The sequence below is a fragment of the Streptomyces sp. NPDC093221 genome, from assembly GCF_044753885.1.
Classification (GTDB): Bacteria; Actinomycetota; Actinomycetes; order Streptomycetales; family Streptomycetaceae; genus Actinacidiphila.
On the sequence record NZ_JBIVOA010000009.1, the window covers coordinates 279956 to 337626 of the forward strand.

47 protein-coding genes (1 of these 47 cut by a window edge) are annotated in these 57671 nt (G+C 71.5%); 33 read left to right on the forward strand and 14 right to left on the reverse strand.

The window, feature by feature from the left end; all coding sequences use genetic code 11:
- Positions 1-60 precede the first annotated feature (60 nt).
- On the reverse strand, positions 61-2334 hold the full coding sequence (locus ACIQCJ_RS29440) for a helix-hairpin-helix domain-containing protein (RefSeq protein ID WP_402713091.1): 2274 nt from the start codon (positions 2332-2334) through the stop codon (positions 61-63).
- Positions 2335-2743: 409 nt separating this feature from the next.
- Positions 2744-3724, reverse strand: a complete 981-nt coding sequence (locus tag ACIQCJ_RS29445) for an aldo/keto reductase (protein WP_355333079.1) — start codon at positions 3722-3724, stop codon at positions 2744-2746.
- A 263-nt stretch (positions 3725-3987) separates the two neighbouring features.
- On the opposite strand from ACIQCJ_RS29445, the gene ACIQCJ_RS29450 reads away from it, so the two are divergent.
- Positions 3988-5043 (forward strand): LLM class F420-dependent oxidoreductase, encoded by a 1056-nt coding sequence (locus ACIQCJ_RS29450; RefSeq protein ID WP_402713046.1) that lies wholly within the window; start codon positions 3988-3990, stop codon positions 5041-5043.
- A 175-nt stretch (positions 5044-5218) separates the two neighbouring features.
- On the opposite strand, the gene ACIQCJ_RS29455 is transcribed toward ACIQCJ_RS29450, so the two are convergent.
- Positions 5219-5848, reverse strand: coding sequence for a hypothetical protein (locus ACIQCJ_RS29455; RefSeq protein ID WP_355333075.1), 630 nt, complete (start codon positions 5846-5848; stop codon positions 5219-5221).
- Between the two features lie 194 nt (positions 5849-6042).
- Here ACIQCJ_RS29455 and ACIQCJ_RS29460 point away from each other — a divergent pair, with 194 nt between their 5' ends.
- The 5 genes from ACIQCJ_RS29460 (at position 6043) to ACIQCJ_RS29480 (ending at position 12854) form a co-directional block, all read left to right on the forward strand.
- A complete protein-coding gene (locus ACIQCJ_RS29460; protein WP_402713047.1) occupies positions 6043-6750 on the forward strand; it encodes a histidine phosphatase family protein in 708 nt (235 codons plus the stop codon).
- Between the two features lie 102 nt (positions 6751-6852).
- Positions 6853-7443 (forward strand): DUF3090 domain-containing protein, encoded by a 591-nt coding sequence (locus ACIQCJ_RS29465; RefSeq protein ID WP_355333071.1) that lies wholly within the window; start codon positions 6853-6855, stop codon positions 7441-7443.
- Positions 7407-8330 (forward strand): SCO1664 family protein, encoded by a 924-nt coding sequence (locus tag ACIQCJ_RS29470; RefSeq protein WP_402713048.1) that lies wholly within the window; start codon positions 7407-7409, stop codon positions 8328-8330. Before ACIQCJ_RS29465 ends, ACIQCJ_RS29470 begins: the two co-directional genes overlap by 37 nt.
- 117 nt (positions 8331-8447) lie before the next feature.
- Positions 8448-9677: a cysteine--1-D-myo-inosityl 2-amino-2-deoxy-alpha-D-glucopyranoside ligase gene (gene mshC / locus ACIQCJ_RS29475; RefSeq protein ID WP_391161082.1), complete on the forward strand. Its 1230-nt coding sequence runs from the start codon at positions 8448-8450 to the stop codon at positions 9675-9677.
- Positions 9678-9800: 123 nt separating this feature from the next.
- The gene (locus ACIQCJ_RS29480) at positions 9801-12854 is read left to right on the forward strand and encodes an NPCBM/NEW2 domain-containing protein (RefSeq protein WP_402713049.1); all 3054 of its coding nucleotides are present in this window, start codon (positions 9801-9803) and stop codon (positions 12852-12854) included.
- A 59-nt stretch (positions 12855-12913) separates the two neighbouring features.
- On the opposite strand, the gene ACIQCJ_RS29485 is transcribed toward ACIQCJ_RS29480, so the two are convergent.
- Complete coding sequence (locus tag ACIQCJ_RS29485; protein ID WP_402713050.1) at positions 12914-14035, reverse strand: PAC2 family protein; 1122 nt, start codon at positions 14033-14035, stop codon at positions 12914-12916.
- A 281-nt stretch (positions 14036-14316) separates the two neighbouring features.
- On the opposite strand from ACIQCJ_RS29485, the gene ACIQCJ_RS29490 reads away from it, so the two are divergent.
- The 7 genes from ACIQCJ_RS29490 (at position 14317) to ACIQCJ_RS29520 (ending at position 22146) form a co-directional block, all read left to right on the forward strand.
- Positions 14317-15642 (forward strand): L-fuconate dehydratase, encoded by a 1326-nt coding sequence (locus ACIQCJ_RS29490; protein WP_355333059.1) that lies wholly within the window; start codon positions 14317-14319, stop codon positions 15640-15642.
- A complete protein-coding gene (locus tag ACIQCJ_RS29495) occupies positions 15639-16448 on the forward strand; it encodes an SDR family NAD(P)-dependent oxidoreductase (RefSeq protein ID WP_402713051.1) in 810 nt (269 codons plus the stop codon). Before ACIQCJ_RS29490 ends, ACIQCJ_RS29495 begins: the two co-directional genes overlap by 4 nt.
- 159 nt (positions 16449-16607) lie before the next feature.
- Complete coding sequence (locus ACIQCJ_RS29500) at positions 16608-17645, forward strand: sugar ABC transporter substrate-binding protein (protein WP_355333054.1); 1038 nt, start codon at positions 16608-16610, stop codon at positions 17643-17645.
- A 3-nt stretch (positions 17646-17648) separates the two neighbouring features.
- Complete coding sequence (locus ACIQCJ_RS29505; RefSeq protein ID WP_402713052.1) at positions 17649-19235, forward strand: sugar ABC transporter ATP-binding protein; 1587 nt, start codon at positions 17649-17651, stop codon at positions 19233-19235.
- Positions 19232-20269, forward strand: coding sequence for an ABC transporter permease (locus ACIQCJ_RS29510; RefSeq protein WP_188282963.1), 1038 nt, complete (start codon positions 19232-19234; stop codon positions 20267-20269). Before ACIQCJ_RS29505 ends, ACIQCJ_RS29510 begins: the two co-directional genes overlap by 4 nt.
- A 28-nt stretch (positions 20270-20297) precedes the next feature.
- On the forward strand, positions 20298-21287 hold the full coding sequence (locus ACIQCJ_RS29515; protein ID WP_402713053.1) for an aldo/keto reductase: 990 nt from the start codon (positions 20298-20300) through the stop codon (positions 21285-21287).
- Between the two features lie 4 nt (positions 21288-21291).
- Entirely contained in the window at positions 21292-22146 is an 855-nt protein-coding gene (locus ACIQCJ_RS29520) for an amidohydrolase family protein (RefSeq protein ID WP_402713054.1), read from the forward strand.
- A 140-nt stretch (positions 22147-22286) separates the two neighbouring features.
- Here ACIQCJ_RS29520 and ACIQCJ_RS29525 read toward each other — a convergent pair whose 3' ends face one another.
- Both ACIQCJ_RS29525 and ACIQCJ_RS29530 read right to left on the reverse strand, forming a co-directional pair.
- On the reverse strand, positions 22287-22958 hold the full coding sequence (locus tag ACIQCJ_RS29525) for a FadR/GntR family transcriptional regulator (protein ID WP_355333046.1): 672 nt from the start codon (positions 22956-22958) through the stop codon (positions 22287-22289).
- A 146-nt stretch (positions 22959-23104) separates the two neighbouring features.
- The gene (locus ACIQCJ_RS29530; protein ID WP_402713055.1) at positions 23105-23950 is read right to left on the reverse strand and encodes a DUF6597 domain-containing transcriptional factor; all 846 of its coding nucleotides are present in this window, start codon (positions 23948-23950) and stop codon (positions 23105-23107) included.
- A 156-nt stretch (positions 23951-24106) separates the two neighbouring features.
- Between ACIQCJ_RS29530 and ACIQCJ_RS29535 the strand changes: the two genes are divergently transcribed.
- Together ACIQCJ_RS29535 and ACIQCJ_RS29540 are read left to right on the forward strand one after the other, a co-directional pair.
- Complete coding sequence (locus ACIQCJ_RS29535; protein WP_402713056.1) at positions 24107-24682, forward strand: TIGR03086 family metal-binding protein; 576 nt, start codon at positions 24107-24109, stop codon at positions 24680-24682.
- Entirely contained in the window at positions 24679-25530 is an 852-nt protein-coding gene (locus ACIQCJ_RS29540; RefSeq protein WP_402713057.1) for a hypothetical protein, read from the forward strand. The genes ACIQCJ_RS29535 and ACIQCJ_RS29540 overlap by 4 nt, the downstream gene beginning before the upstream one ends.
- Here the strand turns inward: ACIQCJ_RS29540 and ACIQCJ_RS29545 are convergent.
- The 4 genes from ACIQCJ_RS29545 to ACIQCJ_RS29560 form a co-directional block, all read right to left on the reverse strand.
- Positions 25527-27134 carry a glycerol-3-phosphate dehydrogenase/oxidase gene (locus tag ACIQCJ_RS29545; protein WP_355333038.1) on the reverse strand — a complete coding sequence of 536 codons (1608 nt, stop codon included), beginning with the start codon at positions 27132-27134 and terminating at the stop codon, positions 25527-25529. The two genes, ACIQCJ_RS29540 and ACIQCJ_RS29545, sit on opposite strands and share 4 nt — an antisense overlap.
- An 8-nt stretch (positions 27135-27142) precedes the next feature.
- Positions 27143-28720, reverse strand: coding sequence for a glycerol kinase GlpK (glpK, locus tag ACIQCJ_RS29550; RefSeq protein ID WP_402713058.1), 1578 nt, complete (start codon positions 28718-28720; stop codon positions 27143-27145).
- Positions 28721-28790: 70 nt separating this feature from the next.
- Positions 28791-29579 carry an aquaporin gene (locus ACIQCJ_RS29555; RefSeq protein WP_391048249.1) on the reverse strand — a complete coding sequence of 263 codons (789 nt, stop codon included), beginning with the start codon at positions 29577-29579 and terminating at the stop codon, positions 28791-28793.
- Between the two features lie 189 nt (positions 29580-29768).
- Positions 29769-30533 (reverse strand): IclR family transcriptional regulator, encoded by a 765-nt coding sequence (locus ACIQCJ_RS29560; protein WP_402713059.1) that lies wholly within the window; start codon positions 30531-30533, stop codon positions 29769-29771.
- 329 nt (positions 30534-30862) lie between these two features.
- Between ACIQCJ_RS29560 and metH the strand changes: the two genes are divergently transcribed.
- The 8 genes from metH to ACIQCJ_RS29600 all read left to right on the forward strand — a co-directional run bounded on the left by metH (position 30863) and on the right by ACIQCJ_RS29600 (position 43348).
- Entirely contained in the window at positions 30863-34351 is a 3489-nt protein-coding gene (metH, locus tag ACIQCJ_RS29565; RefSeq protein WP_355333029.1) for a methionine synthase, read from the forward strand.
- Between the two features lie 155 nt (positions 34352-34506).
- Positions 34507-35208: an HAD-IA family hydrolase gene (locus tag ACIQCJ_RS29570; RefSeq protein WP_391129323.1), complete on the forward strand. Its 702-nt coding sequence runs from the start codon at positions 34507-34509 to the stop codon at positions 35206-35208.
- A 332-nt stretch (positions 35209-35540) separates the two neighbouring features.
- Positions 35541-37100: an ABC transporter substrate-binding protein gene (locus ACIQCJ_RS29575; RefSeq protein WP_355333024.1), complete on the forward strand. Its 1560-nt coding sequence runs from the start codon at positions 35541-35543 to the stop codon at positions 37098-37100.
- A 127-nt stretch (positions 37101-37227) separates the two neighbouring features.
- On the forward strand, positions 37228-38247 hold the full coding sequence (locus ACIQCJ_RS29580) for an ABC transporter permease (RefSeq protein ID WP_402713060.1): 1020 nt from the start codon (positions 37228-37230) through the stop codon (positions 38245-38247).
- Positions 38247-39290, forward strand: a complete 1044-nt coding sequence (locus tag ACIQCJ_RS29585; RefSeq protein WP_355333020.1) for an ABC transporter permease — start codon at positions 38247-38249, stop codon at positions 39288-39290. The genes ACIQCJ_RS29580 and ACIQCJ_RS29585 overlap by 1 nt, the downstream gene beginning before the upstream one ends.
- Positions 39287-40387 (forward strand): ABC transporter ATP-binding protein, encoded by a 1101-nt coding sequence (locus tag ACIQCJ_RS29590; RefSeq protein ID WP_355333017.1) that lies wholly within the window; start codon positions 39287-39289, stop codon positions 40385-40387. Before ACIQCJ_RS29585 ends, ACIQCJ_RS29590 begins: the two co-directional genes overlap by 4 nt.
- Positions 40371-41723 carry an oligopeptide/dipeptide ABC transporter ATP-binding protein gene (locus tag ACIQCJ_RS29595; RefSeq protein WP_401721140.1) on the forward strand — a complete coding sequence of 451 codons (1353 nt, stop codon included), beginning with the start codon at positions 40371-40373 and terminating at the stop codon, positions 41721-41723. Before ACIQCJ_RS29590 ends, ACIQCJ_RS29595 begins: the two co-directional genes overlap by 17 nt.
- Positions 41724-41749: 26 nt before the next feature.
- On the forward strand, positions 41750-43348 hold the full coding sequence (locus ACIQCJ_RS29600; protein ID WP_355333012.1) for an ABC transporter substrate-binding protein: 1599 nt from the start codon (positions 41750-41752) through the stop codon (positions 43346-43348).
- A gap of 113 nt (positions 43349-43461) precedes the next feature.
- Here ACIQCJ_RS29600 and ACIQCJ_RS29605 read toward each other — a convergent pair whose 3' ends face one another.
- Both ACIQCJ_RS29605 and ACIQCJ_RS29610 read right to left on the reverse strand, forming a co-directional pair.
- Complete coding sequence (locus ACIQCJ_RS29605; protein WP_188282977.1) at positions 43462-44133, reverse strand: response regulator; 672 nt, start codon at positions 44131-44133, stop codon at positions 43462-43464.
- A gap of 19 nt (positions 44134-44152) precedes the next feature.
- On the reverse strand, positions 44153-45037 hold the full coding sequence (locus ACIQCJ_RS29610) for a PD-(D/E)XK nuclease family protein (protein ID WP_355333010.1): 885 nt from the start codon (positions 45035-45037) through the stop codon (positions 44153-44155).
- A 91-nt stretch (positions 45038-45128) separates the two neighbouring features.
- On the opposite strand from ACIQCJ_RS29610, the gene ACIQCJ_RS29615 reads away from it, so the two are divergent.
- From ACIQCJ_RS29615 to ACIQCJ_RS29625, 3 genes are all read left to right on the forward strand, one after another.
- The gene (locus ACIQCJ_RS29615) at positions 45129-46397 is read left to right on the forward strand and encodes a site-2 protease family protein (RefSeq protein ID WP_391161052.1); all 1269 of its coding nucleotides are present in this window, start codon (positions 45129-45131) and stop codon (positions 46395-46397) included.
- A gap of 100 nt (positions 46398-46497) precedes the next feature.
- Positions 46498-47418 (forward strand): tRNA (adenine-N1)-methyltransferase, encoded by a 921-nt coding sequence (locus tag ACIQCJ_RS29620; RefSeq protein ID WP_355333006.1) that lies wholly within the window; start codon positions 46498-46500, stop codon positions 47416-47418.
- Positions 47419-47649: 231 nt separating this feature from the next.
- Positions 47650-48216, forward strand: coding sequence for a hypothetical protein (locus ACIQCJ_RS29625; RefSeq protein WP_401721147.1), 567 nt, complete (start codon positions 47650-47652; stop codon positions 48214-48216).
- 58 nt (positions 48217-48274) lie between these two features.
- Here ACIQCJ_RS29625 and ACIQCJ_RS29630 read toward each other — a convergent pair whose 3' ends face one another.
- The gene (locus ACIQCJ_RS29630) at positions 48275-48628 is read right to left on the reverse strand and encodes a ferredoxin (RefSeq protein ID WP_355333001.1); all 354 of its coding nucleotides are present in this window, start codon (positions 48626-48628) and stop codon (positions 48275-48277) included.
- 236 nt (positions 48629-48864) lie between these two features.
- Between ACIQCJ_RS29630 and arc the strand changes: the two genes are divergently transcribed.
- From arc to prcA, 5 genes are all read left to right on the forward strand, one after another.
- On the forward strand, positions 48865-50631 hold the full coding sequence (gene arc / locus ACIQCJ_RS29635) for a proteasome ATPase (protein ID WP_355332999.1): 1767 nt from the start codon (positions 48865-48867) through the stop codon (positions 50629-50631).
- A gap of 93 nt (positions 50632-50724) precedes the next feature.
- On the forward strand, positions 50725-52236 hold the full coding sequence (dop, locus tag ACIQCJ_RS29640; RefSeq protein WP_355332996.1) for a depupylase/deamidase Dop: 1512 nt from the start codon (positions 50725-50727) through the stop codon (positions 52234-52236).
- A 144-nt stretch (positions 52237-52380) separates the two neighbouring features.
- A complete protein-coding gene (locus ACIQCJ_RS29645; protein ID WP_188282985.1) occupies positions 52381-52599 on the forward strand; it encodes a ubiquitin-like protein Pup in 219 nt (72 codons plus the stop codon).
- On the forward strand, positions 52600-53445 hold the full coding sequence (gene prcB / locus ACIQCJ_RS29650; protein WP_355332993.1) for a proteasome subunit beta: 846 nt from the start codon (positions 52600-52602) through the stop codon (positions 53443-53445).
- Between the two features lie 71 nt (positions 53446-53516).
- Positions 53517-54263: a proteasome subunit alpha gene (gene prcA / locus ACIQCJ_RS29655; protein WP_188282987.1), complete on the forward strand. Its 747-nt coding sequence runs from the start codon at positions 53517-53519 to the stop codon at positions 54261-54263.
- A 61-nt stretch (positions 54264-54324) separates the two neighbouring features.
- Here the strand turns inward: prcA and ACIQCJ_RS29660 are convergent, their stop codons facing one another.
- Positions 54325-55389, reverse strand: a complete 1065-nt coding sequence (locus tag ACIQCJ_RS29660) for a LacI family DNA-binding transcriptional regulator (protein WP_402713061.1) — start codon at positions 55387-55389, stop codon at positions 54325-54327.
- A 133-nt stretch (positions 55390-55522) separates the two neighbouring features.
- On the opposite strand from ACIQCJ_RS29660, the gene ACIQCJ_RS29665 reads away from it, so the two are divergent.
- Complete coding sequence (locus ACIQCJ_RS29665) at positions 55523-56779, forward strand: MFS transporter (protein ID WP_355332988.1); 1257 nt, start codon at positions 55523-55525, stop codon at positions 56777-56779.
- Positions 56780-56788: 9 nt separating this feature from the next.
- Positions 56789-57671, forward strand: partial view of a Pup--protein ligase gene (pafA, locus tag ACIQCJ_RS29670; RefSeq protein WP_355332986.1) — the 5' portion only. Its footprint extends 479 nt past the window's final position; the window shows 883 of its 1362 coding nt (coding positions 1-883); its start codon is at positions 56789-56791; the stop codon falls past the right edge of the window.

Consider the following 57671-nt stretch of genomic DNA (forward strand, 5'->3'; position numbering starts at 1 on the left):
TACGGAGCCGCCGGGCCGGTGGTGGGCGGCGGCTGAGCCGTACGGGGCCCGCGCCGCCCGTCAGTCGGCGGCCAGCTCCCGCAGCACGGTCACCAGCCGGGTCGTGCGCGGCGCGGCCTGGGGACCGGCCACGGCCTGGGCCAGGCCCTGATCGGCGCCCTGGACGACCGACAGGTGCCGCTCGCCGCGCGCGAACGCCGTGTAGACCCAGGACCGGGTGAGCAGCGGCCCCGCGTCGCCCGGTACGACCACCACGACCGCGGGCCAGCGCATCCCGGCCGCCTGGTGCCCGGTGATCGCCCAGGCGTGCCGTACGGTCGTCGCCACGTCCGCGCGCGGCACCAGCACCGGCCCGTCCTCGCACTCCAGCCGCAGTCCGTCCGGCTCCGCGCCGACGACCGTGCCGGGCAGCGTACGGCCGGGGACCGGCACGTGGACGACGCGGTCGCCGGGGTCGAAACCGGCGAAGCGGCCGGGGCCGGGATTCAGCCGTTCTTTGAGCGCCGCGTTGAGCACGCGGGTGCCGACCGCGCCGCCGTGCCCCGGCGTGATCACCTGGGTCCGCTCCGCCGGTACGCCGATGGCGCGCGGTACGGAGTCGGCGACGAGCTGCACCGTACGGTGCACGGCCTCGCGCGGGTCGCGTACGGGGACGACGACGACCTCCTTGTCCGGGGCCTCGACCGGGGCGAGTTCGCCGATGCCGATGAGCGAGACCAGCTCGCCGATCGGGCCGGGGTCCGGGGTGCGGGAGGCGACCCGCGGGCAGGACTTGGCGGCCAGCATGTCGGCGAAGGCCAGACCGGGGCCCGCCGACCACATCGCGTGCTCGTCGCCGCTGAACACCAGCCGGGCGCCGTCGGGCACCGCCTCCACCAGTGAGGCGGCCTCCTCGATGCCCAACTGCTGGGCGTCGAGCACCGCGAGCAGGTCCAGGGCGAGGGCGCCGTCGCCGGACCTGCCGGGGCCCTGCGTACCGGCCAGCAGCGCCTCGACCGTCACGGCCGCGTCCTCGCCGAGCGCCTCGGCCAGCCGCCGCCTGCCGTTCGCCGTGTACGCGGCGGCGTACGCCCGCAGGCCCGCCGCGCGCGCCGCGGCCACCAGGGCGGTCGGCTCCTCGCGGGCCGCCTCGCCGCCGGAGTGCACGACCAGGCCGCTGCCCGCGGCGGCCCTGATCAGCTCCGCCGCCGACTTCGACGGCGCGCCCGCGGCGGCCTTCTCCCAGTCCGTGCCGTGGTCGCCCTCGAAGGAGCGCAGCAGCCGCACACAGCCGTCCGCCAGGCTCTCCTCCGCCAGCGCGTACCGGTCGAGGCCGATCAGCAGCGGTACGTCCGCCGCGCCGTCCTCGCCCTCGTCCTCCTCCTCGCTCGCGGCCTCCGAGGCCGTCGCGGGGTGCGCGGGGTGCTCGGGGAAGACGAGCACCTGGCCGTCGGCCACGGCGGAGGCCACGGCCGCCGCCGGGTCCGGTACGGCGCGGGCCGCCAGCTCCGCCTGTAGCTCTGCCGACCGCAGGGCCGTGTGCCCCTTCTCGGCGGCGCGCTCCAGCAGCCAGCCGACCAGCGCGTTCGCCCGCCGCTCGTCGTCCGGGCGGCACTGCGCGCCGAGCAGCGCGCGGGCGAAGGTGTCCGCCGGTTCCACCCGTACGCCGGGCAGGCCGAGCACCAGCCACGGGTCCTCCCGCAGCGCCTCCCCCGCCCGCTCCCCGAGCGCTCTGACCGCCGCCTCCGCCAACTCCCCTGGCGCGCCGCCCTCTTCCAGCACGGCCTTCGCCGCCGCGACGGCCGCCGGATCAACGGCCGCCTTCCGCAAGCCGCCCTCGCGTACCCGCGCCCCGGCCGAAGCCGCCCCGCCGCCGGACGCCGCGCCCGCGCCGGCCCGAGGCCGCGCCTCGACACCGGCCGCCGCGCCCGCCCCGGAGGCCGCCGGAGCCTCGCCGTGGCCCTCGCGCCCGTCCTGAGGGCCATCGGCCCCGGCCGACGCCTGCGGCGCGGCGCCAGGACCTGTGACTCCGCTCTGGGGCGCGTCGGCCCCGGCGGACGGCCGCGGCCCCGGGGCAGGACCCGTGGCTCCCGACGCGGGTCCGTCCGCCCCGGCGTCCGGGGCCGTAACTCCCGTCTCGGACGCCTCCGTTCCGGCCCCTGACGGCTCCTCGGCGCCGTCCTCGGCGCCGTCCTCGTCCCCGCTCCCGTCCGTCGCCTCCACGGACGACTGGGCGTCGTCTGTCGCCTCCGCTTCGGCCTCCGGCGCGCCGTCCGCGCCGTCCGTCCCCGCCGGGACACCGGCGCCGACCTCCGCCGCCTCCGCGGCCTGCATGGTGGCGGCCTCCGCCGCCATCGCCTCGCGCCGCTTGCGGCGGGCTTCGGCCGCGTCACCGCGCGGCGCGGGCGCCGCCGGATTGTCGCCGCGCTCGATCGAGCGGACGGCGGCGGCCAGCGCGGCCACGTCGGCGACCGGCTTGGCGGCGGCACGGCTCCCCGGCACCGCGGCGGACGCCGTGCCCGTGGGCCGCTCCTGCGGGGCCGTCCGCGAGCCGCCCCCAGAGGACGACCCGTCCGCGGCGGCCGAGGCGGAGCCGCTGGCCTCGCCCGCCGCGAGAGCGCCGCCTCCGGCCGTGGACGGGCCGTCCGCGGCGGCCGGTGGGTTCGCCGGGCCTCCGGCGGGGCCGCTCGGCGGCGGGGGAGTGGGGGATTCGGTCACTGCGGCCTCCGTGGGGTGGTGGACCGGCGGGAGGCTTGCGTGCCGTTCAGAGCGTGCTCCAGTCGTGGTCCGGATAGCGGTGCAGGGGTGCTGACACGTCGTCGAGCGCCAGGCAGATCTCTTCCGGAAGCGTAAGCGCCTCCACTGACAACGAGGCGATGAGCTGCTGCGCGTTGCGCGCGCCGAGGATGGGGGCGGCGACACCGGGCCGGTCGCGTACCCAGGCGAGGGCGACGTGCAGCGGGGAGACCGCCAGGCCGTCGGCCGCTATCGCGAGGGCGTCCACGATGAGCCGGGCGGTCTCGTCGAGGTAGGGGGCGACGAAGGCGGCCATGTCGTCGGAGCCGCCGCGCGACTCGGGCGGCGTGCCGTTGCGGTACTTGCCGGTGAGCACACCGCGGCCGAGCGGCGAGGAGGGCAGCAGGCCGACCCCGAGGTCGATCGCGGCGGGCAGCACCTCGCGCTCCACGCCCCGCTGGAGGAGCGAGTACTCCATCTGCGTACTGGCCAGCGGCGTCCGCCCGGGCGCGGCGAGCTGCCACGCGGCAGCCTTGGCGAGCTGCCAGCCGCAGAAGTTGGAGACGCCGACGTAGCGCGCGCGGCCGGAGCTGACGGCGATGTCCAGCGCCTGGAGCGTCTCCTCCGTGGGCGTACCGGGGTCGAAGGCGTGCACCTGCCAGAGGTCGACGTAGTCCGTGCCCAGCCGCTGCAAGGACGCGTCGAGCGCGGACAGCAGGTGTCCGCGCGAGGCGTCGAACCGCCGGTCGGGGTCCGGCACGCTGCCCGCCTTGGTGGAGATCACCAGATCGGCCCGCGGCACGAGATCCTCGATCAGCCGCCCGAGCAGATACTCGGCGCCGCCGTCGGCGTACACGTCCGCCGTGTCGACCAGGCTGCCCCCGGCGTCCCAGAACGCCTTGAGCTGGTCGGCGGCGTCGCGTTCGCCGGTGTTGCGTCCCCAGGTGAGCGTGCCGAGACCGAGTCGGGACACGCGCAACCCGGTGCGGCCCAGGTGCCTATGCTCCATGGGCGCTGAGATTACTGCCCGCACCGGCCGAATGGGCGGCAGTGACGTACCTGACAGGGCCCCGTGCCGCGGCGGGGCGCTACAGTCCGGAGGTACAACGACGTTACTCGCCAGTATGTCGGCGGACGACGGCGGTGACATGACAGCGCAGACCTGACAGCGAAGACCTGACAGCGACGGACGCGAGAGCGACGGACGCGAGAGCGACGGACGCGAGAGCGACGACGCGACAGCGACGACACGGCGGCGGAAAGAGGAGCGGTATGCGGCTCGGGATCAACCTCGGCTACTGGGGCGCCGGGATGGACGCGGACAACCTCGCCGTCGCCCAGGAGGCGGACCGGCTCGGCTACGACGTGTGCTGGGCCGCCGAGGCGTACGGATCCGACGGCCCCACCGTGCTCTCCTGGGTCGCCGCGCAGACCGAGCGGATCGACGTCGGCTCGGCGATCTTCCAGATCCCGGCGCGTGCCCCCGCGATGACGGCGATGACCGCCGCGACCCTGGACTCGCTGTCCGGCGGCCGGTTCCGCCTCGGCCTCGGCGTGTCGGGCCCGCAGGTCTCCGAGGGCTGGTACGGCGTCAAGTTCGACAAGCCGCTCTCCCGCACCCGCGAGTACGTGGAGATCGTCCGCAAGGCGATGTCCCGCGAGCGGCTGAGCTACGAGGGCGAGCACTGGACGCTGCCGCTGCCCGGGGGCCCCGGCAAGCCGATCAAGCTCACCGTGCACCCCGAGCGCGAGCACATCCCGCTCTACATCGCCGCGATCGGCCCGAAGAACCTGGAGCAGACCGGCGAGATCGCCGACGGCGCCCTGCTGATCTTCCCGTCCGCCGCGCACCTGGAGGACACCGCGCTGCGGCACATCAGGGCCGGGCGCGAGAAGGCCGGTCTGACGCTGGACGGCTTCGACGTCAGCCCGACCCTGCCGCTCGCCCTCGGCGAGGACGTCCCGGCGCTGGCCGACATCTTCCGCCCGTACACCGCGCTGTACGTCGGCGGCATGGGCAGCCGCAAGCAGAACTTCTACAACCAGCTCGCGCAGCGCATGGGGTACGAGAAGGAGGCCGCCAAGATCCAGGACAAGTACCTGGCGGGCGACAAGAACGGCGCGGGGGCGGCCGTGCCGCAGGACCTCATCGACTCCACCTGCCTGCTCGGCACGGTCGACCGGATCGCGGACCGGCTGCGCGAGTACGCCGACGCCGGGGTCACCACGCTCAACATCACGCCCGCCGGATTCACGCGGGACGAGCGGATCGCGGGCGTACGGGCGGGCGTCGAGGCGCTGGAGCGGGCCGGGCTCGCGGGGGCGTAAGCCGAGGACGTGACGACGGGTCGGCCCGAAGGGGGCCGGCCACGGCCCCGTGCCGCTGTCGGTCCGATGGGCCGGTCATGGCCCCGTGCCGCTCGACGCGCGCGGGGCCGTGCGCGGCGCCCGCCTCGACGCGGCCCAGCGCCCGTCCTCATGACGGCCCGGCCCAGCGCCGCGCTCAGCTCGGTACCAGCCGCCCCAACAGCCGCCCGAAGGCGATGAGTCGCGCTATCTGCCCGGCGCCGCCGTCGTCCAGGGACTTGCTGAAACGGAACGCCTCGGGGCGGAATTTGGCGGAGGCGACCGGCAGCGGCGAGTCCGGGTCGGCCTGCACCGCGCTCATCTCGTGCGGCATCGCGGTGGCCAGCACCAGATAGACCCCGCGGTCGATCCGCTGCCCGCCCTCGTCGCGGCCGACCAGGGTGCGCATCCCGACGTGCCCGATCGAGTCCAGCGGCAGCACCTGCACCGATGAGTCCAGTACGGTGCCGCCCGGCGCCTTGTCGTCCGCCAACTCCTCGCTGTGCCACAGGATCAGCCGCCGCCCGTCGCACACCGCGGCCTCCTGCCACACCGAGGTGCCCGCCTCGGTCAGGTCGACCACCCGCTCCAGGGTGAAGCCGCGCACGCGGCGGCGGCCCAGCACACCCTCGATGGCGTCGAGCGCGACGTCCGCGTGCAGGAAATACGCGTCGGCGGCGTCCTCCAGGCGGCCGTACGGAGACCAGTCAGAGCCGGCCGGACCACTCCGGCGCGCGCTCGGACGGCTCCTCGTCGCCTTGCTGAACATCTCCACCTGCTTCGCCATCCCGACTGCTGCCCGAAAACTGAAGGGCCCCCCGACCCCTAGACCTTACCTATGAGGCAAGTCGGCGAGGGCTAGGCCGGGGGCAGTGGATCGCAGGGAATTCAGCGGCCGTGGTGGGGGCTCGGGGGGATCTTCCCCGCCACGGCCGTCCCCCAGCACAACGGGTCGGCGGCGGAAGGGTTACGGTGGCGGGCATGCCCACCGTGATCCTTGTCCGGCACGGCCGGTCGACCGCCAACGCCGACGGAGTGCTGGCCGGATGGAGTCCGGGCGTCGCCCTGGACGACACCGGCCGGGCCCAGGCGACCGTGCTCGCCGCCCGACTCGCCGCACTGCCGCTCGCCGCCGTCGTGTGCAGTCCGCTGCAACGCTGCCAGGAGACCGTAGGACCGCTGCTCGACACGCGCCCCGAGCTGCCGCTGCACACCGACGAGCGGGTCGGCGAGTGCCACTACGGCGACTGGACGGGCCGCAAGCTGGCAGAACTGGCGGAGGAGCCGATGTGGGCGACCGTCCAGCGGCACCCCTCTGCGGCCGTCTTCCCCGGTGAGAACGGCGAGTCGCTGCGCGCGATGCAGGCCCGCGCGGTGGACGCCGTACGGGACTGGAACGCCAGGATCGAGGCCGAGCACGGGCCCGACGCGCTGTACCTGGTGTGCTCGCACGGCGACATCATCAAGTCGCTGGCCGCCGACGCGCTCGGCATGCACCTGGACCTCTTCCAGCGGATCAGCACCGACCCCTGCTCGGTGACCGTCATCCGCTACACCCCGTACCGCCCCTTCCTGCTCCGCCTCGGCGACACCGGCGACCTGACCCCGCTGATCCCGCCCCCGCCGCGGGACAAGCCGCAGGGCAACGAGGACGACGCGGTCGTCGGAGGCTCCACCGGCGCCCTGTGATCAGCTTCCGCAGTAGGGTGGGGGACCGGCAGTGGAACCAGTGAATGCCACCAGAACGCATCGCGCCAAAGCAGCGATTCAGTCGAGATAACGGAGCGGGACGTGCCCCGTCAGGTCTTCTTCTACGAGCAGCCGGACCGTTTCGTGGCCGGGACAGTCGGCCAGCCGGGTCAGCGGACCTTCTTCCTCCAGGCCACCGCGGCGGGCAGGACCACCAGCGTGGCGCTGGAGAAGACGCAGGTCGCGGCGCTCGCCGAGCGGGTGGACGAGCTGCTGGACGAGGTGGTGCGCAGGTCGGGCGGCAACGCCTCGGTGCCCGCCGTCGCCCCTGCGGAACTGGCCGACTCCGCCCCGCTGGACGCCCCCGTCGAGGAGGAGTTCCGGGTCGGCACCATGGCCCTGGCCTGGGACGGCGCCCACGAGCGGATGGTCATCGAGGCGCAGGCGCTGGTCGAGCTGTCCGGTGAGGACGAGGACGACCTGGAGGCGGCCGAGGAAGAGCTGCTCCAGGACGACGAGAACGGCCCGCCGCTGCTGCGCGTCCTGCTGACCGGCGCCCAGGCCCGCTCCTTCGCCAAGCGCGCGCTCGACGTGGTCTCCGCGGGGCGCCCGCCGTGCCCGCTGTGCAGCCTCCCCCTGGACCCGGAAGGACACGTATGCCCGCGTCAGAACGGGTACCGGAGGTCGGCCTGAGCCCCGGCACCGAGGCCCTCGTCCACGGCGAGCTGACCGTGCGCGGCCAGGTGCGCGACGCCTCCAACGCCGTGCTGTTCTGCGAGACCGAGTACGAGGGCCGCGCGCTCGCCTGCGTGTACAAGCCGGTGGCCGGGGAACGCCCGCTGTGGGACTTCCCCGACGGCACCCTGGCCCAGCGCGAGGTGGCCGCGTACCTGGTCTCCGAGGCGACCGGCTGGGGCCTGGTGCCGCCCACCGTGCTGCGCGACGGACCGTACGGCGAGGGCATGGTCCAGCTCTGGATCGACCCGCCGGACCTGACCGCGGACACGGATTCGGGTACGGATACGGAAGTCGGCCCCGACGAGGCCCCCGACGCCGCCGCCGACACCAATTCCGACACCGACGCCGACACCGACCCCGCGCAGCCGGAGCTCTTCGGACTGACCGAGGACACCGAGCCCGCCCCCGGCTGGAAGCCCGTCGTCGAGGCCCGGCTGGAGAACGGCCGCACCGCCCTGCTGGTGCACGCCGACGACATACGCCTGCGCCGCCTGGCCGTGCTGGACGCCGTCATCAACAACGCCGACCGCAAGGGCGGCCACCTGCTCCAGACCGCCGACGGGCGGCTCTACGGCATCGACCACGGAGTGACGTTCCACACCGAGGACAAGCTGCGCACCCTGCTGTGGGGCTGGGCGGGCGAGCCGCTGCCGGACGAGGCCGTGGCCGTACTGCGCAAGCTCCAGGCGGAGCTGTCGGGGGCGCTCGGCGACCGGCTCGCCGAGCTGATCACCCCCGCGGAGACGGCCGCCGTACGGGCCAGGACCGAGCGGCTGCTGCGGTCGGGAGTGCACCCCGAGCCCGGCGGCGAGTGGCCGTCGATCCCCTGGCCGCCGGTCTGAAGCGGGGCGCTCCGGGCCGTCCGGGAGAGCGTTCCGGCAGCGCGCCCGAGCCGCCTCGTCCGGCATTGCCCCAGCTCCGGTTCGTTTGCCAGTCGTCTGCACGGTTAATCTCATGACATGCATGCCTGGCCCGCTTCCGACGTCCCCGCCCTTCCCGGCACTGGACGCGCACTCCGTCTCCACGACACCGCGACCGGTGGGCCGCTGACGATCGATCCGGGCCCGGTGGCCCGGATCTACGTCTGCGGGATCACCCCCTACGACGCCACTCACCTGGGGCACGCGGCCACGTACAACGCGTTCGACCTCGTGCAGCGCGTGTGGCTCGACACGAAGCGCCAGGTGGAGTACGTCCAGAACGTCACGGACATCGACGATCCGCTGCTGGAGCGGGCCAACGCGACCGACGTCGACTGGGTCGAGCTGGCCGAGCGGGAGACCGCGCTGTTCCGCGAGGACATGACCGCGCTGCGGATGCTGCCGCCCGCCCACTACATCGGCGCGGTCGAGGCCATTCCGGGCATCGTCCCGCTGATCGAGCGGCTGCGGGACGCGGGCGCGGCGTACGAACTCGGCGTCGACACGTACTTCTCGATCGCCGCCGACCCCGACTTCGGCAAGGTCTCCGGGCTCGACGCCGCCACGATGCGCGCGCTCTCCGCCGAGCGCGGCGGCGACCCGGACCGGCCGGGCAAGAAGAACCCGCTGGACCCGATGCTGTGGATGGGCGCCCGCGAGGGCGAGCCGAGCTGGGACGGCGGCTCGCTCGGCCCCGGCCGCCCCGGCTGGCACATCGAGTGCGTGGCCATCGCGCTCGACCACCTCGGCATGGGATTCGACGTCCAGGGCGGCGGCTCCGACCTGGCCTTCCCGCACCACGAGATGGGCGCCTCGCACGCCCAGGCGCTCACCGGCGAGTACCCGTACGCGAAGGCGTACGTGCACGCGGGGATGGTCGCGCTGCACGGCGAGAAGATGTCGAAGTCCAAGGGGAATCTGGTCTTCGTCTCCACGCTGCGCCGCGACGGCGTCGACCCGGCGGCGATCCGGCTCGCGCTGCTCGCCCACCACTACCGCGCCGACTGGGAGTGGACCGACGCCGTGCTCGCCGAGGCGGTCGAGCGGCTCGCGCGCTGGCGGGCCGCCGTCTCCCGGCCGGACGGGCCGTCCGCCGACGCGCTGCTCGAAGAGATCCGCGAGGCGCTGGCCGACGACCTCGACGCGCCGCGCGCCCTGGCCGCCGTGGACCGCTGGGCCGCCGCGCAGGAGTCCGAGGGCGGCACCGAGACCGGCGCGCCCGGCCTGGTGTCGCGCACGGTGGACGCGCTGCTCGGAGTCGCGCTGTAGCCCGCACACCCCAACCGCCCCACCCGTGACCGCCCTTGGACTCACCCCGAGTCCGAGGGCGGTTTCCGTTCCGCTTCCGTTCCGCCCATGGTCTCATGCTCGATTTTGCGCTAAACACGCTTCATGCAAACAAGAGTGCGCACTAGAGTGGCGCTGGTCGGTGCAGCCGTGCTCGGTCTGCTCATGGCCTTCACGGGACCCGGCGGCGCGCAGGCCGCCGCGCCCACCGCGACCGCCGAGACCTCCGTGGGGGACGTGACCGGCTTCGACCACGCCGGCGCCGTCTACCGGCTGCACGCGGGTCAGGCCCTGGCCCGGGTCAGCTTCGTGTCGGCCGACACCTTCCGTATCGAACTGGCCCCGGACGGCGCCTTCACCGATCCGACCGGCGACGACATCGTCCTGCCGCAGGGCGCGCCGCCCGCCACGCGCTGGAAGGACGCGGGCGACGCCTACGAGTTGAGCACCTCGGCCGTCACGCTGCGGGCCTACAAGGCGCCGCTGCGCTTCGCCCTCTACCGGGCCGACGGCACCCGGGTCTGGTCCGAGACGAAGCCGCTGAGCTGGACCAAGGACAGCACCACCCAGACCCTCGACCGCGGCGCGGCCGAGCAGTTCTACGGCGGCGGCATGCAGAACGGCCGCGGCAACACCTCGCACCGCGGCCAGACCCTCCAGGTCGGCGTGGACGGCAACTGGAACGACGGCGGGCACCCCAACTCCGTGCCGTTCTACCTCTCCACGGCCGGATACGGCGTCTTCCGCAACACCTACGCGCCCAACACCTACAGCTTCGGCGAGCCGGTGACCGCGAGCGCCGAGGAACAGCGCTTCGACGCCTACTACTTCGCGGGCGACGCCAAGCGGGTGATCGGCGACTACACCAAGCTGACCGGCAAGCCCTTCCTGCCCCCGGTCTACGGCCTGGAGCCGGGCGACTCCGACTGCTACCTGCACAACGCCAACCGCGGCGAACGCCACACCCTCGACGCGCTCGACGTGGCCGCCGACTACACCGCCAACGACATGCCCAACGGCTGGATGCTCGTCAACGACGGCTACGGCTGCGGGTACGAGAACCTGCCGGAGACGTCGGCGGGCCTGGCGAAGCAGGACATGAAGCTCGGCCTGTGGACCGAGGACGGCCTGGACAAGCTCGCCGACCAGGTCAAGGCGGGCCAGCGGGTCGCCAAGCTCGACGTCGCCTGGGTCGGCGACGGCTACAAGCACGCGCTGGACGGCTGCAAGGACGCCTACCAGGGCATCGAGGACAACAGCGACGCCCGCGGCTTCACCTGGGCGCCGGAGAGCTGGGCGGGCGCGCAGCGCTGCGGCGTGCAGTGGTCCGGCGACCAGTACGGCACCTGGGACTACATCCGCTGGCAGATCCCGACCTACGCGGGCGCCACGATGTCGGGCCTGGCCTACACCTCGGGCGACATCGACGGCATCTTCGGCGGCAGCGCCGACACGTACACCCGCGACCTGGAGTGGAAGTCCTTCCTGCCCGCCGTCATGACGATGGACGGCTGGGCCGCCAGCGACAAGCAGCCCTATCAGTACGGGGAGCCGTACACCTCGATCAACCGCCAGTACCTCAAGCTCAAGGAGTCGCTGCTGCCGTACATGTACAGCTACGCGGCCGAGGCGAACAGGACCGGTGTCGGCGCGGTGCGCCCGCTGGCGCTGGAGTACCCGGACGACCCGGTGGCGGCGACCGACGCGGCGAAGTACGAGTTCCTGTCCGGGCAGGACTTCCTGGTCGCGCCGGTCTACGAGGACTCCGCGGTGCGTGACGGCATCTACCTGCCCAAGGGCACCTGGACCGACTACTGGACCGGCCGGATCTACCAGGGGCCGACCACGGTCGACGGCTACAGCGCGCCGCTGGGCACCCTGCCGCTGTTCGTCAAGGCCGGTGCCGCCGTGCCGATGTGGCCCGGCATCAGGTCGTACCGGGACCGTACGGCCGACTCCCCGGTGGCCTGGGACGTCTACCCGCAGGGCACCTCGTCCTTCACCCTCTACGAGGACGACGGCGTGACCCGGCAGAGCCGCGCGGGGAAGTACGCGCGGCAGAAGGTCACGGTCACCGCGCCGAAGTCCGGCGCGGGCGAGGTGACGGTGGACGTCGGCGCGAGCGTCGGCGACTTCCGGGGCAAGCAGACCGCCCGGCCGTACGCGTTCACCCTGCACACCGGTGACGCGCCCGGCGCGGTGCTGCTCGACAGCAAGGTGCTGCCCCGGCTCGGCACCGAGGCCGCCTTCGACAAGGCGACGCAGGGCTGGTGGTACGACCCCGCCGACCGCGGGGGAGTGGTCCGGGTGAAGACCGCGACCCGGTCCACCGCCCAGGCGTTCCGGCTGCGGCTGGCGGGCTCCAGCGCGCTCGGCGGACGCGTGCCGGGCTCGGCCGCGGTGGTCTCCGCGCCCGCGGGCCAGGAGACCGGCGCCGGGGTCGCCTCCGACGTCGCCGTGGACCTGACCGCGGGCAAGCTGCCGGTGGTCGGCGCCAAGGTCTCGCTCCGGGCGCCGGACGGCTGGAAGGTGTCGGCGCCGCAGACCGTGCCCGTGCTGACCGCGGGGAACACCAAGCGGCTGCGCTTCTCGGTGACACCGCCCGCCGGGGTCACGGCCGGACAGACCGTGCTCACCGCGCGGGCCGACTACCTGTCGTCGGCGCCCGGCCGGGTCGCCGTCCAGCCGTTCGCGGTCGCGGCGATGCCCGCGCCGCCGACGGCCGACACGTATGCCGGGGATCTGACCTGGCTGACCTCGACCAACGGCTGGGGGCCGCCGGAACGCGACCGCAGCAACGGCGAGTCGGGCGCGGCCGACGGGCACACGCTGACCCTGGACGGGACGACGTACGCCAAGGGCATCGGGGCGCACGCGGCCTCCGACGTCGAGGTGTACCTCGGCGGCCGGTGCTCGGTGTTCACCTCGGACGTGGGCATCGACGACGAGATCGACGGCTACGGCTCGGTGACCTTCTCCGTCGTCGCGGACGGCGTCACGCTGTGGACCTCGCCCGTGCTCACCGGGGCGTCCGCCACCGTGCCGGTGTCGGTACCGGTGACCGGGGCCCGGCACGTCCATCTGAAGATCACCCCGGCGGCGACGTCACTCAGCGGTGACCACGGGGACTGGGCGGGGGCGCGGTTCCACTGCGCGTGACCGGTTGGGGGTGAGGGGGTGCGCGCGGCGCGCCCCCTCACTCCCGTCCGTCGCGCGGTCTACTCCTCGCGGCCGTCCCCGTCCCCGTTTGGGGCGTCCAGGTCGCCTTCCCCGTCCTTGGCGGCCTCGGCCTCGGTCTCCGTGTCGGCGTCGGCTGCGGCCTTGTGGTCGGCCTTGCTGTCGGCCTCGGCCTCGGCTGCGGCGTCCTTGTCGGCGCCGTCGTCCGTATCGGTGTCCGTGCCCGCGCCCGCGCCGCTGTCCGGGCCCAGCCGCGGCGACTGCGCACGGTCCCGGAACTGCGGCACCCCGCCGTCACCCTCGCTCGCGTACTCCCCGGCCTGCGGGTCGCGGCGGCGCAGATAGCGCTCGAACTCCTTGGCGATGGCCTCACCCGACGCCTCGGGCAGCTCCGCGGTGTCCCGCGCCTCCTCCAGCGTCTGGACGTACTCCGCGACCTCGCTGTCCTCGGCCGCGAGCTGGTCCACGCCGACCTGCCAGGCGCGCGCGTCCTCGGGCAGCTCGCCCTGCGGGATGCGCAGGTCGAGCAGGTCCTCGAGGCGGTTGAGCAGCGCCAGGGTGGCCTTGGGGTTGGGCGGCTGCGACACATAGTGCGGCACCGCCGCCCACAGGCTCACCGCGGGGATGCCCGCGTGCGTGCACGCCTCCTGGAGGATGCCGACGATGCCGGTCGGCCCCTCGTAGCGCGACTCCTCCAGATTGAGCGTCGTCGCCAGGTCGGGGTCCGAGGTCACCCCGGTGACCGGGACCGGCCGGGTGTGCGGGGTGTCGCCGAGCAGCGCGCCCAGCACCACGACCATCTCGACGCCCAGCTCGTGGGCGAAGCCCAGGATCTCGTTGCAGAACGAGCGCCAGCGCATGCTGGGCTCGATACCGCGGACCAGCACCAGGTCGCGGGGCTTGGGCGTCGTGATCCTGACGACCGAGAGCCGGGTCGTGGGCCATACGACCCGCCGTACCCCGGCGTCCATCCAGACCGTGGGGCGGTTCACCTGGAAGTCGTAGTAGTCCTCGGCGTCGAGCGCCGCGAAGACCTCGCCCTTGAACTCCCGGTCCATGTGCCCGACCGCGGTCGAGGCGGCGTCCCCGGCGTCGTTCCAGCCCTCGAACGCGGCCACCATGACCGGGTCGATCAGCTCGGGTACCCCCTCGAGCTCGATCACCCAGCGCCTCCTTCCGACCGGAGGGGAGCGGTGCCGTCCCCGTACCGGCTGCTGTTCCTGCACGTGCGGCACCAGCCTACGGCGTACCGAGGCCGGTGCCGTGGTTCTCGTAGCTGGATGATCCCCAGCGCGGCCCCCGATGAGTCACCGGCAGCGCCACCAGGTGAGACATCCGATCTGTTGCCCACAAAGTTTGGCCCCGCCCCTGGACTTCCGGCCCCGCGCGCCGCTATACATCGGATCATCAAGAAAAGATCCGATGTCTCACGACGGGGGTGTGCATGAGTCCGACCATTACCGAGGTCGACGTGTACGACATCCGCTTTCCGACCTCGGAGCAGCTCGACGGCTCGGACGCCATGAACCCCGACCCCGACTACTCCGCCGCCTACGTCATGCTCCGTACGGACTCGCCCGGCGGCCTGGCGGGCTACGGTCTCTGCTTCACGATCGGGCGCGGCAACGACGTCGTCGCCGCGGCGATCAGGACACTGCGACCCTACGTGGTCGGCCGCTCGGTGGACAGTGTCACGGGTGATCTTGGCGGCTTCTACCGGCTGCTCACCCACGACTCCCAACTGCGCTGGCTCGGCCCGGAGAAGGGCGTGATGCACATGGCCGCCGGGGCGGTGGTCAACGCCGCCTGGGACCTGGCCGCCCGCCGGGCCGGACTGCCGGTCTGGGAACTGCTGGCCGGGATGAGCCCGGAACAGCTCGTGGACATGGTCGACTTCCGCTACCTCAGCGACGCCATGACCCGCGACGAGGCGCTGGAGATCCTCCGCCGCGCCGAGCCGGGCCGCGCCGAGCGCGCCGCGGAACTGCGCCGTCGCGGCTACCCCGCCTACACCACGGAACCCGGCTGGATCGGCTACTCCGACGACAAGTTGACCCGGCTGTCCAAGGAGGCCGTCGCCGCGGGCTTCCAGCAGATCAAGCTCAAGGTCGGCGGCGACCTCGACGACGACCTGCGCCGGATGCGGCTGGCCCGCGACGCGGTCGGCCCCGACATCAGGATCGCCGTCGACGCCAACCAGCGCTGGGACGTCTCCGACGCCGTGGACTGGATGCGGGCGCTGGCGCCCTTCGACCCGTACTGGATCGAGGAGCCGACCAGCCCCGACGACGTCCTCGCGCACGCCGCGATCCGCGCGGGCCAGCCGGTGCCGGTCGCGACCGGCGAACACGTCGCCAATCGCGTGGTGTTCAAGCAGCTCCTCCAGGCCGGCGCGGTGGACTTCGTCCAGATCGACGCGGCCCGCGTCGCCGGGGTCAACGAGAACATCGCGATCCTGCTGCTCGCCGCCAAATTCGGCGTCCCGGTCTGCCCGCACGCCGGCGGCGTGGGCCTGTGCGAACTCGTCCAGCACCTGTCGATGTTCGACTACGTCGCCGTCTCCGGCACCTGGGACAACCGGGTGATCGAGTACGTCCCGCACCTGCATGAACACTTCACCGATCCCGTGGTGATGGACCACGGCCGATACCGCGCCCCTGCCGCGCCCGGCTTCTCCGCCCGTATGGTCCCGGAGTCGCTCGCCGACTACCGCTACCCGGACGGCCCGGTGTGGCAGGCGCGACAGGCCCGACAGGAGCTGACCCGATGAGCACCAGCGCCGATCCGACGCGTGCCGCCTCCGCCGCCCAGGACCTCGCGGGCCTCACCGCCCTCGTCACCGGCGGCGCCTCCGGGATCGGCGCCGCCACCGCGGCGCTGCTGACCGCCCGCGGCGCGCGCGTCGCCGTACTCGACCGCGACACCGCGGGCGCGCCGAGCGGCACCGTCCCCGTCACCGCCGACGTCACCTCGGACGAGGACGTACGGGCCGCGGTCGGCGCGGCCGTCGCCGAACTCGGCAGCCTGCACATCGTGGTGAGCAACGCCGGGATCGGCGCCATCGGCACCGTCGAGGACAACCCGGACGACGAGTGGCAGCGGGTGCTGGACATCAACGTCCTGGGCATGATGCGGACCGCCCGCGCCGCCCTGCCGCACCTGCGCGAGGCCGCCGCCGCCCGGCCGGGCAGCGCCTCCATCACCCACACCTGCTCGATCGCCGCGACCGCGGGACTGCCGCAGCGGGCGCTGTACAGCGCGAGCAAGGGCGCGGTGCTCGCCCTCACCCTGGCGATGGCCGCCGACCACGTACGCGAGGGCGTACGGGTCAACTGCGTGAACCCCGGAACCGCCGACACCCCCTGGATCGGCCGCCTCCTCGACCAGGCCGAGGACCCGGCCGCCGAGCGCGCGGCACTCGACGCCCGCCAGCCCCTGGGACGGCTGGTGTCCGCCGACGAGGTCGCCGCGGCCATCGTCTACCTGGCGAGTCCCGCCGCGGCGAGCGTGACCGGAACCGCGCTCGCCGTCGACGGCGGCATGCAGGGACTGCGCCTGCGCCCCGCCGGAAGCTGAGCCGCCACCCCGGCTTCCGCGCACGGCAGTTGTCCCCAAGTACGTCAGCTCCTCCGTACCTCAGCTCCTCCGTACCTCAGCTCCTCCGCACCTCAGGCACCGCCCCCGCACCACATCCTCCGCAGAGCCGACACACAATTCGAAGGGCAGGGCTCGACGATGAGACTGCGCAGAACGACCGTGGCCGCCTGTGCCGCACTGCTCGCGGTCACCGCGCTCGCCGGTTGCAACCGGGGAAGCGACAGCAAGGCGGGCAGCTCCGGCAAGGTCGGCATCGACCTGCCGCGCTCCGACAGCGACTTCTGGAACTCGTACAACAGCTACATAGAAAAGGGCGTCAAGGCCGGTGACGTCTCGGCCCTGCCCCGCACCAACTCGCAGAACGACATCGGCAAGCTCGTCGCGAACGTGCAGAGCTTCGCCAACGAGGGCGCCAAGGCGCTCGTGATGGCCCCGCAGGACACCGGCGCCATCGCCTCCACCCTGGAGCAGATGGCCAAGAAGAAGATCCCGGTGATCAGCGTCGACACCCGCCCCGACAAGGGCCCGGTGTACATGGTCGTCCGCGCGGACAACAAGGCGTACGGCACGAAGGCGTGCGAGTACCTGGGCGAACAGCTCAAGGGCAAGGGCAAGATCGCGGAGTTCGAGGGCGACCTGTCCTCGATCAACGGCCGCGACCGCTCGGAGGCGTTCGCCGCCTGCATGAAGAGCAAATTCCCGAACATCAAGGTGATCCCGCTGGTCACCAACTGGGACGGCGCCACCGCCTCGGCCAAGCTCCAGACCACGCTGGCCGCCGACCCGGACCTGAACGGCATCTACATGCAGGCCGGCGGGGTCTTCCTCCAGCCGACCCTCGCGCTGCTCCAGCAGAAGAACCTGCTCAAGCCGCCGGGCACGCCGGGACACATCACGATCATCTCCAACGACGGCATCCCCGAGGAGTTCAAGGCCATCAAGGCCGGGCAGATCGACGCCACCATCTCCCAGCCCGCCGACCTGTACGCGAAGTACGCGCTGTACTACGCCAAGGAGGCACTGGCCGGGAAGACCTTCCAGCCGGGCCCGACCGACCACGACTCCACGATCATCAAGATCCCCAACGGTCTCGAGGACCAGCTCCCCGCCCCGCTGGTCACCAAGGACAACGTGGACGACGCGAGCCTGTGGGCCAACCAGCTCGGGAAGAGCTGACCCATGGCCGAGGCCGTACCGCCCCCCGCGGTCCACGCGGAGGGCATCGTCAAACGGTTCGGGGCCACCGTGGCCCTGGACCGGGTGGGCATCACCGTCGCGGCCGGCGACTCGCACGCGCTCGTCGGCCGCAACGGGGCGGGCAAGTCCACCCTGGTCTCCGTGCTGACCGGGCTGCACGCCCCGGACGCCGGGCGGGTCTCCTTCCTCGGGAAGCCCGCCCCCGCGCCCGGCGACACCGCCGCCTGGCAGTCCAAAGTGGCCTGCGTCTACCAGAAGTCGATGGTCGTCCCCGATCTGACCGTCGCGGAGAATCTGTTCCTGAACAGATTCGGCCGCGGCCGGATCCGCTGGTCCGCGCTGCGCGGCCGGGCCCGCGACCTGCTCGCCGAGTACGGGGTCGACGTCGACCCGACCGCGCGCGCCGGTGATCTCACCGTCGAGCAGGGGCAGTTCGTGGAGATCGCGCGGGCCCTGTCCTTCGGCGCGCGCTTCATCATCCTGGACGAGCCCACCGCGCAGCTCGACGCGGCGGGCATCGAGCGGCTCTTCACCAAGCTGCGCGGCCTCCAACAGCAGGGCGTGGCCTTCCTGTTCATCTCGCACCACCTCCAGGAGGTCTACGACCTGTGCAGCACCGTCACGGTCTACCGTGACGCCCGCCATGTCGTGACCGCGCCCGTCGCCGAGTTGAGCAAGGCGGAACTGGTCGAGGCGATGACCGGTGAGGCGGCGCAGACCGAACTGGCCTGGCACGCACGGGGGTCGGCCGACGAGTCGGCGTCCAAGGCGCTGTCCACCTCGCTGCCGGTGCCGGTCTCCAAGGGCGCCGCGGACACCGGGGACGCCGTCCTGCGCGCCGAAGGGCTCGTGCTCGACGGCGCCTTCGACAGCATCGACTTCGCCGTACGCCCCGGCGAGGTGCTGGGCCTGGCCGGGGCCACCGCCAGCGGCAACACCGCGCTCGGCGAGACCCTGGTCGGGCTGCGCAAGGCCACCGGCGGCCGGACCCTGGTCGCGGGCAAGCCCGTGCGACCCGGCAGCGTCCCGCACGCGCTCGGCGCCGGGATCGGCTACGTACCCGAGGACCGGCACCGGCAGGGCCTGGTGCTCGGCCGCAGCGTCGCGGAGAACGCCACCCTCACCGTGACCGACCAACTCGGCCCGTACGGCACGGTCCTGCCGTCCAGGACCAGGGAATTCGCACAGCGCATGATCAGCTCGCTGGACATCAAGACCTCGGGACCGGCCCAGCCGGTGGCCGACCTGTCCGGCGGCAACCAGCAGAAGGTCGTCATCGCCCGCGCCCTGGCCCGCGACCCGCGCGTGCTGGTGGCCGTCCGGCCCACCGCGGGCGTGGACGTGAAGTCCAAGGACGCGCTGCTCGGCGTGGTCAGAGGCGTCGCGGACCGCGGCGACGCCGCCGTGATCGTCTCCGACGAACTGGACGACCTGCGGGTCTGCGACCGGGTGATCGCGCTCTTCCACGGGCGGGTGATCGCCGAGTTCGGCAGCGGATGGAGCGACCGGGACCTGGTCTCGGCCATGGAAGGGCTGCCCTCGGGCGGCGACGAGGGAGCCGAGGAATGAGTGACACCAGTCAGTTGACCGCCGATGTGGCGGTACCGGACAAGACCCGGCGGCCGGCGCCGCGTATCCAGCTCACCCGCTACCGGGACCTGTCCCTGCTGCCGGTGATCCTGCTGCTGGGCGTCATCGGCTTCATCGTGTCGCCCACCTTCCTGACCTCCGACAACCTCCTCGGCGTCCTCCAACAGTGCAGCGAGCTGAGCCTGTTGGTGCTCGGCGAGGCGATGATCCTGATCTCCGGCCGGATGGACCTGTCGCTGGAGTCCACCATCGGCGTGGCCCCCGTGATCGCCATGTGGCTGGTGATGCCGAGCACCGGCTCCGCCACCTACCACGGCATCGGACTGCTGCCCGGCTGGTCCTCGATCCCGCTCTGCCTGCTGGTGGGCGTGCTCATCGGCGGCTTCAACGGATTCCTGATCCTGAAACTGCGGGTCAACGGCTTCATCGCCACCCTCGGCATGCTGACCATGCTCCGCGGCCTCCAGGACGGCATATCCCAGGGCAAGTCCATCGTCGAGGTGCCCGCGTCCTTCTCCTACCTCGGCGGCGCGTCCTGGCTCGGCGCCCCGGCCGCGGTCTGGATCTGCCTGGTGCTCTTCGTCCTCGGCGGCCTGGCGCTCGGCTATCTGCGGCACGGCCGGGCGCTCTACGCGATCGGCGGCAACAAGGAGGCGGCCCGCGCGGCCGGTATCCGGGTCGACCTCATCACCTGGGTCGTCCTCGCCGTCGCGGGCCTGCTCGCCGCCTTCGCCGGTGTGCTCTACGTCGGCCACTACGGCGCGATCTCCTCGACCCAGGGCAACGGCTGGATCTTCCAGGTCTTCGCCGCCACCGTGATCGGCGGCGTCAGCCTCAACGGCGGCAAGGGCACCCTCTTCGGCGCCCTGACCGGTGTCGTCGCGCTCCAACTCGTCGTGAACGTCACGACGCTGGGCGGTGTGCCGCCGCTGTGGGACAAGTTCCTCTACGGTGCGATCATCATCGTCGCGCTGATCATCTCCCGCTTCGCGAGCGGCGAGAAGCAGGACTGACCGGATACCCGAGGGAGAGAACGTCACCATGCCCGTACCGGTACTGCCCCGGCTCGGCCTCGGCTGCGCGCCGCTGGGCAACCTCTACCGCGCCGTCACCGAGGAGGAGGCCGAGGCCACCGTGGCCGCCGCCTTCGAGACGGGGGCCGCGGGGCCCGTGTACCTCGACACGGCGCCGCACTACGGTCTCGGCCGGTCCGAGGAACGGCTCGGCCGGGCGCTGGCCGGACGGGACCGCTCCACGTACGTGCTCTCCACCAAGGTCGGCCGCAGGCTGCGCGACCTGCGGCCGGGCGAGGCCCCGGACGGCCAGGGCTTCACCGACTCCCCGGCCCGCGCGCGGGAGTGGGACTACACCGCCGACGGCATCCGCGCCACGCTGGAGGGTTCCCTGGAACGGCTCGGCGTGGACGCCGTCGACATCGTCTATCTGCACGACCCCGAGGACCACCTGCCGGAGATCTACGAGACCGGCTTTGCCGCCCTGGCCGACCTGCGCGATCAGGGCGTGGTCAAGGCCATCGGCTTCGGCATGAACTACAGCGACATCCTCGCCCGCCTCGTCGCGGACCTCGATGTCGACGTCGTGCTGTGCGCGGGCCGCTGGACGCTGCTGGAACGCACCGCGCTGGACGACCTGCTGCCGGCCTGCGAACGGCGCGGTACGAAGGTCGTCGTGGGGGGCGTCTACAACTCGGGCCTGCTGGCCGACCCGCGACCCGGCGCACACTACAACTACGTCGAAGCGCCACCGGAGATCCTGGCCCGCGCGCAGCACATCGCCGCCGTCTGCGCCGAGTTCGACGTCCCGCTGCGCGCCGCCGCGCTGCGCTACCCCTTCGCGCACCCCTCGGTGGTCTCGGCCGTGGTGGGTGCCGCCAACGCCGCCGAGGTGCGCGACAACGCGGAGCTGTTCTCGTACGACATCCCGGACGCGCTCTGGCACGCTCTGGTCGCCCGCGGGCTGCTGGACAAGGACGCGCCGCTGCCGCTCAGGGCTCCCGCCGAGGGGGCCTGACCCGATGCGGATCGACGCCCACCACCATCTGTGGGACCTCGAACGGCGCCCCCAGCCGTGGCTGACCGGGGCTGAACTCGACCCCATCGCCCGGACGTTCCGCCTCGCGGAACTCCTTCCGCTGCTGGACGCGCACGGGATCGACGCCACCGTGCTCGTCCAGTCCAGCTCCTCGCTCGACGAGACCCGCGAACTCCTCGCCCTCGCCCGCGACTCCGGTGGCCGGGTCGCGGGGGTCGTCGGCTGGGCCGACCTCACCTCGCCCGAACTCCCCGGCACCCTGGGCGCGTTGGCCGCCCTCGGACCCCTGGTCGGCATACGGCACCAGGTCCAGGACGAGGCCGACCCCGGATGGCTGGCGCGCGCCGACGTCAGGTCCGGCCTCGCCGCCGTCGGCGCCGCGGGGCTCGTCTACGACCTGCTCGTCACCGTCGACCAGCTCCCCGCCGCCATCGGCACGGTGCGGGCGCTGCCCGAGGTGCGGTTCGTCCTCGACCACGGGGCCAAGCCGCCGATCGGCGGCGGAGGCTGGGAGCCGTGGGCCGCCTCCATGACCGAGCTGTCGGCGCTGCCGAACGTCTCGTGCAAGCTCTCCGGGCTCGTCACGGAGGCCGACTGGCACCGGTGGCGCGTCGCCGACGTGCTGCCCTACGCCCGCCATCTCCTGGCCGCCTTCGGGCCCGACCGGCTCCTCTTCGGCTCCGACTGGCCCGTGTGCACCCTCGCCGCCGATTACTCCTCCGTCGTCGCCCTCGCCGAGGCCGCCCTCTCCCCTCTCACCCCCGCCGCCCGCGACGCCGTCCTCGGCCGCAACGCCGCTCGCCTCTACGCCCTGAACCTGCCCCCGTCGGGCCCCTGAGCCAGTGCAGCGCCTGCTCCCGGGGGCGCGGCCCCGGACGGTTCGTTCGCCGGGGCGGCAGGCCGGGTTTCAGGGGCGGAAAGCGAGGCCCCGCGGAGGGCGAACGCACAGGGTTCGCGCCCTCCCCCCCGCCCGGAGGGTTAAAGCGTTGAGCGAAGCCACTGCTCCACGCTGGCGACATGCACCGTCGCCCACGAACGGGCAGCCTCGGCGTCGCGGTCGCGCAGGGCGGTGAGAATGGCCCGGTGCTCGTGCAGCGTGCGGCTGACGGCGTCGACCTGGGTGATGCCGCGCCAGACGCGCGCGCGGGTGGTGGGTCCTGACAGGCCGTCGAGCAGCGAACAGAGCACGGAGTTGCCCGAGCCCTGGACGATGCCCCGGTGGAACTCCAGGTCGGAGGCGACCAGTTCCTCGACGGACGGCTGCGGGCCGAGCGCGTCCAGCTTGCCTTCGAGGGCGTCCAGCTCCTCGACGGAGATGCGGACGGCGGCCATCGCGGTGGCGGCGGGTTCCAGGATGCGGCGGACCGCGAGGAATTCGAGCACGGTGTCGTCGCGGTGGAAGTCCACGACGAAGCTGAGGGCTTCGAGCAGGAGCTGCGGGTCGAGGCTGGTGACGTAGGTGCCGTCGCCCTGGCGGACGTCGAGGATGCGGATCAGGGAGAGGGCGCGGACGGCCTCACGCAGGGAGTTGCGGGACAGCCCCAGCTCGGCCGCGAGTTCGCTCTCCTTGGGGAGCCGGTCGCCCGGACGCAGCGCCCCGGAGACAATCATCTCCTTGATCCTCTCGATGGCCTCGTCGGTGACCGCCATCAGCGCCTCCCCTGTCCAGGTCCCGCCGCCGCCAGACCTCCGATGTATGAGGCCCCATTATGGGCCCGGCGCGCCGGAACGCCTAACAACGGCCGGAACCGGGCACAGCCGCCCCCGTACCGGCCGAACCGCCCCCCCGTACGGGCTCAGCGGCTCGCGTACCGGCTCGGCGGCGCGCCGACCGCCGCGGTGAAGTCACGGGTCAGGTGCGCCTGGTCGGCATAGCCCAGGTCGGCGGCGAGCGCGGCCCAGTCGATGTCGGCGCCGCCGTCCGCGCGGGCCGCGGCCTCGTGCAGCCGGGCCCGGCGCAGCACCCACTTGGGGCTCGCCCCCACGTACTCGGCGAAGAGCCGCTGGAGCCGCCGTACGGGCAGGTCCAGCTCGCGGGCCAGCTCGTCCACCCGGAAGAGCTGCGGGCCGGCGGTGATCCTCCCGCGCTCATCGGCCGGGGGGACACCCCTCTCGATTCTCTCGACCAGGTCCGCCACCTCGGCCACCACCGGGTCCTGCCGGGTGCCGGGCAGCAGCTCCAGCAGATACTCCTCGGCCAGCGCCGTCATCGCCGCCAGGTCGTCCAGTGCCAGGATCTCCCGGCTCAGCGCCTCGACGGCCCCGGCCGGGCCGCCCAGCAGACCGGCCGCGGGCACCGCGCGGTCGGCCAGCTCCGCCACCGGCCCGTCGATGAACGGCCGGAAGGCGCCCGGCCGGAATTTCACCCCGAACACCTGGTCGCGCCCGTGCAGCACACGGCTGAACACCCCCCGCTGCACCCCGTACACCAGTGACTCAGGGGCCTCGAAGACCAGATGGACATTGGGGTGGGCGAGCACCTTCTGCTCGTGGTCCGGCCGCCCCCGCAGGTCCCAGCGCGGATTCCAGTAGAAGTCGACCAGAGCTGCCAGCGCGGGCCGCGGCTGCTGCCGCCGTACTTCGACGCGCCCGCCCGTCGCCTCCGGCCTCAGCACCCCGCGCCCCAGCCCGTGCCCGCTCATGCCCGTCACTGTAAACGCGGCCACCGACAACGGCGCGGGCCCGCGCGGGCACGCGCGGGCACGCGGGAGCACCGGCAACGGCGCGGCCACGCGACACGGGCCGGGTGTCGCGTTTCTTCAAGACCGCCGTCCCCGGTCGCGCCTAGCGTCGAGGGCATGAACTTCCACGCACAGATCGCCGACAGTGCCGCGGAGGCCGCCCGGGTCGCCGCCGGGATCACCGACGACCAGCTCACCGGCCCCACGCCCTGTCCCGACTACGACACCCGCACCCTGATCAACCACTGGGTCGCGTACACCGGCCTCGGCATGGAGCTGCGCGCCCGCAAGGAGCCGCACCCCGCCGACCTCGGCGAGCGCGACTTCACCGCGGAGCCCGGCTGGGCCGCCGCCTACGCGCGGCAGCTCGACCGGGCCGCGGACGCCTGGGCCGACCCGGCCGCCTGGGAGGGCGAGCTGGACATGGGCGGCATGGCGATGCCCGCGAAGGACATCGCCGGAATGCTCTTCATGGAGCTGCTGCTGCACGGCTGGGACGTCGCCAAGGCCACCGGGCAGGAGTTCAGGGCCGACGAGAAGTCCGGCGCCCTGCTGCTGGCCGTCGTGCGCGAGCAGGCCGAGATGTTCCGGCAGTACAAGGGCTTCACGGAACCGGTCGCACCGCCCGCCGGGGCCACCGACTTCGAAACCGCTGTCGCCCTGTCCGGCCGCGACCCATACTGGGCGGCATGATCCAGCACGACCTCATCGCCCGGGTACGGGACATGTGCCGCGCCGACGAACGCCTCGGCGCGGCACTGATGTACGGCTCCTTCGCCGCGGGGGAGGGCGACGCCCACAGCGACGTCGAATTCTGGCTCTTCTTCGACCCGGAGCGGCGCGCGGAAGTGGACCCCGAGCAGTGGTGCCGGGAGATCGCCCCGGCCAATCTGGTGCTGCTCAACGAATTCGGCAGCCATGTCGTGCTCTTCCCGGGCCCGGTGCGCGGCGAATTCCACTTCGCGACCACCGACGACATCCCGACGGTCGCCACCTGGCCCGCGCGCGGCGCCGCCGTCGAGCGGATGGTGGTCGTCGACCGCGAAGGGCTGCTGACGCCCGTGCTCGAAGCGGTGCCCGAGCACCCCGTGCTCCCCGCGGCGCCCGACGAGATCGCCGACCTTTGCGGCCGGTTCGCCAACTGGCTGGTGCTCGCGCTGCACGTCACCGCGCGCGGCGAGCACTTGCGCGCGCGGGACGCGCTCTGGCACGCGGCCCGCCATGTGCTGTGGATGGCCCGGCTCGCCGAGGACAGCACCGCGCACTGGCTGACGCCGTCGCGCGCCGCGGAGGCCGAGCTGCCCGCCCGTACGATCGTGGCCGTGGCAGAGGCCAACCCCGTGAGCCTCTGGCACGAGGGCCGCGACCGCTGGCTGACCCTGCTGCCCAGGACCGGCCGCCCCGCCCCGACCGCCCTGTTCGCCGAACTCGACCGCCTGACCGCCGAGACGGCCCAGCCCGCCGAGACAACCCAGCCCGCCGGGACGGCCGAGGCCGCCGCGACGGAACCGCCCGCAGGGACGGCGGCCCCCACTTCCTAGTCCCGGCGAAGCACCCGCTCGACCCCTTCCCGCACCTCCGGCGTGTCGAGACCGCGGATGGTCAGCGTCGTCCGCCGCCGCAGCACGTCGTCCGCGTCCTGCGCCCACTCGTGGTCGCGGGCGTAGACGACCTGGGCCCAGATCTCCGGGGCGTCCGGGTGCACGCGCCGGGCCAGCTCCGGGTCCTCGTTGGCCAGCCGCGCGATGTCGAAGGCCAGCGAGCCGTAGTGGGTGGCCAGGTGCCTGGCGGTGTCGGCCGCCATGCGCGGTCCCGGCGCGTCGCCGTCGATCAGCAGCCGGTGGGCGACCGCGTCGGGGCTGGCGAAACCGGGCAGCGGGGCCCGGCGCGGCAGCGACGACATCGGCTCCATGTCGTCGGACAGCGGATGCCCGGGCAGCTCGGCCAGCTTGGTCATCACCGTGCGGCCGATGTGCCGGAAGGTGGTCCACTTGCCGCCCGCCACCGACAGCATCCCGCCGGTCCCCTCGGTGACGACCGTCTCCCGCTTGGCCTTCGAGGTGTCGCCGGGACCGCCGGGCAGCACCCGCAGACCCGCGAAGGAGTACGTGATCAGGTCGCGGGAGAGCTGCTGGTCGCGGACGGAGAAGGCCGCCTCGTCCAGGATCTGCGCGATGTCGGCCTCGGTGACCCGCACATCGGCAGGATCGCCCTCGTACACCTCGTCCGTGGTGCCGAGCAGCAGCATGTCCTCCCAGGGCAGCGCGAAGGTGATGCGGTACTTGTCGATCGGGGTGGCCAGCGCCGCCCGCCACGGCGAGTGCCGCTTGAGCACCAGGTGCGCGCCCTTGGACAGCCGGATCGACGGCGCCGCGGCCGGGTCCTCCATCCGCCGCAGGTGGTCCACCCACGGCCCGGTGGCGTTGAGCACCAGCCGCGCGTCGACCCCGAATTCGGTGCCGTCCACGCGGTCGCGCAGATCGGCGCCCGTGACCCGGCCCCGCGTGAAGCGCAGCCCGGTGACCTCGGCGTGGTTGAGCACGGTCGCGCCCGCGTCGACCGCGGCCCGTACCGTCATCAGCGCCATCCGGGCGTCGTTCATCTGCCCGTCCTCGTAGACGGCGACCGCGCGCAGATTGTCGGTCCGCAGCTCGGGCACGTCCCGCGCGGCCTTGGCCGGGCTGATCACATGGCCGACGCCGTCGCGGAAGGCGGACAGCGCCGAGTACGCGAAGACGCCCGCGCCGAGCTTGGCCGCGCCGTGCGGGCCGCCCTTGTAGACCGGCAGATAGAAGGTGAGGGGGTTGGCCAGGTGCGGCGCGATGTCACGGGAGACCGCGCGCCGCTCCAGGTGGTTCTCCGCCACCAGCTTCACCGCGCCGGTCTGGAGGTAGCGCAGGCCGCCGTGGAGCAGCTTGGAGGAGGCGGAGGAGGTGGCCCCGGCGAAGTCACCGGCGTCCACCATGGCCACCCGCAGCCCCGACTGCGCGGCGTGCCAGGCGGTGGTGATGCCGAGGATGCCACCGCCGATCACCAGCAGGTCGTACGTGGCACGGCCGAGCAGATCCCGGGTCTCGGCCCTGCCGGGGTTGGCGCCTGCGGTCGGATGCGAACCCAGGGCGGGAACGCGCTGCGAGGTGGTCATGGGGTGAATCAGTGCTCCTCTGCGGTGCTCTCTTCGAGCCAGCCCATCGTGGCCTGCACGGCCTTGAGCCAGCTCTTGTACTCGCGGTCCCGTTGGGCCGCGTCCATGCGCGGGGTCCACTCGGCGGCGCGCCGCCAGTTGGCCCGCAGTGCCTCGGTGTCGGGCCAGAAGCCGACCGCGAGACCGGCCGCGTAGGCCGCGCCCAGGCAGGTGGTCTCGGCGACCATCGGGCGCACCACGGGCGCGTCCAGGAAGTCGGCCAGGGTCTGCATGAGCAGGTTGTTGGAGGTCATGCCGCCGTCGACCTTGAGGGCGGCCAGTTCGACGCCGGAGTCCTTGGTCATGGCGTCGGCGATCTCCCGCGTCTGCCAGGCCGTCGCCTCCAGCACGGCGCGCGCGATGTGCGCCTTGGTGACGTAACGGGTCAGCCCGGCGATCACCCCGCGTGCGTCGTCGCGCCAGTAGGGGGCGAACAGGCCGGAGAAGGCCGGTACGAAGTAGGCGCCGCCGTTGTCCTCGACGGACGAGGCCAGCGTCTCGATCTCGGCGGCGGTGCTGATCAGCCCCATCTGGTCGCGCATCCACTGCACCAGCGCGCCGGTGACGGCGATCGAGCCCTCCAGCGCGTAGACCGGCGCTTCGTCGCCGATCCGGTAGCCGACGGTGGTGATCAGGCCGTTGTAGGAGTTGACCGGGGTCTCACCGGTGTTCATCAGCATGAAGGTGCCGGTGCCGTAGGTGGACTTGGCCTCGCCCTCGGCGAAGCAGGTCTGCCCGAACAGCGCCGCCTGCTGGTCGCCGAGCGCGGAGGCCACCGGCACGCCGTCCAGCACGCCGCCGACCGTGCTGCCGTACACCTCGGCGGAGGAACGGATCTCCGGCAGTACGGCGGCGGGTACGCCGATCGACTCCAGGATCTTGTGGTCCCAGTCCAGGGTGCGCAGGTTCATCAGCAGGGTGCGGGAGGCGTTGGTGACGTCGGTGACGTGCCGGCCGCCGTCGACACCGCCGGTGAGGTTCCAGATCACCCAGGAGTCCATGGTGCCGAAGAGGATCTCGCCGCGCTCGGCGCGCTCGCGCAGGCCCTCGACGTTGTCCAGCAGCCAGCGGATCTTGGGTCCGGCGAAGTACGAGGCGAGCGGCAGGCCGGTCTCGCGGCGGAAGCGGTCCTGGCCGACGTTGCGGCCCAGTTCGCGGCAGAGCACGTCGGTGCGGGTGTCCTGCCAGACCAGCGCGTTGTGCACCGGCTCACCGGTGTTCTTGTCCCACAGCAGGGTGGTCTCGCGCTGGTTGGTGATGCCGATCGCCTTGACGTCGGCGGCGCTGAAGCCCTCGTTGTCCTGGGCGGCCTTGGCGATGGCGCCCTCGACCACCTCCTGGACATTGGTCCAGATCTCGGCGGCGTCGTGCTCCACCCAGCCCGGCTTGGGGAAGATCTGCTCGTGTTCCTTCTGGTCGACGGCGACGATCCGGCCGTCCCGGTCGAAGACGATGCAGCGGCTCGACGTGGTGCCCTGGTCGATCGCGGCGATGAACGGGCCGGTGCCGTGCGAGTGGGTGCCGGCGGCGGCGGTGGTGTCGGTCACGTGGTGCTCCTCGGGATCTGCGCGGGGGAAGTGGCTGCGGGGGAGTGGGCGTGGCGGTCTCGCGGCGGCCCTACGTGAAGGCGAGCTTGTACAGGCCGCCGGCTATCGCGGCGCCGGCCAGCGGGCCCAGCACCGGGATCCACGCGTAGCTCCAGTCCGAGCCGCCCTTGTTGGGCAGCGGCAGAAGGCTGTGCACGATACGCGGGCCGAGGTCGCGGAACGGGTTGATCGCGTACCCGGTGGGGCCGCCGAGCGACAGGCCGATACCGACGACGAGGAGCGCGGTGAGCAGGATGCCGGTGCCGTTGAGCGCGAGTCCGGTCGTCATGCCCTGGGTGAGGATGAAGAGCACCAGGACGGCGGTGCCGATGACCTCGGTGAGGAGGTTCTGCACCGGGTTCCGTATCTCGGGTCCGGTGGAGAAGATGCCGAGCACGGGTCCCGCGGGCTGCCCCTTGCGGTCGGTCTCCGGGCCCTCGGGGGAGGTCGTGCCCGCGCCGACGATCTCGGGGTCGGTCAAGTGCGCCTGGAACTGGCCCAGGTAGGCCACCCACACCAGGAAGGCGCCGATCATCGCGCCGAGCAACTGCCCCATCAGGTAGAAGGGCACGGTGTGCCACACACCGGTCTTGATCGCCACGCCGAGGGTGACCGCCGGGTTGAGCTGGCCGCCCGAGTAGCCGTTGGCGATGTAGGCGCCGCCGAGCACCGCGAATCCCCAGCCGAAGGAGATGGCGACCCAGCCCGCTCCCCGGGCCTTCGACTTCTTGAGCGTGACGGCGGCGCAGACGCCGCCACCGAGCAGGATGAGCACGGCGGTGCCGAAGGTCTCGCCGATGAAGATATGGCCGTTGGACACAGCGACTCCTTTGTCCAAGTGTCTTTACGTCAGGGCACGGGCGACCCGAATCGCGTCCGGCGTTCGACAATGCCGACCGTACAGCGAATATTTTCTCTCCGGGAGCGGCAGGTCAAGAGGAGTGGACGGTGAAACGCGGAAGAGGGCCGCGCGGGCGCGGCGTCGGGGGCCGGATACGGGCGGGGCGGATCAGAAGCGGGCGGCGCCCAGATCGCGGGAGACGGCGCGGGCGCAGTCCCGTACCGCCGCCACCAGCCGGGCCTGGATGCCGCCCTCGTCGCAGACCCGTTCCACGGCGCCGGTGATGCCCACCGCGCCCACCGGCATCCGCCGCCGGTCGTAGACGGGCGCCGCGACCGAGGCCACGCCCTCCCACGTCTCCTCCAGGTCGGCGGCCCAGCCGCGCGCCCTGGTGAGGTCCAGCAGCGCCTCGAAGTCGGTGATGTCGGTGACGGTGCGCGCGGTGAGTGAGGCCCTCTCGCGCTCGGTCACCTCGTTGTGCGCCACCGGGTCGAAGGCGGACAGCACCTTGCCGAGCGCGGTGCTGTGCAGCGGGTGCATCGCGCCCACCTCCAGCGCCTGGCGGCTGTCGTCCGGCCGGAAGACGTGGTGCACGATCAGCACGCCGTCCTGGTGCAGCACCCCGAGATACGCCGCCTCGCCGCTGGACCTGGCCAGGTCGTCGGTCCACACCAGCGCGCGGGCCCGCAATTCGTGCACGTCCAGATAGCTGTTGCCCAGCCGCAGCAGCTCCGCGCCGAGCTGGTACTTGCCGGAGACCGGCTCCTGTTCGACGAAGCCCTCCTGCTGGAGGGTGCGCAGGATGCCGTGCGCGGTGCCCTTGGCCAGGCCGAGCGACGAGGCCACGTCGGTGAGCCCCAGCCGGCGCTCACCGCCGGCCAGCAGCCGCAAAATCGCCGCCGCGCGTTCCAGCGACTGGATGGGACCTGGCATCGGCGGCACTCCAAGCAGAGGGGGGTGTCATGATCGGCGGTCGACAATGTCGACCGCCATCATCTCAGAGATGATTCTGGCACCACGGTCCGCCCATCGGAATGCCTTCGAGCCCGGACGGTGCGGCCCGCTAGGCTGGCCGGGTGCGCGTCCCGCCGCCCTCCGATCCGTCGGCCCCGACGGGGAACGCATAGCCGACAGCCGTCGCATCCCAGGGAGCACGTTCCATGGCCTCGCTTTCTCCGTCGTCCCCTACGTCTGGTACGTCCGGTTCCTCCCCATCGGGGACGAACACGGCGCCGACGCGTACCTCCCCGACCGCGTCGCCGATGGACGCACCCCGCGCCGCCGCCCTCCGCGAGGCGCTCGCCTCCCGCGTGGTCGTCGCCGACGGCGCCATGGGCACCATGCTCCAGGCGCAGGAGCCGACGCTCGACGACTTCCAGCAGCTCGAAGGCTGCAACGAGATCCTGAACATCACCCGCCCCGACATCGTGCGCTCGGTCCACGAGGCGTACTTCTCGGTCGGCGTGGACTGCGTCGAGACCAACACCTTCGGCGCCAACCACTCCGCGCTCGGCGAGTACGACATCCCCGAGCGGATCCACGAACTGTCGCAGGCCGGCGCCCGCCTGGCCCGCGAGGTCGCCGACGGCTTCGCCGCCGACGGCCGCCCGCGCTGGGTGCTCGGCTCGATGGGCCCCGGCACCAAGCTGCCGACGCTCGGCCACGCCCCGTACGGCGTACTGCGCGACGGCTACGAGGCCAACGCGGCGGGGCTGATCGCGGGCGGCGCCGACGCGCTGATCATCGAGACCACCCAGGACCTGCTCCAGACCAAGGCGGCCGTGATCGCGGCCCACCGCGCGATGGCGTCGGCCGGGGTGAGCCTGCCGCTGATCTGTTCGGTGACCGTGGAAACCACCGGCACCATGCTGCTCGGCTCGGAGATCGGCGCGGCGCTCACCGCGCTCGAACCCCTCGGCATCGACATGATCGGCCTCAACTGCGCGACCGGACCGGCCGAGATGAGCGAGCACCTGCGCTATCTCGCCCGGCACTCGCGTATCCCGCTGTCCGCCATGCCCAACGCGGGCCTGCCGGTGCTCACCAAGGACGGCGCGCACTACCCGCTCACGGCCTCAGAACTGGCCGACGCGCACGAGACGTTCGCCCGCGAGTACGGCCTGTCCCTGGTCGGCGGCTGCTGCGGCACCACGCCCGAGCACCTGCGGCAGCTCGTGGAGCGGGTCGGCGGCCAGGACCTGCACCCGCGCAGGCCGCGCCCCGAGGCGGGCGCCGCCTCCCTCTACCAGACGGTCCCCTTCCGCCAGGACAGCTCGTACCTGGCGATCGGCGAGCGCACCAACGCCAACGGCTCCCGCAAGTTCCGCGACGCGATGCTGGAGGGCCGCTGGGAGGACTGCGTGGAGATGGCCCGCGACCAGATCCGCGAGGGCGCCCACCTGCTCGACCTGTGCGTGGACTACGTGGGCCGGGACGGCGTCGCCGACATGGCCGAGGTCGCCGGGCGCTTCGCCACCGCCTCCACCCTGCCGATCGTGCTCGACTCCACCGAGGTGGACGTCCTGCGGGCGGGACTGGAGAAGCTGGGCGGCCGGGCGGTGCTCAACTCCGTCAACTACGAGGACGGCGACGGCCCCGAGTCCCGGTTCGCCAAGGTGACCGCGCTCGCCCAGGAGCACGGCGCCGCGCTGATCGCGCTCACCATCGACGAGGAGGGCCAGGCCCGTACGGTCGAGAAGAAGGTCGGGATCGCCGAGCGGCTGATCGACGACCTGACCGGCAACTACGGCATCAACGAGTCGGACATCCTGATCGACTGCCTGACCTTCACCATCTGTACCGGCCAGGAGGAGTCCCGCAAGGACGGCGTCGCCACCGTCGAGGCGATCCGCGAGCTGAAGCGCCGCCACCCCGACGTGCAGACCACCCTCGGCCTGTCGAACATCTCCTTCGGCCTCAACCCGGCCGCGCGCGTGGTGCTCAACTCGGTCTTCCTCGACGAGTGTGTCAAGGCGGGCCTGGACTCGGCGATCGTGCACGCCTCCAAGATCCTGCCGATCGCCCGCATCCCCGAGGAGCAGCGCGAGGTCGCGCTCGACCTGATCCACGACCGGCGGCGCGAGGGCTACGACCCGCTGCAACGCCTGATGGAGCTGTTCGACGGCGTCGACAACAAGTCGCTGAAGGCCAGCCGCGCCGAGGAACTGCTGGCGCTGCCGCTGGACGAGCGGCTCCAGCGCCGGATCATCGACGGCGAGAAGAACGGCCTGTCCGCCGACCTGGACGAGGCGCTGGCCGAGCGGCCCGCCCTGGACATCGTCAACGAGACGCTGCTCGCGGGCATGAAGGTGGTCGGCGAGCTGTTCGGCTCGGGCCAGATGCAGCTTCCGTTCGTGCTCCAGTCCGCCGAGGTGATGAAGACCGCGGTGGCGTATCTGGAGCCGCACATGGAGAAGTCGGACGACGAGGGCAAGGGCACCATCGTGCTGGCCACCGTGCGCGGCGACGTCCACGACATCGGCAAGAACCTGGTCGACATCATCTTGTCCAACAACGGCTACAACGTCGTCAACCTCGGCATCAAGCAGCCGGTCTCGGCGATCCTGGACGCCGCGCAGGAGCACCGCGCCGATGTGATCGGCATGTCGGGCCTGCTGGTGAAGTCCACGGTGATCATGAAGGAGAACCTGGAGGAGCTGAACCAGCGCGGCCTGTCCGCCGACTTCCCGGTGATCCTCGGCGGCGCCGCCCTGACCCGCGCCTATGTGGAGCAGGACCTGCACGAGATCTACGAGGGCGAGGTCCGCTACGCCCGCGACGCGTTCGAGGGCCTGCGGCTGATGGACGCGCTGATCGGCGTCAAGCGCGGCGTGCCGGGCGCGGCGCTGCCGGAGCTGAAGCAGCGCCGGGTGCCCAAGCGCGAGCAGCCGGAGCCGGACGGACCGGACAAGGCGGTCAACCTCGGCCAGATCCGCTCCGACGTCGCGGTCGACAACCCCGTCCCCACCCCGCCGTTCTGGGGCAGCCGGGTCGTCAAGGGCATCCAGCTCGCCGACTACGCGTCCTGGCTGGACGAGGGCGCCCTGTTCAAGGGCCAGTGGGGCCTGAAGCAGGCCCGCTCGACCGGTCCGACGTACGAGGAGCTGGTGGAGTCCGAGGGCCGGCCCCGGCTGCGCGGGCTGCTGACCAGGATGCAGTCGGAGGGCCTGCTGGAGGCCGCCGTGACCTACGGCTACTTCCCGTGCGTGTCCAAGGGCGACGACCTGATCGTGCTGCGCGAGGACGGCACCGAGCGCACCCGCTTCACCTTCCCCCGCCAGCGCAGGGGGCGGCAGCTCTGCCTCGCGGACTTCTTCCGGCCCGAGGAGTCCGGTGAGACCGACGTGGTGGGCTTCCAGGTCGTCACCGTGGGCAACCGAGTCTCCGAGGCGGCCAACGAGCTGTTCGCGACCGACTCCTACCGGGACTACCTGGAGCTGCACGGCCTGTCCGTGCAGCTCGCGGAGGCACTCGCGGAGTACTGGCACGCGCGGGTCCGCTCGGAGCTGGGCTTCGCCGGTGAGGACCCGGACGAGGTCGAGGACATGTTCGCGCTGAAGTACCGCGGGGCGCGCTTCTCGCTGGGCTACGGGGCCTGCCCCGACCTGGAGGACCGGGCGAAGATCGCGGACCTGCTGGAGCCGGGCAGGATCGGCGTGGAGCTGTCGGAGGAGTTCCAGCTGCACCCCGAGCAGTCCACCGACGCGATCATCATTCACCACCCGGAGGCCAAGTACTTCAACGCGCGTTGAGCGCGGCTCACCAGCGAGTCGTACACTTGACGGTCCGGCGCAGGCCGGTCGCCTTCCCGTCCGCGGGATGCGGCGACCGGCCTTTGTGTCCCCCGGAAACGGGACGGGCCGGCGCGACCGGCACCGGGAACCGCGCGAGCCGAGGAGTGGGGCGTATGACCAGCAGCATCCCTGTCGCCGACACCCGTATGGCGCAAGGCCCCGCCCTCCAGGCGGTGCTCCTCGACATGGACGGCACCTTGGTGGACACCGAGGGCATCTGGTGGGCGGCGGAGAGTGAGGTCTTCGCGGACCTCGGGCACGTGCTGGACGAGGCGCACCGCGAGGTGGTGATCGGCGGCCCGATGGCCCGCAGCGTGGGGCACCTGATCGCCGCCACCGGCGCGGACGCGACGCTGGCCGAGCTGATGCTGGCGGTCAACATCCGCTTCGAGAAGCTGATCGCCCGGGGCGCGCCGCTGATGCCCGGCGCCCGCAGGCTGCTCACCGAGCTGGCCGCGTACGGCGTCCCGACCGCCCTGGTGTCCGCCTCGCACCGGCGGACCATCGATGTGATGCTGCGCACGCTGGGCGCGGAGAACTTCGCCTTCACCGTCGCGGGGGACGAGGTGAGCCGCACCAAGCCGCACCCCGAGCCGTATCTGACCGCCGCCGCCCGGCTGGGCGCGGACCCGGCCGCCTGTGTGGTCGTCGAGGACACCCTGACCGGTGTGGCGTCCGCCGAGGCGGCGGGCTGCCGGGTGGTCGCGGTGCCCTCGCTGGTGCCCGTCGAGGCCGCTCCAGGGCGTACGGTCGTCGGCTCGCTCGAAGAGCTGAGCGTGCCTTTCCTGCGCGCTTTGAATGCGCGCGTTCACTGAGCGTATTTGCTGAATAGGAACCGTCCAGAGGCGTCTCACAGGTCGGAATCCGGCCCCTGGTGATCTATGTCACGCGCGGGGAGGTCGACACCGCGCTGTCCTGCCTGGATGAGATCCGCAGATCGGGACGTGCGGCGCGGCCGAATGTCCGCAATGTTCCGACCGGGGAGGGATCGTACCGCCGTCCGTTTATCGGTGCTCCGAGCCCCGTTATCGGTATGTAATTCCGCCTCAACTTCGCCGTGCTCTAGCGGAGTAGGTCCCTCCGGCTAGTGTCCCTGCTGGTCAATGCCGAATCGAACGACCGGCATTTGAGCAAGGGGATTCACTGGATGTCACGTAACAAGCGTGTCGTCGCCGCAGCCGCCGTGGCCTTCCTGGCCGTCGGTGCGTCCGCGTGTGGTGGCAAGAAGGACAACTCGTCGGCCGGTGGCGGAAAAGGCGCCGTGATCGTCGGAACCATCGACTCGGTGTCGTCACTCGACCCCGCGGGAGCGTACGACTACGGCTCCTGGGAGGTCATCGACAGCGTCTACCAGAAGGTCATGCACTTCCCGACCGGCGGCACCACGCCGGAACCGGACGCGGCCAAGTCGTGCGCCTTCACCGACCCGAAGACGTACGCCTGCACGCTCCAGCCGGGGCTGGTGTTCTCCAACGGCGACAAGCTCACCGCCGCGTCGGTGAAGTTCTCGTTCGACCGCATGGTCGGCATCGCGGCGCCCAACGGCCCGTCCAGCCTGCTCGCCAGCCTGGACAGCACCGAGGCCAAGGGCGACGACCAGGTGGTCTTCCACCTGAAGAACGCCGACTCGACCTTCCCCTCGGTGCTCGCCACCGACGCGGGCGCGATCGTCGACGAGAAGACCTTCCCGAAGGACAAGCTTCTCGACGGCTCGAAGATCATCGGCTCGGGTCCGTACACGCTGGACAAGTACACGCCCAAGCAGCAGGCGTCGTTCCTGGCCAGCAAGACCTACAAGGGCCCGGCCAAGCTCAACAACGGCCAGTTCGTGCTCCAGTACTTCTCCGAGGCGTCCGCGCTCAAGCAGGCCGTCAAGGACGGCACGGTCAACGCGGCCTTCCGCACCCTGTCGCCCACCGACACCGCGGACCTGAAGAAGACCTCCGGCATCCAGGTGCTCGACGGCACCGGCACCGAGAAGCGCTACCTGGTCTTCGACGCCAAGGTGAAGCCGTCCGACCAGAAGGCGGTCCGCCAGGCCGTCGCCCAGGTCATCGACCGCGAGGGCATCGCCAAGGACGCCTACGACGGCACCGTGGCCCCGCTCTACTCCATGGTCGGCAACGGCATCCAGGGCCACACCGAGGCCTTCAAGGACAAGTACGGCGCCCCGGACAAGGCCAAGGCCGCCGCGATACTCAAGGACGCGGGCATCACCGCCCCCGTCGACATCGCGTACGCCTGGACCCCCAGCCACTACGGCGCCGCGGCGGCCGACGAGGCCACCGCGATCAAGCGGCAACTGGAGGCCACCGGCCTGTTCAAGGTGAAGCTCAGCTCCACCGAGTGGCAGCAGTACCAGAAGGACGAGAAGTCCGACACGTACGCCTCGTACATGATCGGCTGGTTCCCCGACCTGCCGGACGCCGACAACGACGTCTCGCCGTTCCTGGGCAAGCAGCCCTTCCTCGGCACCGGCTACGACAACCCGGAGATCCAGCAGCTCCTGGTCAAGGAGCAGGGCACGGACGACGCCAAGGTGCGCGACCAGGCGTTCGCCGACATCCAGAAGATCGTCGCCGACGACGTCCCGATCATCCCGCTCTGGCAGGGCAAGCAGACCGTGGTCATCCGTGACGGCGTGACCGGCGCCGACAAGGCGCTCGACCCGACGATGTTCCGGTTCTACGAGCTCGGCTCCAAGTGACGGACGGCCGGTCCGCGGGGGTGACGCCCCCGCGGACCGGCCGCCGCGGCTGTTCCCCAGCCCGCACCCCAGCCCGTACCTGAGCCGTACCTGAGCCTGTTCTGTTCCTGAAGAAAGACACACTCAGTTGAGCAACACGAGCAAGCAGTCCGGGTCGCTGCGCCGCTACGTCCTCACCAGGATCGCGCTCGCCGTGCCCATGGTCCTCATCCTGCTGGTCCTGGTCTTCGTCATGATGCGGGTGGCGCCGGGCGACCCCATCTCGGCCTCGCAGGGCGGCAAGCTGAGCGCGGCCGAGCTCGCCGCCAGACGCCACGCGGCGGGCTTCGACGCCCCCATCTACCAGCAGTTCTGGGACTATCTGAAGTCCGTTGGCACCCTGAACTTCGGCACCACGTTCTCCGACCGCCGCAGCGTGCGGGACATCATCGTCGAGAACGGGGGCGCCACCCTCACCCTCACCGCGGGCGCCCTGGTCTTCGCCGCCGTCATCGGCATCCCCGTCGGCCTGCTCGCCGGCCGCTACCGGGACCGCGCGGTCGACGTCACCAGCCGGCTCTTCAGCACCGTCAGCTACGCCGCGCCCGTCTTCGTCACCGCGCCGCTGCTGATGCTCGCCTTCGGCTCCACCTCCGGCCAGGCCTCCCCGCTGGTGCAGCTCAACGTGCCCACCCAGACGCACATCCTCATCGTGGACGCGGTGATGGCCGGGGACTGGGACGCGGTCGGCGACATCACCCAGCACCTGATCCTGCCGTCGGTCTGCCTCGGCCTGCTCGTGGTCGGCGTCTTCATCCGGATGATCAGGATCAACCTCATCCAGTCGCTCCAGGGCGACTACATCGAGGCCGCCCGCGCCCGCGGCGTCAAGGAACGCCACGTCGTGGCGCGGCACGGCTTCCGCAACGCCCTGGTGCCGGTGATCACGGTCCTCGGCCTCCAGGTCGCCATGCTGCTCGGCGGCGCGGTGCTCACCGAACAGATCTTCAACTGGCCCGGCATCGGCCGCCAGTTGATCGACTACATCAACCAGCGCGACTACGTCGCCGTCCAGGGCATCGTCACCGTCTTCGCCCTGGTCGTCGTCGTGATCAGCATGCTGATCGACTTCGTGAACGCGCTGATCGACCCGAGGGTGCGGTACTGATGGCCCAGACAACCCCCATACCCCCCGGCCCGGCCACCGAGGCCCCGCAGGCACAGCTGCCCGCCCCCAGGTCGACCCGCTTCGGCGGCCTGCGGCGGATCTGGGCGGCGATCCGCGAGGCCCGCGGCGTACCGCGGTTCATGCTCTGGACCGGCGCCCTGATCTCCGCGCTCTTCGTGATCATGGCCGTCTTCGGCCCGCTGATCGCGCCGTACGACTTCGACACGTACCAGTCCGGCGGCACCCGCTTCCCCAAGCAGGGCGCGCCCGACGGCGACCACTGGTTCGGCACCACCGTGCAGAGCCTCGACGTGCTCTCGCGCACCATCTACGGCGCCCGCACCGCGCTGGAGGTGATGGTGCTCGCCGTGGTGTTCTCGCTGATCATCGGCGTCCTGCTGGGCCTGCTCTCCGGCTACTTCGGCGGCTGGCTCGACCGCATCCTGGTGCTCGTGATGGACGCGCTCTTCGCGTTCCCCTACCTGCTGCTGGCGATCGTCGCCGGATTCGTCTTCGCCGGGATCGCGGGCGGCAGCATCATCACCGCCGCCCTGTCGATCACCGTGGTCTACATCCCGCAGTACTTCCGGGTGGTCCGCGCCTCCGCGCTCTCCGCCCGCGAGGCGACCTTCGTCGAGGCCGCCCGCGCGATGGGCGCCAAACCGTCCGTCGTCATCCGCAAGTACCTCTTCGGCAACGTCATCCAGTCGGTGCCCGTCATCACCACGATGAACGCCGCCGACGCCATCGCCACGCTGGCCGGCCTCGGCTTCCTGGGCCTGGGCATCCAGCCCACCGACGCCGCCGAGTGGGGCTACGACCTCTCCCGCGCCATCGACGACGTCAACGCGGGCATGTGGTGGACCTGCCTCTACCCGGGCCTGGCCATGGTCATCGCGATCCTCGGCTTCACCCTGCTCGGCGAGGGACTCAACGACGTCCTCAACCCGACCATGCGCCGCCGCCGGATCTCCAAGGTGCTGCTCCCGCCGCACACCCGCCGCCGCACCGTCATCACCCCCGAAGGGACGGCCGCCAAGTGACCACCGTGACCGAACCCGTCCCCGCCGGGCCCGCACCCGCCGGACCCGTCCTGTCCGTACGCGACCTGCGCGTCTGGTACGGCACCGACCGCGGCCCGGTCCGCGCCGTGGACGGCGTCAGCTTCGACGTACGCCCCGGCGAGACCCTCGGCCTGGTCGGCGAGTCCGGCTGCGGCAAGTCCACCCTCGGCCGCGGCGTCCTCGGCCTCACCCCGGCCGCCGCCGCGGTCGACGGCGAGGTCGTGCTGAACAGCGAGGGCGGCGCGGGCCGCAACCTCACCGAACTGTCCGACCGCGAGATCCAGAAGCTGCGCGGCCCGGAACTCGGCCTGATCTTCCAGGAGCCGATGACCCGGCTCAACCCCCTCATGCGGATCTCCCAGCACTTCGAGGAGGCCCTGCGCACCCACCACAAGGACCTCCCCAAGCGCGAGGTGAAGGCGCGCGCCCTGGAGGCGCTGCGCGGCATGGGCATCCCCGAGAGCCGCTACGAGAACTACCCGCACGAGTTCTCCGGCGGCATGCGGCAGCGCATCATGATCGCGCTCGCGCTGGTGCTGCGGCCCGCGTTCATCGTCGCCGACGAGCCCACCACGGCCCTCGACGTCCTGGTCGAGGCGCAGATCATCAAGATCCTCGCCGACCTCAGGAAGAACTTCGACACCTCACTGGTGCTGATCACGCACAATCTCGGTATCGTCGCCGAAGCGTGCGACCGGGTCGCGGTGATGTACGCCGGCCACATCGTCGAACAGGGCGATGCCCGCGCGGTGTTCGCCGACCCGCAGCACCCGTACACCAAGGAACTGCTCCGCTCGACCATCTCCCTGTCCACCACGGGACTGCACTACATCCCCGGCAGTCCGCCGGATCTGGTGCGACCGCCGGAAGGCTGCCGGTTCCATCCGCGCTGCCCGGTGGCGATGGCGGGATGCGCGACGGCGGAGCCGCCCGAGGTGACGCTGCCCTCCGGCGTGCGCAGCGCCTGCTGGCACCAGGCCATCGAGGCCGATCCCTCGCTGGCCGACGAGTTGGGAACGGGCGGGCGCGAGCCGCTCGCCGCGGTGAAGGAGATCAGCGTTGCTGACGAAGCCTGATGTGATGCCCTCCGGCGGCGCCGCCGGGGACGGCGCGGAGGCGCTCGTCGAGGTCGACGACCTCGAAGTCCACTTCGGCCTGCGCGGCAGCCTGCTGGGACGCTTCGGCGGCCGGGCGGCCGGCGCGGTCAAGGCCGTCGACGGCGTGAGCCTCACCCTGCGCAAGGGCGAGGTGCTCGGCCTGGTCGGCGAGTCCGGCTCGGGCAAGACCACCCTCGGCCGCACCCTGATCGGCCTGAACAAGGCCACCGGCGGCTCCATCCGCTACCGCGGCCAGGAGATCGGCGGCCTCGGCGAACGCGCGCTGCGCCCCCTGCGCCGCAAGCTCCAGATGGTCTTCCAGGACCCGCACGCCTCCCTCAACCCGGCGATGGACATCCGCACCGCCGTCGGCCACCCGCTGCGCATCCACCGACTCGTCGACAGCGAGCAGGAGTACGACGCCAGGGTCACCGACGCGCTGGAGCGCGTCGGCCTCACCCCGCCCGAGCGCTACCTCTCCAAGTTCCCCGCCGACCTGTCCGGCGGCCAGAAGCAGCGCGCCGTACTGGCCCGCGCGATCATCGCCGAGCCGGAACTGCTGGTCGCCGACGAACCCATCTCGATGCTCGACATGAGCGTCCGCGCCAAGATCCTCCAGCTCATGCTGGACCTCAAGCGCGACCTGGACCTCACGTACGTCTACGTCACCCACGACCTGGCGAGCGCGAAGTTCTTCTGTGACACCATCGCCATCATGTATCTCGGCCGGATAGTCGAGTACGGCCCGACCGCACAGGTCTTCGCCGACCCGCAGCACCCCTACACCAAGGCCCTGCTCGCGGCCATCCCGGAGCCCGACCCGCGGCTGGCCGTGGAGCGCGAACTGCCGCGCGGCGAGATCCCGGACGCCGCCGCACCGCCCCTGGGCTGCGCCTTTCACCCGCGCTGCCCGGTCGCGGTCGCCGAGTGCGGCTGGGAGGCCCGCGACCTGCGCGCCCTGCTGGAACGCCGCTGGCTGGAGTTGCCCCCGCAGGACAGCACCGCGGAGAAGGCGCTGTTCGCGGACCTCGATTCACTGTCCGCTCCAGGGCTCGGCCACGTATCGATCGCCCCCGGAAGAAGCCACACGGCCGAGGATGTGCTGGAATACCTCCGGCGTCTGCGCGAGGAAGCATCGGCGGCCGAACCGCGTGAGCCCTTCTGGCGCGGAGTGGTCACGATGCGTGCCGAAAGCGGCCGGGTCGTGGTGGAGTTCGCCCCGCCACGCGATCCGCGCCTCAACCTGATTCCGAAGACCGGCGTGCAAGTCGCCTGCCACCTGCACCAGCACGCCGCGAGCGCCCAGGGAACATGAGCGGGAACAAGAGGAGAACGACGACGATGAACCGCAAGCTTCTGGTGCTGCCCGCCCTGCTGGGCGTCATGACACCCCTGATCGCTGGGTGCGGCGGTACCGGCGGGGGGAGCGGCGACAGCGGCAAAGCCATCGTCGTCGGCACCACGGACAGTATCGAGCTGACCAAGGACAACCCGGCCCCCCTCGACCCGGCGACCTCCTACGACAGCGCGACCTGGAACATCTTCTACAACACGTTCCAGATGCTGCTCACCTACCCGCGCGGTAGCACCACCCCGACCCCGGACGCGGCGAAGGAGTGCCACTACAACGACACGTCCGGGCTCACGTACACCTGCACGATGCGCGACGGCCAGAAGTTCTCCAACGGCCACGACCTCACGGCGGAGGACGTCAAGTTCTCCATCGAGCGCATGCAGAAGATCAACTACAAGGTCGGCCCGGCGTCCCTCATATCGGACGTGAAGTCCGTCGAGGCGCCCGACTCCAAGACCGTGATCTTCCACCTGAAGGCCGCCGACGCCACCTTCCCGGCCAAGCTCGCCACCCCGGCCGCCGCGATCGTCGACAGCCGGGTCTACGAGATGGACAAGCCGTACACCGGCTTCAAGCTGGTCGGCTCGGGACCGTACACACTGGACTCCTTCGTCCAGGCCAAGCAGGGCGTGTTCTCCAAGAACTCGCACTACGGCGGCATCCTCAAGCTCAACAACAGCAAGGTCGACCTGAAGCTGTTCGCCGACTCCAAGAAGATGGAGGCGGCGCTCAAGGCCGGCAGCATCGACGTGATGTCGCGCACGCTGAACCCGGACCAGATCAACAACCTGCTCCAGAGCACCGACCCGAACGTGAAGCTGACCGAGGCCCCCGGCGGCGAGGCGCGCTACCTGTTCCTCAACACCGACTCGCCGAACCTCAAGGACGTCGCGGTCCGGCAGGCCATGGCATGGGTCCTGGACCGCCAGGCGATCACCCGTGACGTCTACAAGCGCACCGCCGAGCCGCTGTACTCGGTCGTGCCGCAGGGCATCACCGGTCACATCAACTCGTTCTTCAACAAGTACCAGGTGCCGAGCGTCAGCAACGCCAAGTCGCTGCTGCACCACGCGGGCATCGACGACAAGGTCGAGCTGACCATCAACTACCGCCGTGACACCGGCGGCACGATGAACCAGCCGGAGGCCGAGGAGATCGCCCGGCAGCTCAACGCCAGCGGCCTGTTCACCGTCACGGCCAAGAGCGAGCAGTGGAACGCCTTCCTGTCCAAGGCGTCCTCCCGCGCCTACCAGATCTTCGCGATCAGTTGGCTCCCGGACTTCCCGGACCCCGACAACTACATCGCGCCGTTCTTCGACAAGGACAACTTCCTGAACCTGCCGTACAAGAACAAGCAGATCCAGGACCAGATCCTGCCCGCCACCCGCAAGCAGGCCGAACGGTCCACCGCCAGCGCCGACTTCGCGACCGCGCAGAACCTCATCGCGCAGGACGTGCCGATGCTGCCGCTGTGGCAGGGCAAGCAGTACATCGCGTCGCGCCCCGACATCACCGGTGTCGAGTGGGCGCTCAACTCCTCGACCACCACGCAGTTCTGGGAGCTGGGCCGCGGCGTCTCCGGCTGACCCGGAGACCGGCCGTCCGGTGACGGCGCGACGACGAAAGCGGCCGGCCGCGGTCCCGAACCTCAGGGACCGCGGCCGGCCGCTTCGCGCATGCCGTGCGCCCGCGGGGGACGTCAGCCCGCGCCGGGGCGCACCAGCCCGCTCTCGTACGCGTAGACCGCCGCCTGGACGCGGTCGCGCAGCGCCAGCTTGGTCAGCACATGGCCGACATGGGTCTTGACGGTCGTCTCGCTGACGAACAGCTCGGCGGCGATCTCCGCGTTCGACAACCCCCGGGCCACCAGCTTCAGCACCTCGACCTCGCGCTCGGTCAGCGAGTGCAGCGGCTGCGGCACCGCGTCCTCACCGGACGGCAGCCGGCCCGCGTACTTGTCCAGCAGCCGCCGCGTGATGCTCGGCGCGAGCATCGCCTCACCGGCCGCGACCACCCGGATCGCCTGCACCAGCTCGGCGGCGGGCGCGTCCTTGAGCAGAAAACCGCTGGCCCCCGCCCGCAGCGCCTCCACCACGTACTCGTCGAGGTCGAAGGTGGTCAGCACCAGCACCTTGGCCGGGCCCGACCGGTCGGGCCCGGTGATCTGCCGGGTCGCCTCCACCCCGTCCATCCGGGGCATCCGGATGTCCATCAGGACCACATCGGGCTGCAACGCCCGCACCTGGTCCAGGGCCTGCTGGCCGTCCCCGGCCTCGCCGACCACGACGAGATCGCCCTCGGCCTCCAGGATCATCCGGAAACCGGTACGCAACAGGGGCTGATCGTCCACCAGCAGGACGCGAATAGCCACGGGTTCTCCTTCGCCTTCGCTAGATCGGGCCATTCTCGCCCACGAGAGGCAGCGCACCCGCTATTTCCGCCAGGGGATAGGGCGGGGGAGTCCCCCCGAACTCGGGACAGAACGCCTGGTGGTCGCACCAGCCGCACAGCGGCGTACGGCGCGGGCGCCAGTCCCCGCTGGCCGTCGCCTCCCTGATCGCCTCCCACAGGGCCTGCAACTTGCGCTCGGTGGCCCGCAGATCGCCCTCGGTCGGGTCGTACGTCAGCACGTCCCCGCTGCCCAGGTAGACGAGCTGGAGGCGACGCGGCACCACACCGCGCAGCCGCCACAGCACCAGCGCGTAGAACTTCATCTGGAACAGCGGCTCGTCCGCGTACTCCGGGCGCGGCGCCTTGCCCGTCTTGTAATCCACCACCCGCAGGTCGCCGCTGGCCGGTGCCACGTCCAGCCGGTCCACGTATCCGCGCAGCGTCAGCCCGGACTCCAGCACCGTCTCCACGTACAGCTCGCGCTCGGCGGGCTCCAGACGCGTCGGGTCCTCCAGGGTGAACCAGCGGTCCACCAGCCGCTCGGCGCTCTCCAGCCACTGCGCCAGCGCCCCCGCGTCCACCGCGTCGTCCGCCGCCCGGAACAGCGACGCCAGCTCGGGGCGGGCCGCCAGCAGCTTCCGCCACTCGCCCGGCACCATCGCCCGGGCCCGCTCGGCCGTACGCTCGGCGGCAGGGGCGTCGAAGAGCCGTTCGAGCACGGCGTGCACCACGGTGCCCCGGGTGGCGGCCTCGCTCGGCTGCTCGGGCAGCCGGTCGATCACCCGCAGCCGGTACAGCAGCGGGCAGCGCATGAAGTCCGCCGCGCGCGACGGGGACAGCGACGACGGAGGTCGCGGCGGGATGCTCTCGGTGCTGGTGCCCATGGCAGACGACCCTACGGCCTGCCACCGACAGTGCGGGTGTCCCGCCCGGAACAGCGGGGCAATAGCATGGCTGCGGAGCCCGTCGTCCCGCATGATCGACTCAGGGTCCGTATCCGAACGAGGGGAACCAGTGAGCGAGAGCGGCCGGCCGCCGTCCAAGAACACCAACATCCCGGGCCGGGACGGCGGCAGCGACAAGCCGCCGCGCGAGCCCGGAGGCGGCATCCTCATGGGCCGCTTCTACGGTGTCCCGATCTACGTCGCCCCGAGCTGGTTCCTGGTCGCCGCCCTGATCACCTGGGTCTTCGGCGGCCAGCTGGAAACCGTGCTGCCCGAGCTGGGCCGCATCCGCTACCTGGTCTCGCTCTTCTTCGCGGTCGCCTTCTACGCCTCCGTGCTCATCCACGAACTGGCCCACACCGTCGCCGCGCTCCGCTTCCGGCTCCCCGTACGGCGGATCCAGCTCCAGTTCTTCGGCGGCGTCTCCGAGATCGAGAAGGAGTCGGAGACACCGGGCCGCGAATTCGTGCTCGCCTTCGTCGGCCCGCTGCTCTCGCTGGTCCTGGCCGGGGTCTTCTTCGGCGGCATGCAGTTCGTGGAGTCCGGCACCGTCCCCGGAGTGCTGCTCGCCGGACTCATGGTCAGCAATCTGATCGTGGCCATCTTCAACTTCCTGCCCGGCCTGCCGCTGGACGGCGGCCGGATGCTGCGCGCCGTGGTCTGGAAGATCAGCGGCAAGCCGATGACCGGCACCGTCGCCGCCGCCTGGGTCGGCCGGGGCCTGGCCATCGCCGTACTGATCGGCCTGCCCCTGCTGTCGTACGCGGGCGGCCTGCGCAACAACGGCGACGGCAGCGGCGCGGACTCGCTCACCGACGCCCTGCTCGCCGCGATCCTGGCCGCCATCATCTGGACCGGCGCGGGCAACAGCCTGCGCATGGCCAGGCTGCGCGAGCGGCTGCCGGGACTGCGCGCCCGCACCCTCACCCGCAGGGCCGTGCCCGTCGCCTCCGACACCCCGCTGTCCGAGGCGCTGCGCCGGGCCAACGAGGCGGGAGCGCGCGCCCTGGTCGTGGTGGACGGCGCGGGAGCCGCGACCGCGCTGGTCCGCGAGTCCGCGATCGTCAACATCCCCGAGCACCGCCGCCCCTGGGTCGCCGTCAGCGGCCTCGCCCAGGACCTCACCCCCGGCATGCGCGTCTCGGCCGAGCTGTCGGGCGAGGAGCTGCTCGACGCCCTGCGGGCCGCCCCCTCCACGGAGTACCTGGTGGTCGAGCCCACCGGCGAGATCTACGGCGTCCTGTCCACCGTGGACGTCGAACGCGCCTTCCTCTCGGCGATGTCCCGGCCCGACGCGTGAACAGGCCGACGCGTGATCGGGCCACGTCGGCGGCCCTGGTGAACGGGCGGCCGGAAGCCGCGTGAACAGGCGGCCGTAAAACAGCCGGTAGGGTGGTCTTATGTCCGAACCGACCGGTGCCGCCCGCCGACGCGGGCCCTTCAAAGTCGGGGACCAGGTCCAGCTCACCGACCCCAAGGGACGCCACTACACCTTCACGCTCGAAGCCGGAAAGCAGTTCCACACCCACAAGGGCGCTTTCCCGCACGACGAGCTGATCGGTGCTCCCGAGGGCAGTGTTGTCCGAACCACGGGAAACGTCGCCTACCTCGCGCTGCGCCCCCTGCTCCCCGACTACGTCCTGTCCATGCCCCGCGGCGCCGCCGTGGTCTACCCCAAGGACGCGGGGCAGATCCTGGCGATGGCCGACATCTTCGCCGGCGCCCGGGTCGTCGAGGCGGGCGTGGGCTCCGGCTCGCTGAGCAGCTTCCTGCTGCGGGCGATCGGCGACCACGGCATGCTGCACAGCTACGAGCGCCGCGCCGACTTCGCCGAGATCGCCACCCAGAACGTGGAGCGCTACTTCGGCGGCCCGCACCCCGCCTGGCAGCTCACCGTCGGCGACCTCCAGGACCACCTCTCGGACACCGACGTGGACCGGGTCATCCTGGACATGCTGGCGCCCTGGGAGTGCCTGGAGCCGGTCGCCAAGGCCCTGGTCCCCGGCGGCATCCTGTGCGCGTACGTGGCCACCACCACGCAGCTCGCCCGTACCGTGGAGGCCATCCGCGAGCACGGCACCTTCAACGAGCCCGCGGCCTGGGAGACCATGGTCCGCACCTGGCACGTCGAGGGACTGGCCGTCCGCCCGGACCACCGGATGATCGGACACACCGGCTTCCTGCTCACCGCCCGCCGCCTCGCGGACGGCGTGGAGCCCCCGCTGCGCCGCCGCAGGCCCGCCAAGGGCGCCTACGGCGAGGACTACACCGGACCCGGCAGCGCGAGCGGCGGCTCCGCCCCGGCCGACGCCGCCTCGTAGCGCCACCCGGTCAACAGCGCCGTTTCGGCCAACTTCACCCGGCCGCCGCCGGTTTGCCCTCCGATGGGCACCGGCGGCGGCTTTTTCGCGGTCCGATTCTCCGGGTCCATGGGCCTTTCCCCGAACCGCACGCGCGGTACCACGGGCAACTGCCGCCCCGCCGTTCCCCCCTGGTGTGACGTATGGCACCATGCTGGCCACCCCCGCCGTTCGACCCCAGGAGACAGGCGAGTGCAGCCGTCCGCAGGCCCGGCCCTCCCGCACACCCGCACCCGCACGGTGCACTGGATCACCACGGCCGCCGCGCTCGGCGCCATCGTGGCCGCGGGGGCCCTCGTACAGCCCGCGGACGCCTCATCGGGCGGCGCCAAGGCGCCCGCCACCCCGGTGGCCGCGCCGGACCCCCAGGCGGTCACGTACCCGCTGGACTGCGCGGGCGCCCCGGTGGAGGTCCTGAACCACGTGTCCGGCGACCTGGACGGCGACGGGCGACCCGAGACGGTCGTCGTGGTGCGCTGCCGGACCGACACCGGCACCCCGCCCAGCGGCGTCTTCGTCCTCGCCGCGCCCGCCACCGCGGGCGGGCGTCCGACGATCGCCGAGACCCTGGTCAGGCCCGCCGACAAGCGGTCCGTCACCGGTTTCCGGCTCCAGGGCCGCACCGTACGGGCCACCGTGCTCGGCTATTCGAGCGACACCACGCCGCGCTGCTGCCCCGACCTGAAGCGGGACTACTCCTGGGAGTGGCGCGACGGCCGCTACGTGGCGCTGCCCGGCCCGGCGAACAACAGCATCTGACCGCGGGCGGCCGTCCGGCCGCACGGGCCCGGCGCCCGCCCCCGGCCGCCCGTCCGGCTCAGTCGGCGTCCGGGCCGTACACCTCGACCCGGTCCGCCGCGCGCCGCACGTGAATGCAGTCGCCCGGGCACTCCTTGGCCGAGTCCACCACATCCCGCAACAGCGGCAGCGGTACGGGTACGGTGGCACCAGGTGTCTGGAGCAGCTCGGCTTCCTCACCCTCCGGAGCCGGACCCTTCACATAGGCCAGCCCGTCGATGTCCAGCTCGAAAATCTCGGGCGCGTACTGCACGCAGATCCCGTCACCGGTGCAGAGGTCCTGGTCGATCCAGACCTCGAGTGCTTCGGCCGTCTCGTTGCCCACGGAAACCCTCGCCTGCCGTTCGTCGTTCAGGAAGCATCGGAAACTCATCAGCAACACCATCAGGAAGCAACAGCCTTCGCAGGGTGTTGACCGGATCGACGATACAACCGGCGGCTTTCCGATGGTGATCGGCGGGTCTCGGTGGGTATCTCACTGGCGGAGGGACGTACGCAAGGGTGAAGATCGGACACACCGCGATCGTCTTTTTGATCTAGGGGTTTACACCCCTACCGGCCCAGGTAGGGTCTGGAAACGTCCAGCTCCCCTTGGAGGAGGTGAGGACCGTGGCGGCCCACGACGACGACTACAACCGTGGCGGCCGACCCGCTCGTGGTTCGGAAGACCCCATGAGCCAGGTCGCCTTTCTTGAGCAGGAGATCGCCGTCCTGCGACGCAAGCTCGCCGATTCTCCGCGGCACACGAGGATTCTCGAGGAGCGGATCGTCGAGCTGCAGACCAACCTGGCAGGTGTGTCCGCGCAGAACGAACGGCTGGCGAACACCCTCCGGGAGGCCCGCGACCAGATCGTGGCCCTCAAGGAGGAAGTCGACCGGCTCGCGCAGCCACCTGCCGGCTTCGGCGTATTCCTTCAGGCGAATGACGATGGCACGGCCGACATCTTCACCGGCGGGCGCAAGCTCCGGGTGAACGTCAGCCCGGCCGTCGACCTCGAAGACCTCAGGCGCGGACAGGAGCTGATGCTCAACGAAGCGCTCAATGTGGTCGAGGCGATGGAGTTCGAGCGCGTCGGCGACATCGTCACCCTCAAGGAGGTCCTGGAGGACGGCGAGCGCGCCCTGGTGATCGGACACACCGACGAGGAGCGGGTGGTACGGCTCGCCGAACCTCTCCTCGACGGCGCCCTGCGGACCGGCGACGCCCTGCTGCTGGAACCGCGCTCCGGCTATGTCTACGAACGGGTCCCCAAGAGCGAGGTCGAAGAGCTCGTCCTCGAAGAGGTGCCCGACATCGACTACCGCCAGATCGGCGGACTCGGCGGCCAGATCGAGCAGATCCGCGACGCGGTGGAGCTGCCCTACCTGCACGCCGAACTCTTCAAGGAGTACGAACTGCGCCCGCCCAAGGGCGTGCTGCTCTACGGCCCTCCCGGCTGCGGAAAGACCCTCATCGCGAAGGCGGTCGCCAACTCGCTGGCGAAGAAGGTCGCCGAGGTCACCGGGCAGCCGCAGGGCAAGAGCTACTTCCTCAACATCAAGGGTCCCGAGCTGCTGAACAAGTACGTCGGCGAGACCGAGCGGCAGATCCGCCTGGTCTTCCAGCGTGCGCGGGAGAAGGCGAGCGAGGGCACCCCCGTCATCGTCTTCTTCGACGAGATGGAATCCCTCTTCCGCACCCGCGGATCCGGTGTCAGCTCGGACGTGGAGAACACCATCGTCCCGCAGCTCCTCGCCGAGATCGACGGTGTGGAGGGCCTGGAGAACGTCATCGTCATCGGCGCGTCCAACCGTGAGGACATGATCGACCCCGCGATCCTGCGGCCCGGCCGCCTGGACGTGAAGATCAAGATCGAGCGTCCCGACGCCGAAGCGGCCAAGGACATCTTCTCGAAGTACCTGGTCGACACCCTGCCGCTGCACACCGAGGACCTCTCGGAGCACGGCGGATCCAAGGCGGGCACCGTGGACGCCATGATCCAGTCGGTGGTCGAGCGGATGTACTCCGAGACGGAGGAGAACCGCTTCCTGGAGGTCACCTACGCCAACGGGGACAAGGAAGTCCTCTACTTCAAGGACTTCAACTCCGGAGCGATGATCCAGAACATCGTCGACCGGGCCAAGAAGATGGCGATCAAGGACTTCCTCGACCACGACCAGCGCGGCCTGCGCGTTTCCCACCTGCTCGCCGCCTGTGTGGACGAGTTCAAGGAGAACGAGGACCTGCCCAATACCACCAACCCCGACGACTGGGCCCGTATCTCCGGCAAGAAGGGCGAGCGGATCGTCTTCATCCGCACCCTGGTGACCGGAAAGCAGGGCGCGGACACCGGACGCTCCATCGACACCGTGGCGAACACGGGACAGTATCTGTAAGCACTACCCTCCGGCTGCGGGTCCCCACAGCGGGTACCCGCAGCCGGTGTGTTTCCGGCTCAGCACGGGCCGGAGCCGGGCAAGGAGGGCCGCATGACCGTACGGCGAGTAATGGGCATCGAGACGGAGTACGGCATCTCGGTCCCCGGCCACCCCAACGCCAATGCCATGCTCACCTCGTCCCAGATCGTCAACGCCTACGCGGCGGCGATGCACCGGGCCAGGCGGGCCCGCTGGGATTTCGAGGAGGAGAACCCGCTGCGGGACGCCCGGGGCTTCGACCTCGCCCGGGACTCGGCCGACTCCACGCAGCTCACCGACGAGGACATCGGCCTGGCCAATGTGATCCTCACCAATGGCGCGCGGCTGTACGTCGACCACGCGCACCCCGAGTACTCCTCGCCCGAGATCACCAATCCGCGGGACGCGGTGCTGTGGGACAAGGCGGGCGAGCGCATCATGGCCGAGGCGGCGCTGCGGGCGGCGCAGCTCCCCGGCGCGCAGCCGATCCACCTCTACAAGAACAACACCGACAACAAGGGCGCGTCCTACGGCACGCACGAGAACTACCTGATGAAGCGGGAGACCCCGTTCTCGGACATCGTGCGGCACCTGACGCCCTTCTTCGTCTCCCGCCAGGTCGTGACCGGCGCGGGCCGGGTCGGCATCGGCCAGGACGGCCGTGAGGACGGCTTCCAGATCAGCCAGCGCGCCGACTACTTCGAGGTCGAGGTGGGCCTGGAGACCACCCTCAAGCGCCCGATCATCAACACCCGCGACGAACCGCACTCCGACGCCGAGAAGTACCGCAGGCTCCATGTGATCATCGGCGACGCGAACCTCTCCGAGATCTCGACCTACCTCAAGCTGGGCACCACCGCGCTGGTGCTCTCCATGATCGAGGACTCCTTCATCAAGGTGGACCTGGCCGTCGACCAACCGGTCCGCACCCTGCACGAGGTCTCCCACGACCCCGCACTGCGACAGCTCGTCACACTGCGTAACGGCCGGACGCTGACCGCGGTACAGCTCCAGATGGAGTATTTCGAGCTGGCCCGCAAATACGTCGAGGAGCGCTACGGCGTCGACGCGGACCCGCAGACCCGCGATGTGCTGGCCCGCTGGGAGGACGTGCTCAACCGGCTGGAGAACGACCCGATGAGCCTGTCGGGCGAGCTGGACTGGATCGCCAAGCGCGAGCTGCTGGAGGGCTACCGGCGCCGCGACAACCTGGGCTGGGACGCCGCCAGGCTGCACCTGGTCGACCTCCAGTACGCCGACGTACGCCCCGACAAGGGCCTCTACAACCGGCTGGTGGAGCGCGGCCGCATGCGGCGGCTGCTGGACGAGCCCGATGTCGTCAGGGCCGCCACCAAGCCGCCCGAGGACACCAGGGCGTACTTCCGCGGGCGCTGTCTCGAACAGTACGCGGACGACGTCGCCGCCGCCTCCTGGGACTCGGTGATCTTCGATCTGCCCGGCCGGGACTCGCTCCAGCGGGTTCCCACGCTGGAGCCGCTGCGGGGCACCCGCAAGCACGTGAAGGAGCTGCTGGACCGCTGTCGCACGGCGGAGGACCTGGTACGGATCCTTTCCGGCGGCTGATCCGCGGCTGAAACGGTCCAGAACCGGGAAACAACCCAGTGGCACTCGTACGTTGACGTAATCGAGCGCTGATGTCGGGCCCTGCTTGTAGGGTCTGATCTTGTAGGCAGTCAACCGAGCGCACGGAATAGCGGGGTGAGGGACATGGCTACCAAGGACACCGACGGCGGACAGCAGAAGGCGACGCGTTCCACGGAGGAGGTCGAGGAGGTCCAGCAGGACGCCCAGGCGGCCGACGACCTCAAGGAGCGCCAGGAGAAGCTCTCCGACGACGTGGACTCGGTGCTGGACGAGATCGACGACGTACTCGAGGAGAACGCCGAGGACTTCGTGCGTTCCTTCGTGCAGAAGGGCGGCGAGTAGGTGGCAGCCGGCACGTATGGCACCGGACGGCTCCCGGCGGCGTTCCTGACGCCGGGATCCTCCTCCTTCCTGGACTTCCTGGGCGACCACTCGCCGGAGCTGCTGCCGGGCAACCGGTCGCTCCCGCCGGTCAAGGGCGCCGTCGAACTCCCGCACGGCACCACCATCGTGGCCGCCACCTTCAGCGGCGGGGTCATCCTCGCCGGTGACCGGCGGGCCACGATGGGCAATGTCATCGCCCAGCGCGACATCGAGAAGGTCTTCCCCGCCGACGAGTTCTCGGCGGTCGGCATCGCGGGCACCGCGGGCCTCGCGGTGGAGATGGTCAAGCTCTTCCAACTGGAGCTGGAGCACTACGAGAAGATCGAAGGGGCGACGCTGTCCCTGGAGGGCAAGGCCAACCGGCTGTCCACCATGATCCGCGGCAACCTCGGCATGGCGCTCCAAGGGCTGGCCGTCGTCCCGCTCTTCGCCGGATACGACACCGAGCGCGAGAAGGGCCGCATCTTCTCGTACGACGTGACGGGCGGCCGCAGCGAGGACGTGGGCTTCACCGCGACCGGCTCCGGCTCGGTCTACGCCCGCAGCTCGCTGAAGAAGCTCTACCGCAGCGACCTCACCGAGCGTCAGTTGGCCACCGCCGTCATCCAGGCGCTCTACGACGCCGCGGACGACGACTCGGCCACCGGCGGCCCCGACATCACCCGGCGGATCTACCCGATCGTCGCGGTGATCACCGAAGAGGGCTTCCGCAGGCTCAGCGAGGCCGAGGTCTCCGAGATCGCCCGCGCCGTGCTGGACGGACGTCTGGAGCACCCCGACGGCCCGCGGGCCGAAGTGCTCTGAGAGCCGGTCAGTTGAGAACCGGTCAAGCGACGCATCCCTCAGAGCCGACAGCAGAAAGGCACGGTTAGCCGGTGTCCACGCCCTTTTACGTTTCACCTCAGCAGGCCATGGCCGACCGCGCCGAGTACGCCCGCAAGGGCATCGCGCGTGGCCGCAGCGTCGTCGTGCTCCAGTACACCGACGGCATCGTCTTCGTCGCCGAGAACCCGTCCCGCGCACTCCACAAGGTCAGCGAGATCTACGACCGGATCGCCTTCGCGGCGGTCGGCAAGTACAACGAGTTCGAGAATCTGCGGATCGGCGGCGTGCGCTACGCCGATCTGCGCGGATACACCTACGACCGCGAGGACGTGACGGCCCGTGGGCTGGCCAACGTCTACGCGCAGACCCTGGGCACCATCTTCTCCAGCGTGGGGGAGAAGCCCTACGAGGTCGAGCTGATCGTCGCGGAGGTCGGCTCGGCCCCCGAGGACGACCAGATCTACCGGCTGCCGCACGACGGGTCGATCGTCGACGAGCACGGCGCGGTCGCGGTCGGCGGCAACTCCGACCAGATCGGCAGCTACCTCGACCAGCGGCACCGCGACGGCATGACGCTCGCCGAGGCGCTGGCGCTGGCCGTCGAATCCCTCGGCCGCGACAACAACGGCAGCGACCGTCAGCTCACCGCCGAGCAGTTGGAGGTCGCCGTCCTCGACCGCACCCGCCCCCAGCAGCGCAAGTTCAAGCGCATCCTCGGCCGCCAGCTCTCCCGCCTGCTGGAGACCGAGTCCGCCTCGACGGCCACCACGGACGACCCCTCGGACGAGGAGGAGTAGCGCCCCGCAGGCGCGCGGCCCGCCCCCCCCCGCGGGGGGCGGGCGGTGACCTGGCGAGGGATCAGGCCGGCGGCGGGGCCGAGGAGCCGCGGACGACGAGTTCGACGGGGAGTTCCACCGGCCCGACGGAGCCCCCGTCGAGAAGGCTGAGCAGCGCGGTCATACCGCGGTCCCCGACCGCCTCGGCGGGCAGCCGCACGCTGGTCAGCTCGGGATCGAGCGCGGTGGCCAACGCCAGATCGTCGAAGCCGGTGACGGACAGGTCCGCGGGCACCCGGAGCCCCAGGCTCCTGGCGGCCTTGCACGCCCCCGCGGCCAGGATGTCGTCGTCGCACAGCAGGGCGGTGGGCCGGGGGCCCGGCCCGCGCAGAGCGCGCAGGGCGGCGGAGCGACCGGCGTCCACGTCCAGGGAGCAGCGCTCGGAGGTGAGTTCCGCTCCGGGAACCGCGGCCAGCTCGGCCGCGACCGTCCGCGTGCGCTCGTGGAACGTCCAGCTGTCGATGTCGGCCGCGACATGGGCGATCCGCCGGTGCCCGAGCGCGACGAGGTGGCGCACCACCTGCCGGAATCCGTCGCCGACCGCCAGGTCGACCGTGGGGGGACCGCCCGGCGCCGCCGGACCGCTGTCCAGCATCACCAGCGGCAGTTCACCGCCGCCGATGCCGGTCAGGGCGTCCGCGGCCATCGAGGAGGCGATGACCCCGTCGATGGCCGCCCGGGCGGAGCCGAAGGGGTCGCGGGCCGGTCCGACGCCGTCGGGTGACGGGTAGAGCACCACGCCGAAGCCGTGCTCGGCGGCGACCAGCGCCGCCCCCGTATAGACGCGGGCGAAGTACTCGTTGGTGAGCGCGGGCACCACCATCAGGGCCGTCCGGGTGCGGCCGAGCCGCAGATTGCGGGCGGCGAGATTCGGCCGGTAGCCGAGCCGCCCCGCCGCGTCCCGCACGGCGTGCGCCGTCCGCTCCGACACCCGGCCGTGCCACTTCCCGCCGAGCACGAGCGAGACCGTCGCCTGCGACACTCCGGCCGCCCGCGCGACGTCACGAGAGGTCGGCCGCGTACTCCCCGTCAACCTTCCGCACCCTTCCCGTTCGCTCCTGCGGGTGGACCCGCCGACTGCCGACATGGTACGTATGACCGTAGACGTTATACGTAACACGCGAGCGGTCGCGGCCTTCGGGTCGCGGTGCGGGTCGCGGCCCGTGACCCGCCGGTCACGGCGGCGAGGCACCGGGGACCGCCGGGGGAGAGGGGCCGGGATGGCTGGGCGGACCGCGGGATACGGGGACCTGCTGCGTACACGGCACGCCGCACGGCTGCTCGGCGGGACCCTCCTCGGACGGCTGCCCAACGCCATGGCGGCGCTCGCCATCGTGCTCTTCGCGCGCTCCGAGGGCGCCGGATACGGCCTCGCGGGCACCCTGTCCGCGATCTACGGCGCCGCCGTCGCCATCGGGCAGCCGCTGCTCGGCCGGGCCGTCGACCGGCGCGGCCAGCCGCGGGTGATGACCGCCGCCGCGCTGCTGGCCGCGGCGGGCTTCGGACTGCTCGCGGCCGTCGGCCCCGACCCGCTGCCGCTGGCCGTCGCCGCCGTCGTCCTGGCCGGGGTCGCCACACCGCCGCTGGAGGGCGGCCTGCGGGCCCTGTGGGCCTCCGTGCTAGGCGACGAGGAGCGGGTGCAGAAGGCGTACGCGCTGGACGCCGCCGCGCAGGAGGTGCTGTTCACCCTCGGGCCGCTGCTGGTGACCGTCATCGTCTCGGCCGCCTCGCAGGCCGTCGCCCTGATCGTCACCGGCGCGCTCGGCGTCGCGGGCACCCTCGTCGTGGTGACCTCCCGCCCCTCCCGGCAGTGGCGGGCCGTCCCGCACGAGGCCCACTGGCTCGGCGCGCTGCGCTCACCGGGCCTCGCCGTCCTGCTCGGCGCCTTCTTCTTCGTCGGCATCGCCCTCGGCGCCGTCTCGCTGGCCGCCGTGGCCTACGGCGACGCGCACGGCGGCGGCCCGGTCGCCGCGTACGTCCTGGCCGCCAACGGCGCGGGCGCCCTCGTCGGCGGCCTCACCTACGGCGCCCGCGTCTGGTCCGGCGTGCCCGAGCGCCGCCTGCGGCTGCTCTCGGTCGGCCTCGCCCTCTGCTATCCGCCGCTGGCGCTGGTGCCGGGCCTGCCCTGGATGCTGCCCCTGGCCGCGCTCGCCGGACTCTTCCTCGCACCGGCGCTGGCCTGCGGCTTCCTCGTGGTCGACCGACACGCCCCGGCCGGCACCGTCACCGAGGCGTTCTCCTGGGTGGTGACCTCCGCCGGGGTCGGCGCGGCGCTCGGCACGGCCGCCGCCGGAGTCGCCGCCCAACACGGCGGAACGGCCGCCGGATTCGGGGTCGCGGGCGCGGGCGGCGCGGTCGCGATGCTCGTCCTGCTGTGCACCGGCCGAATCCTGACGCCGCCAAACCTCCGGAGCCCCTCCGAAAAAGATCGAAACGGAGCGGTCGAACCTCGTTTCAGCACCACGCATCAGGCGTAATGTTCAGACATGGACCGCCGCATTTTCGGGCTGGAGAACGAGTACGGCGTCACATGCACGTTCAGGGGACAGCGGCGTCTGTCCCCTGACGAGGTGGCGCGGTACCTCTTCCGCCGTGTCGTGTCATGGGGCCGGAGCAGCAATGTTTTCCTCCGCAACGGTGCCCGCCTCTATCTCGACGTCGGTTCGCACCCGGAGTACGCCACTCCCGAGTGCGACAACGTCACCGAACTCGTCACGCACGACAAGGCCGGCGAACGCATCCTTGAGGGCCTTCTCGTGGACGCCGAACGGCGCCTTCACGAAGAGGGCATCGCAGGCGATGTGTACCTCTTCAAGAACAACACCGACTCGGCCGGCAACTCCTACGGATGTCACGAGAATTACCTGGTCGCCAGGCACGGGGAATTCTCCCGGCTCGCGGACATCCTCATTCCGTTCCTCGTCACCCGGCAGCTTCTGTGCGGCGCGGGGAAGGTACTCCAGACCCCGCGCGGCGCCGTTTTCTGCGTGAGCCAGCGGGCCGAGCACATCTGGGAGGGTGTCAGCTCCGCCACCACCCGCTCCCGTCCGATCATCAACACCCGCGACGAGCCGCACGCCGACGCCGAGCGCTACCGGCGCCTGCACGTCATCGTCGGCGACTCCAACATGTCCGAGACCACGATGCTGCTCAAGGTCGGCGCCACCGACCTCGTCCTGCGGATGATCGAGGCGGGCACCGTGATGCGCGACCTGACCCTGGAGAACCCGATCCGGGCCATCCGCGAGGTCAGCCACGACATCACCGGTCGCCGCAAGGTCCGGCTCGCCTCGGGCCGCGAGGCGTCCGCCCTGGACATCCAGCAGGAGTACTACTCCAAGGCCGTCGAGTTCTGCGAGCGCCGCGGCA

Coding starts and splice junctions, on each gene's coding strand:
- ACIQCJ_RS29440 (WP_402713091.1), bottom strand. CDS start 2,334: ATGGCGGCGGAGGCCGCCACCATGCAGGCCGCGGAGGCGGCGGAGGTC.
- ACIQCJ_RS29445 (WP_355333079.1), bottom strand. CDS start 3,724: ATGGAGCATAGGCACCTGGGCCGCACCGGGTTGCGCGTGTCCCGACTC.
- ACIQCJ_RS29450 (WP_402713046.1), top strand. CDS start 3,988: ATGCGGCTCGGGATCAACCTCGGCTACTGGGGCGCCGGGATGGACGCG.
- ACIQCJ_RS29455 (WP_355333075.1), bottom strand. CDS start 5,848: ATGGCGAAGCAGGTGGAGATGTTCAGCAAGGCGACGAGGAGCCGTCCG.
- ACIQCJ_RS29460 (WP_402713047.1), top strand. CDS start 6,043: ATGCCCACCGTGATCCTTGTCCGGCACGGCCGGTCGACCGCCAACGCC.
- ACIQCJ_RS29470 (WP_402713048.1), top strand. CDS start 7,407: ATGCCCGCGTCAGAACGGGTACCGGAGGTCGGCCTGAGCCCCGGCACC.
- mshC (WP_391161082.1), top strand. CDS start 8,448: ATGCATGCCTGGCCCGCTTCCGACGTCCCCGCCCTTCCCGGCACTGGA.
- ACIQCJ_RS29480 (WP_402713049.1), top strand. CDS start 9,801: ATGCAAACAAGAGTGCGCACTAGAGTGGCGCTGGTCGGTGCAGCCGTG.
- ACIQCJ_RS29490 (WP_355333059.1), top strand. CDS start 14,317: ATGAGTCCGACCATTACCGAGGTCGACGTGTACGACATCCGCTTTCCG.
- ACIQCJ_RS29495 (WP_402713051.1), top strand. CDS start 15,639: ATGAGCACCAGCGCCGATCCGACGCGTGCCGCCTCCGCCGCCCAGGAC.
- ACIQCJ_RS29500 (WP_355333054.1), top strand. CDS start 16,608: ATGAGACTGCGCAGAACGACCGTGGCCGCCTGTGCCGCACTGCTCGCG.
- ACIQCJ_RS29505 (WP_402713052.1), top strand. CDS start 17,649: ATGGCCGAGGCCGTACCGCCCCCCGCGGTCCACGCGGAGGGCATCGTC.
- ACIQCJ_RS29510 (WP_188282963.1), top strand. CDS start 19,232: ATGAGTGACACCAGTCAGTTGACCGCCGATGTGGCGGTACCGGACAAG.
- ACIQCJ_RS29515 (WP_402713053.1), top strand. CDS start 20,298: ATGCCCGTACCGGTACTGCCCCGGCTCGGCCTCGGCTGCGCGCCGCTG.
- ACIQCJ_RS29520 (WP_402713054.1), top strand. CDS start 21,292: ATGCGGATCGACGCCCACCACCATCTGTGGGACCTCGAACGGCGCCCC.
- ACIQCJ_RS29525 (WP_355333046.1), bottom strand. CDS start 22,958: ATGGCGGTCACCGACGAGGCCATCGAGAGGATCAAGGAGATGATTGTC.
- ACIQCJ_RS29530 (WP_402713055.1), bottom strand. CDS start 23,950: ATGAGCGGGCACGGGCTGGGGCGCGGGGTGCTGAGGCCGGAGGCGACG.
- ACIQCJ_RS29535 (WP_402713056.1), top strand. CDS start 24,107: ATGAACTTCCACGCACAGATCGCCGACAGTGCCGCGGAGGCCGCCCGG.
- ACIQCJ_RS29540 (WP_402713057.1), top strand. CDS start 24,679: ATGATCCAGCACGACCTCATCGCCCGGGTACGGGACATGTGCCGCGCC.
- ACIQCJ_RS29545 (WP_355333038.1), bottom strand. CDS start 27,134: ATGACCACCTCGCAGCGCGTTCCCGCCCTGGGTTCGCATCCGACCGCA.
- ACIQCJ_RS29560 (WP_402713059.1), bottom strand. CDS start 30,533: ATGCCAGGTCCCATCCAGTCGCTGGAACGCGCGGCGGCGATTTTGCGG.
- metH (WP_355333029.1), top strand. CDS start 30,863: ATGGACGCACCCCGCGCCGCCGCCCTCCGCGAGGCGCTCGCCTCCCGC.
- ACIQCJ_RS29570 (WP_391129323.1), top strand. CDS start 34,507: ATGACCAGCAGCATCCCTGTCGCCGACACCCGTATGGCGCAAGGCCCC.
- ACIQCJ_RS29575 (WP_355333024.1), top strand. CDS start 35,541: ATGTCACGTAACAAGCGTGTCGTCGCCGCAGCCGCCGTGGCCTTCCTG.
- ACIQCJ_RS29585 (WP_355333020.1), top strand. CDS start 38,247: ATGGCCCAGACAACCCCCATACCCCCCGGCCCGGCCACCGAGGCCCCG.
- ACIQCJ_RS29600 (WP_355333012.1), top strand. CDS start 41,750: ATGAACCGCAAGCTTCTGGTGCTGCCCGCCCTGCTGGGCGTCATGACA.
- ACIQCJ_RS29610 (WP_355333010.1), bottom strand. CDS start 45,037: ATGGGCACCAGCACCGAGAGCATCCCGCCGCGACCTCCGTCGTCGCTG.
- ACIQCJ_RS29615 (WP_391161052.1), top strand. CDS start 45,129: ATGATCGACTCAGGGTCCGTATCCGAACGAGGGGAACCAGTGAGCGAG.
- ACIQCJ_RS29620 (WP_355333006.1), top strand. CDS start 46,498: ATGTCCGAACCGACCGGTGCCGCCCGCCGACGCGGGCCCTTCAAAGTC.
- ACIQCJ_RS29630 (WP_355333001.1), bottom strand. CDS start 48,628: ATGAGTTTCCGATGCTTCCTGAACGACGAACGGCAGGCGAGGGTTTCC.
- dop (WP_355332996.1), top strand. CDS start 50,725: ATGACCGTACGGCGAGTAATGGGCATCGAGACGGAGTACGGCATCTCG.
- ACIQCJ_RS29645 (WP_188282985.1), top strand. CDS start 52,381: ATGGCTACCAAGGACACCGACGGCGGACAGCAGAAGGCGACGCGTTCC.
- ACIQCJ_RS29660 (WP_402713061.1), bottom strand. CDS start 55,389: ATGTCGGCAGTCGGCGGGTCCACCCGCAGGAGCGAACGGGAAGGGTGC.
- ACIQCJ_RS29665 (WP_355332988.1), top strand. CDS start 55,523: ATGGCTGGGCGGACCGCGGGATACGGGGACCTGCTGCGTACACGGCAC.